The 54,765-nt window shown below is 67.4% G+C and carries 57 protein-coding genes and 2 riboswitches (2 of these 59 cut by a window edge); of the genes, 28 read left to right on the top strand and 29 right to left on the bottom strand.

The features are described 5' to 3' along the window. The 4 genes in view from ACP7AI_RS07125 to ACP7AI_RS07110 are tightly spaced (at most 3 nt apart) and all read right to left on the bottom strand, a layout consistent with a single transcriptional unit that may run on beyond the window. On the bottom strand, nucleotides 1-307 hold the 5' portion of the coding sequence (locus ACP7AI_RS07125; RefSeq protein WP_426165565.1) for an SRPBCC domain-containing protein. 158 nt of this gene lie to the left of the window's left edge; 307 of the gene's 465 nt are visible here — the first part of the coding sequence; it begins with the start codon at nucleotides 305-307; the stop codon falls past the left edge of the window. 2 nt (nucleotides 308-309) lie between these two features. Beyond that, on the bottom strand, nucleotides 310-786 hold the full coding sequence (locus tag ACP7AI_RS07120) for a VOC family protein (RefSeq protein ID WP_426165563.1): 477 nt from the start codon (nucleotides 784-786) through the stop codon (nucleotides 310-312). Nucleotides 787-789: 3 nt separating this feature from the next. Further along, a complete protein-coding gene (locus tag ACP7AI_RS07115; RefSeq protein WP_426165561.1) occupies nucleotides 790-1,245 on the bottom strand; it encodes a VOC family protein in 456 nt (151 codons plus the stop codon). After that, nucleotides 1,245-1,835 carry a TetR/AcrR family transcriptional regulator gene (locus ACP7AI_RS07110; RefSeq protein WP_426165559.1) on the bottom strand — a complete coding sequence of 197 codons (591 nt, stop codon included), beginning with the start codon at nucleotides 1,833-1,835 and terminating at the stop codon, nucleotides 1,245-1,247. The genes ACP7AI_RS07115 and ACP7AI_RS07110 overlap by 1 nt, the downstream gene beginning before the upstream one ends. A gap of 213 nt (nucleotides 1,836-2,048) precedes the next feature. Here ACP7AI_RS07110 and metZ point away from each other — a divergent pair, with 213 nt between their 5' ends. From metZ to ACP7AI_RS07075, 7 genes are all read left to right on the top strand, one after another. After that, nucleotides 2,049-3,257: an O-succinylhomoserine sulfhydrylase gene (metZ, locus tag ACP7AI_RS07105; RefSeq protein ID WP_426165557.1), complete on the top strand. Its 1,209-nt coding sequence runs from the start codon at nucleotides 2,049-2,051 to the stop codon at nucleotides 3,255-3,257. Beyond that, the gene (gene apaG, locus ACP7AI_RS07100; RefSeq protein ID WP_426165555.1) at nucleotides 3,258-3,668 is read left to right on the top strand and encodes a Co2+/Mg2+ efflux protein ApaG; all 411 of its coding nucleotides are present in this window, start codon (nucleotides 3,258-3,260) and stop codon (nucleotides 3,666-3,668) included. Between the two features lie 4 nt (nucleotides 3,669-3,672). Further along, entirely contained in the window at nucleotides 3,673-4,461 is a 789-nt protein-coding gene (locus ACP7AI_RS07095) for a LysR substrate-binding domain-containing protein (protein ID WP_426165553.1), read from the top strand. Nucleotides 4,462-4,577: 116 nt separating this feature from the next. Continuing rightward, nucleotides 4,578-4,958, top strand: a complete 381-nt coding sequence (locus tag ACP7AI_RS07090) for a c-type cytochrome (protein ID WP_426165551.1) — start codon at nucleotides 4,578-4,580, stop codon at nucleotides 4,956-4,958. Between the two features lie 344 nt (nucleotides 4,959-5,302). Further along, nucleotides 5,303-7,186: an ABC-F family ATP-binding cassette domain-containing protein gene (locus ACP7AI_RS07085; protein WP_426165549.1), complete on the top strand. Its 1,884-nt coding sequence runs from the start codon at nucleotides 5,303-5,305 to the stop codon at nucleotides 7,184-7,186. Nucleotides 7,187-7,535: 349 nt separating this feature from the next. Next, a complete protein-coding gene (locus tag ACP7AI_RS07080; RefSeq protein WP_426165547.1) occupies nucleotides 7,536-8,015 on the top strand; it encodes a c-type cytochrome in 480 nt (159 codons plus the stop codon). Between the two features lie 5 nt (nucleotides 8,016-8,020). Continuing rightward, a complete protein-coding gene (locus ACP7AI_RS07075) occupies nucleotides 8,021-8,935 on the top strand; it encodes a c-type cytochrome (RefSeq protein WP_426165545.1) in 915 nt (304 codons plus the stop codon). Here the strand turns inward: ACP7AI_RS07075 and ACP7AI_RS07070 are convergent. From ACP7AI_RS07070 to ACP7AI_RS07030, 9 genes are all read right to left on the bottom strand, one after another. Continuing rightward, nucleotides 8,905-9,324, bottom strand: coding sequence for a response regulator (locus ACP7AI_RS07070; RefSeq protein WP_426165543.1), 420 nt, complete (start codon nucleotides 9,322-9,324; stop codon nucleotides 8,905-8,907). The two genes, ACP7AI_RS07075 and ACP7AI_RS07070, sit on opposite strands and share 31 nt — an antisense overlap. Continuing rightward, nucleotides 9,321-10,505: an ATP-binding protein gene (locus tag ACP7AI_RS07065; RefSeq protein ID WP_426165541.1), complete on the bottom strand. Its 1,185-nt coding sequence runs from the start codon at nucleotides 10,503-10,505 to the stop codon at nucleotides 9,321-9,323. The genes ACP7AI_RS07070 and ACP7AI_RS07065 overlap by 4 nt, the downstream gene beginning before the upstream one ends. Nucleotides 10,506-10,577: 72 nt before the next feature. Then, nucleotides 10,578-12,257: a DUF885 family protein gene (locus ACP7AI_RS07060; protein WP_426165539.1), complete on the bottom strand. Its 1,680-nt coding sequence runs from the start codon at nucleotides 12,255-12,257 to the stop codon at nucleotides 10,578-10,580. Nucleotides 12,258-12,331: 74 nt separating this feature from the next. Continuing rightward, nucleotides 12,332-14,308 carry a DNA topoisomerase IV subunit B gene (gene parE, locus ACP7AI_RS07055; RefSeq protein ID WP_426165537.1) on the bottom strand — a complete coding sequence of 659 codons (1,977 nt, stop codon included), beginning with the start codon at nucleotides 14,306-14,308 and terminating at the stop codon, nucleotides 12,332-12,334. A 439-nt stretch (nucleotides 14,309-14,747) separates the two neighbouring features. Further along, nucleotides 14,748-16,160: a type I glutamate--ammonia ligase gene (gene glnA, locus ACP7AI_RS07050; RefSeq protein ID WP_426165535.1), complete on the bottom strand. Its 1,413-nt coding sequence runs from the start codon at nucleotides 16,158-16,160 to the stop codon at nucleotides 14,748-14,750. 44 nt (nucleotides 16,161-16,204) lie between these two features. Continuing rightward, a complete protein-coding gene (locus tag ACP7AI_RS07045) occupies nucleotides 16,205-16,543 on the bottom strand; it encodes a P-II family nitrogen regulator (RefSeq protein ID WP_426165533.1) in 339 nt (112 codons plus the stop codon). A gap of 165 nt (nucleotides 16,544-16,708) precedes the next feature. Then, entirely contained in the window at nucleotides 16,709-17,479 is a 771-nt protein-coding gene (locus ACP7AI_RS07040) for an SDR family oxidoreductase (protein WP_426165531.1), read from the bottom strand. A gap of 20 nt (nucleotides 17,480-17,499) precedes the next feature. Next, nucleotides 17,500-19,143 carry a spinster family MFS transporter gene (locus tag ACP7AI_RS07035; protein WP_426165529.1) on the bottom strand — a complete coding sequence of 548 codons (1,644 nt, stop codon included), beginning with the start codon at nucleotides 19,141-19,143 and terminating at the stop codon, nucleotides 17,500-17,502. Between the two features lie 116 nt (nucleotides 19,144-19,259). Further along, on the bottom strand, nucleotides 19,260-19,466 hold the full coding sequence (locus tag ACP7AI_RS07030) for a hypothetical protein (RefSeq protein ID WP_426165527.1): 207 nt from the start codon (nucleotides 19,464-19,466) through the stop codon (nucleotides 19,260-19,262). A 251-nt stretch (nucleotides 19,467-19,717) separates the two neighbouring features. On the opposite strand from ACP7AI_RS07030, the gene msrA reads away from it, so the two are divergent. Then, nucleotides 19,718-20,257: a peptide-methionine (S)-S-oxide reductase MsrA gene (msrA, locus tag ACP7AI_RS07025; RefSeq protein WP_426165525.1), complete on the top strand. Its 540-nt coding sequence runs from the start codon at nucleotides 19,718-19,720 to the stop codon at nucleotides 20,255-20,257. 82 nt (nucleotides 20,258-20,339) lie between these two features. Here msrA and ACP7AI_RS07020 read toward each other — a convergent pair whose 3' ends face one another. Beyond that, nucleotides 20,340-22,358, bottom strand: coding sequence for a prolyl oligopeptidase family serine peptidase (locus tag ACP7AI_RS07020; RefSeq protein WP_426165523.1), 2,019 nt, complete (start codon nucleotides 22,356-22,358; stop codon nucleotides 20,340-20,342). A gap of 95 nt (nucleotides 22,359-22,453) precedes the next feature. Here ACP7AI_RS07020 and ACP7AI_RS07015 point away from each other — a divergent pair, with 95 nt between their 5' ends. The 6 genes from ACP7AI_RS07015 (at nucleotide 22,454) to ACP7AI_RS06990 (ending at nucleotide 27,176) form a co-directional block, all read left to right on the top strand. Continuing rightward, nucleotides 22,454-23,626 carry an acyl-CoA dehydrogenase family protein gene (locus tag ACP7AI_RS07015; protein ID WP_426165521.1) on the top strand — a complete coding sequence of 391 codons (1,173 nt, stop codon included), beginning with the start codon at nucleotides 22,454-22,456 and terminating at the stop codon, nucleotides 23,624-23,626. Between the two features lie 56 nt (nucleotides 23,627-23,682). Then, entirely contained in the window at nucleotides 23,683-24,840 is a 1,158-nt protein-coding gene (locus ACP7AI_RS07010; RefSeq protein WP_426165519.1) for a DUF3089 domain-containing protein, read from the top strand. A 3-nt stretch (nucleotides 24,841-24,843) separates the two neighbouring features. Continuing rightward, nucleotides 24,844-25,326 carry a Holliday junction resolvase RuvX gene (gene ruvX / locus ACP7AI_RS07005; protein ID WP_426166572.1) on the top strand — a complete coding sequence of 161 codons (483 nt, stop codon included), beginning with the start codon at nucleotides 24,844-24,846 and terminating at the stop codon, nucleotides 25,324-25,326. Between the two features lie 66 nt (nucleotides 25,327-25,392). After that, entirely contained in the window at nucleotides 25,393-25,761 is a 369-nt protein-coding gene (gene msrB, locus ACP7AI_RS07000; RefSeq protein WP_426165517.1) for a peptide-methionine (R)-S-oxide reductase MsrB, read from the top strand. 156 nt (nucleotides 25,762-25,917) lie between these two features. Further along, complete coding sequence (locus ACP7AI_RS06995) at nucleotides 25,918-26,838, top strand: peptidylprolyl isomerase (protein ID WP_426165515.1); 921 nt, start codon at nucleotides 25,918-25,920, stop codon at nucleotides 26,836-26,838. Beyond that, nucleotides 26,835-27,176: a DUF952 domain-containing protein gene (locus ACP7AI_RS06990; protein WP_426165513.1), complete on the top strand. Its 342-nt coding sequence runs from the start codon at nucleotides 26,835-26,837 to the stop codon at nucleotides 27,174-27,176. The genes ACP7AI_RS06995 and ACP7AI_RS06990 overlap by 4 nt, the downstream gene beginning before the upstream one ends. A gap of 56 nt (nucleotides 27,177-27,232) precedes the next feature. On the opposite strand, the gene ACP7AI_RS06985 is transcribed toward ACP7AI_RS06990, so the two are convergent. Continuing rightward, nucleotides 27,233-27,844, bottom strand: coding sequence for a glutathione S-transferase family protein (locus ACP7AI_RS06985; protein WP_426165511.1), 612 nt, complete (start codon nucleotides 27,842-27,844; stop codon nucleotides 27,233-27,235). Nucleotides 27,845-27,987: 143 nt separating this feature from the next. Between ACP7AI_RS06985 and ACP7AI_RS06980 the strand changes: the two genes are divergently transcribed. Both ACP7AI_RS06980 and ogt read left to right on the top strand, forming a co-directional pair. Then, nucleotides 27,988-29,421: a Do family serine endopeptidase gene (locus ACP7AI_RS06980; protein ID WP_426165509.1), complete on the top strand. Its 1,434-nt coding sequence runs from the start codon at nucleotides 27,988-27,990 to the stop codon at nucleotides 29,419-29,421. Nucleotides 29,422-29,589: 168 nt separating this feature from the next. Continuing rightward, nucleotides 29,590-30,684: a methylated-DNA--[protein]-cysteine S-methyltransferase gene (gene ogt / locus ACP7AI_RS06975; protein WP_426165507.1), complete on the top strand. Its 1,095-nt coding sequence runs from the start codon at nucleotides 29,590-29,592 to the stop codon at nucleotides 30,682-30,684. Here the strand turns inward: ogt and ACP7AI_RS06970 are convergent. Further along, entirely contained in the window at nucleotides 30,621-31,826 is a 1,206-nt protein-coding gene (locus tag ACP7AI_RS06970) for an acyltransferase family protein (protein WP_426165505.1), read from the bottom strand. The genes ogt and ACP7AI_RS06970 overlap by 64 nt on opposite strands. Nucleotides 31,827-31,994: 168 nt before the next feature. Here ACP7AI_RS06970 and ACP7AI_RS06965 point away from each other — a divergent pair, with 168 nt between their 5' ends. Both ACP7AI_RS06965 and ACP7AI_RS06960 read left to right on the top strand, forming a co-directional pair. Further along, entirely contained in the window at nucleotides 31,995-32,762 is a 768-nt protein-coding gene (locus ACP7AI_RS06965) for a LytTR family DNA-binding domain-containing protein (RefSeq protein ID WP_426165503.1), read from the top strand. Nucleotides 32,763-32,797: 35 nt separating this feature from the next. After that, nucleotides 32,798-33,070, top strand: a complete 273-nt coding sequence (locus ACP7AI_RS06960) for a DUF3175 domain-containing protein (RefSeq protein WP_426165501.1) — start codon at nucleotides 32,798-32,800, stop codon at nucleotides 33,068-33,070. A 25-nt stretch (nucleotides 33,071-33,095) separates the two neighbouring features. On the opposite strand, the gene ACP7AI_RS06955 is transcribed toward ACP7AI_RS06960, so the two are convergent. The 3 genes from ACP7AI_RS06955 to ACP7AI_RS06945 all read right to left on the bottom strand — a co-directional run bounded on the left by ACP7AI_RS06955 (nucleotide 33,096) and on the right by ACP7AI_RS06945 (nucleotide 36,302). After that, nucleotides 33,096-35,099: an acetyl-CoA carboxylase biotin carboxylase subunit gene (locus tag ACP7AI_RS06955; protein WP_426165499.1), complete on the bottom strand. Its 2,004-nt coding sequence runs from the start codon at nucleotides 35,097-35,099 to the stop codon at nucleotides 33,096-33,098. Between the two features lie 54 nt (nucleotides 35,100-35,153). Next, nucleotides 35,154-35,459 (bottom strand): UrcA family protein, encoded by a 306-nt coding sequence (locus ACP7AI_RS06950; RefSeq protein WP_426165497.1) that lies wholly within the window; start codon nucleotides 35,457-35,459, stop codon nucleotides 35,154-35,156. A 366-nt stretch (nucleotides 35,460-35,825) separates the two neighbouring features. Continuing rightward, nucleotides 35,826-36,302 (bottom strand): DUF2269 family protein, encoded by a 477-nt coding sequence (locus tag ACP7AI_RS06945; protein ID WP_426165496.1) that lies wholly within the window; start codon nucleotides 36,300-36,302, stop codon nucleotides 35,826-35,828. A 179-nt stretch (nucleotides 36,303-36,481) separates the two neighbouring features. On the opposite strand from ACP7AI_RS06945, the gene ACP7AI_RS06940 reads away from it, so the two are divergent. Continuing rightward, on the top strand, nucleotides 36,482-37,741 hold the full coding sequence (locus tag ACP7AI_RS06940) for a sulfotransferase family protein (protein ID WP_426165494.1): 1,260 nt from the start codon (nucleotides 36,482-36,484) through the stop codon (nucleotides 37,739-37,741). Nucleotides 37,742-37,755: 14 nt separating this feature from the next. Here the strand turns inward: ACP7AI_RS06940 and ACP7AI_RS06935 are convergent, their stop codons facing one another. From ACP7AI_RS06935 to ACP7AI_RS06915, 5 genes are all read right to left on the bottom strand, one after another. Further along, complete coding sequence (locus ACP7AI_RS06935) at nucleotides 37,756-39,282, bottom strand: acyl-CoA carboxylase subunit beta (protein ID WP_426165492.1); 1,527 nt, start codon at nucleotides 39,280-39,282, stop codon at nucleotides 37,756-37,758. A gap of 114 nt (nucleotides 39,283-39,396) precedes the next feature. Further along, complete coding sequence (locus ACP7AI_RS06930) at nucleotides 39,397-40,083, bottom strand: ATP12 family chaperone protein (protein WP_426165490.1); 687 nt, start codon at nucleotides 40,081-40,083, stop codon at nucleotides 39,397-39,399. After that, on the bottom strand, nucleotides 40,080-40,301 hold the full coding sequence (locus ACP7AI_RS06925; protein WP_426165488.1) for a hypothetical protein: 222 nt from the start codon (nucleotides 40,299-40,301) through the stop codon (nucleotides 40,080-40,082). Before ACP7AI_RS06925 ends, ACP7AI_RS06930 begins: the two co-directional genes overlap by 4 nt. Then, a complete protein-coding gene (locus ACP7AI_RS06920) occupies nucleotides 40,294-40,950 on the bottom strand; it encodes an HAD-IA family hydrolase (RefSeq protein ID WP_426165486.1) in 657 nt (218 codons plus the stop codon). The genes ACP7AI_RS06925 and ACP7AI_RS06920 overlap by 8 nt, the downstream gene beginning before the upstream one ends. Beyond that, entirely contained in the window at nucleotides 40,944-41,546 is a 603-nt protein-coding gene (locus ACP7AI_RS06915) for an FMN-binding negative transcriptional regulator (RefSeq protein ID WP_426165484.1), read from the bottom strand. Before ACP7AI_RS06915 ends, ACP7AI_RS06920 begins: the two co-directional genes overlap by 7 nt. A 76-nt stretch (nucleotides 41,547-41,622) precedes the next feature. On the opposite strand from ACP7AI_RS06915, the gene ACP7AI_RS06910 reads away from it, so the two are divergent. Further along, nucleotides 41,623-42,735 (top strand): MBL fold metallo-hydrolase, encoded by a 1,113-nt coding sequence (locus ACP7AI_RS06910; protein WP_426165482.1) that lies wholly within the window; start codon nucleotides 41,623-41,625, stop codon nucleotides 42,733-42,735. 47 nt (nucleotides 42,736-42,782) lie between these two features. On the opposite strand, the gene ACP7AI_RS06905 is transcribed toward ACP7AI_RS06910, so the two are convergent. Continuing rightward, entirely contained in the window at nucleotides 42,783-44,297 is a 1,515-nt protein-coding gene (locus ACP7AI_RS06905) for a M20/M25/M40 family metallo-hydrolase (RefSeq protein ID WP_426165480.1), read from the bottom strand. Nucleotides 44,298-44,425: 128 nt separating this feature from the next. Here ACP7AI_RS06905 and ACP7AI_RS06900 point away from each other — a divergent pair, with 128 nt between their 5' ends. Continuing rightward, nucleotides 44,426-44,656 carry a hypothetical protein gene (locus ACP7AI_RS06900; RefSeq protein ID WP_426165478.1) on the top strand — a complete coding sequence of 77 codons (231 nt, stop codon included), beginning with the start codon at nucleotides 44,426-44,428 and terminating at the stop codon, nucleotides 44,654-44,656. Nucleotides 44,657-44,659: 3 nt separating this feature from the next. Here the strand turns inward: ACP7AI_RS06900 and ACP7AI_RS06895 are convergent, their stop codons facing one another. After that, nucleotides 44,660-46,141, bottom strand: coding sequence for a hypothetical protein (locus tag ACP7AI_RS06895; protein ID WP_426165476.1), 1,482 nt, complete (start codon nucleotides 46,139-46,141; stop codon nucleotides 44,660-44,662). Between the two features lie 123 nt (nucleotides 46,142-46,264). Here ACP7AI_RS06895 and ACP7AI_RS06890 point away from each other — a divergent pair, with 123 nt between their 5' ends. After that, nucleotides 46,265-47,077 carry an SPOR domain-containing protein gene (locus ACP7AI_RS06890; protein WP_426165474.1) on the top strand — a complete coding sequence of 271 codons (813 nt, stop codon included), beginning with the start codon at nucleotides 46,265-46,267 and terminating at the stop codon, nucleotides 47,075-47,077. Here the strand turns inward: ACP7AI_RS06890 and rnhA are convergent. From rnhA to ispH, 3 genes are read right to left on the bottom strand one after another with little or no spacing between them, the layout of a single operon-like run. Continuing rightward, nucleotides 47,074-47,529, bottom strand: coding sequence for a ribonuclease HI (rnhA, locus tag ACP7AI_RS06885; protein ID WP_426165472.1), 456 nt, complete (start codon nucleotides 47,527-47,529; stop codon nucleotides 47,074-47,076). The genes ACP7AI_RS06890 and rnhA overlap by 4 nt on opposite strands. Beyond that, nucleotides 47,526-48,485, bottom strand: a complete 960-nt coding sequence (thrB, locus tag ACP7AI_RS06880) for a homoserine kinase (RefSeq protein ID WP_426165470.1) — start codon at nucleotides 48,483-48,485, stop codon at nucleotides 47,526-47,528. Before thrB ends, rnhA begins: the two co-directional genes overlap by 4 nt. A 13-nt stretch (nucleotides 48,486-48,498) precedes the next feature. Then, nucleotides 48,499-49,485 (bottom strand): 4-hydroxy-3-methylbut-2-enyl diphosphate reductase, encoded by a 987-nt coding sequence (ispH, locus tag ACP7AI_RS06875; RefSeq protein WP_426165468.1) that lies wholly within the window; start codon nucleotides 49,483-49,485, stop codon nucleotides 48,499-48,501. Nucleotides 49,486-49,632: 147 nt separating this feature from the next. Here ispH and ACP7AI_RS06870 point away from each other — a divergent pair, with 147 nt between their 5' ends. The 6 genes from ACP7AI_RS06870 to gcvPB all read left to right on the top strand — a co-directional run. Continuing rightward, a complete protein-coding gene (locus ACP7AI_RS06870; RefSeq protein WP_426165466.1) occupies nucleotides 49,633-50,259 on the top strand; it encodes a hypothetical protein in 627 nt (208 codons plus the stop codon). Nucleotides 50,260-50,333: 74 nt separating this feature from the next. Next, a riboswitch (glycine riboswitch) is annotated at nucleotides 50,334-50,431 on the top strand. 1 nt (nucleotide 50,432) lies between these two features. Beyond that, nucleotides 50,433-50,538: riboswitch (glycine riboswitch) on the top strand. 49 nt (nucleotides 50,539-50,587) lie between these two features. Then, on the top strand, nucleotides 50,588-51,697 hold the full coding sequence (gcvT, locus tag ACP7AI_RS06865; protein ID WP_426165464.1) for a glycine cleavage system aminomethyltransferase GcvT: 1,110 nt from the start codon (nucleotides 50,588-50,590) through the stop codon (nucleotides 51,695-51,697). Continuing rightward, the gene (gcvH, locus tag ACP7AI_RS06860; RefSeq protein ID WP_426165462.1) at nucleotides 51,694-52,065 is read left to right on the top strand and encodes a glycine cleavage system protein GcvH; all 372 of its coding nucleotides are present in this window, start codon (nucleotides 51,694-51,696) and stop codon (nucleotides 52,063-52,065) included. Before gcvT ends, gcvH begins: the two co-directional genes overlap by 4 nt. Then, complete coding sequence (locus ACP7AI_RS06855) at nucleotides 52,065-52,832, top strand: class I SAM-dependent methyltransferase (RefSeq protein WP_426165460.1); 768 nt, start codon at nucleotides 52,065-52,067, stop codon at nucleotides 52,830-52,832. Before gcvH ends, ACP7AI_RS06855 begins: the two co-directional genes overlap by 1 nt. Before the next feature lie 3 nt (nucleotides 52,833-52,835). Beyond that, on the top strand, nucleotides 52,836-54,203 hold the full coding sequence (gene gcvPA, locus ACP7AI_RS06850; protein WP_426165458.1) for an aminomethyl-transferring glycine dehydrogenase subunit GcvPA: 1,368 nt from the start codon (nucleotides 52,836-52,838) through the stop codon (nucleotides 54,201-54,203). Continuing rightward, a protein-coding gene (gene gcvPB / locus ACP7AI_RS06845) for an aminomethyl-transferring glycine dehydrogenase subunit GcvPB (RefSeq protein ID WP_426165456.1) crosses the window boundary here: on the top strand, nucleotides 54,200-54,765 show its beginning. It continues 991 nt past the right edge of the window; 566 of the gene's 1,557 nt are visible here — the first part of the coding sequence; its start codon is at nucleotides 54,200-54,202; the stop codon falls past the right edge of the window. Before gcvPA ends, gcvPB begins: the two co-directional genes overlap by 4 nt.

Genomic DNA, 54,765 nt, shown 5'->3' with positions numbered 1-54,765 from the left:
ATTCGAAGATGCCGACCATCTTGAAGTCTTCCTGGGGTTGCCAGCCGGGGGCGAGCGCGCTGGTGAAGACGAAGCGTCGCTCCGGCGTCACCTCGAGCACCACACCGGCGCCGCCACCGCCCTCGCCGTCGGGACCCTTCATCGCGATGTCGAAGGCGCCGCCCGGCCGCCATTCGAGCGCGCGGATCTCGCTCGTCCAGGGTCGCGGACACCACCATTCGGTGAGATGTTCGGTGAAGGCACGCCAGACCACCGCCGGCGGGGCGGCGATATGGTGGCTGACCGACAGTTCATGTGCTTCCGCCAAGTTCATTCTCCATCAAAGGCGCGCTGCAGCGCCGCCATGTCGAGTTTCACCATGCCCATCATCGCCTGCATCAGGCGGCCAACCTGTTCCGGCGTGCCGTTGCGCTGCAGGTCGGACATCATGCGCGGCGCCACCTGCCAGGACACGCCGAAGCGATCCTTCAGCCAGCCGCACTGCACCGCCTGGCCGCCGCCATCGATCAGGCCGTTCCAGTAGTGGTCGATCTCATCCTGGGTCTCGCAATCCACCGACAGCGAGATCGCATCGGTGAAGGGCACGCCGGGACCACCGTTGAGCGCCATGAACGGCTGGCCGCGCAGGGTGAATTCGACGACCAGCACGGTGCCGGCCGGGCGCGGCATGTTCTCGCCATAGCGCGAGATGGTGCCGATCGCGGCCCTGTCGAAGAGGCCGACATAATGGCGGGCGGCGTCCTCGGCCTCGGTATCGAACCACAGGCAGGGTGTTATGCTGCCCATGGCTCAGGCCTCTGCCAGCGCGGCGGCGAGTTCCGCGCTCGACTTCGGCGGTCCCATCGGCGTCGCGATCGACCAGACATGGCCGAACGGATCGGTGACCATGCCGTAGAGATCGCCCCAAAACATCGGCTGGGCCGGCATCGTCACCGTGGCGCCGGCCGCCTCGGCCCGGGCGATCGCGGCGGTCGCGTCGGGCGAATAGAGGTGCAGGGTGACCGGCGAGCCCTTCAGCGTCAGCGGCGACAGGCCGCCCATTTCCGGAAACTCGTCCGCCAGCATGACGACGCCGCCGTTGATCGTCAGCGCGGCGTGCATCAACCGGCCGTCCTTGCCGGGCAGGCGCACCATCTCCTCGGCGCCGAACGCCGCCTTGTAGAATTCGATCGCCGCCGCTGCATCCTTGCAGACGAGATGCGGGGTCACGCCGGGCAGCGGCAGTGTCTGGTTCGGCTCGGTCATCACTGGTCTCCTTCCCCAAAAAGCAACACGAGATAGCGGCGCAGGTGATCGATACTGGCGAGCGCCGGCACCGTATCGCCGCTCGCCTTCGAAAGGATGAAGCCGCCCTGCAGCACCGCCTGGGTGTGCAGCGCCAACCCTTCGGCGGTCACGCCGGTGACGCCGCGTGCCGCGATGGCCGCTGCAAGATCCGCCTCCAGCGTCGCGGCATGGCCATAGATGCTGGCGCGGCAGGCATCGCGGATAGCCGGGCTCGTCTCGTGAAGTTCCTGCACCATCGTGCCGGCAAGGCAGGTGAATTCGGCCGGCGACCCGACGATCAGGTCGCGCCGGAAATCGACATAGCCGAGCACCCGCGCCACCGGATCGGGGTCTGCGTGCCAGGCGCCGGCGCCGAACAGCGCGGCGGCATGGTCGGTCCAATGCTGCGCGGCGGCGACGCCGAGCGCCTCCTTCGAGGCAAAATGGTGGAAGAACGCGCCCTTGGTGACCGCGGCGTGCGCACATAGCGCATCGACCGAGGTGCCCCCGAACCCCTGGCGACGGACCAGGTCGGTGGCGGCGTCGAGGAGGCGATCGCGGGCTGACATGAAACGAACGTACCGACTGGTTGGTATGTTGGCAAGTTGAATGGTGGGGAGGGGAGGGCATGGGCAAAGCCCATGCTGGCGCCGGACGGGTTCGGTCGGGGTTTCCGACCGCCCCGCCGATCGGTCTTGCGCCTGTCGGCGCGCAGCGCTTCGCTGCGCGCGCGCGGCGCTGGGACGTTGCTTACCGGCGCGCCCCCGCCTATTCCTGCCGACATGAAACGTTTTGCCGGCCAGGATCGCAGCATCACCGACGCCTGGCGGCCGGCGACGCTCGCCGTGCGCGGCGGCACGGCGCGGTCGGATTTCGGCGAAACGTCCGAGGCGATCTTCATGACCTCGGGCTATGCCTACGACAATGCCGAGGAAGCTGCCGCGCGCTTCCGTGGCGAACGTCCGGGCATGACCTATTCGCGGCTGCAGAACCCGACAACGGACATGCTGGAAAAGCGGCTGGCATTGCTGGAAGGTGCCGAGGCGGCACGGGCGACGACAACCGGCATGGCGGCAATGACCGCGGCGCTGCTCTGCCAGCTTTCGGCCGGCGACCATCTTGTTGCCGGGCGGGCGCTGTTCGGTTCCTGCCGCGTGCTCGTCGATACCATCCTGCCGCGCTTCGGCATCCAGACGACGACGGTCGATGCCGCCGATGTCGACGCCTGGGCGCGGGCCCGCCAGCCCAATACCAGGGCGTTCTTCCTCGAAACGCCGTCCAATCCCGGCCTCGAAGTCTCCGACATCCGCGCTATCGCCGATATCGGCCATGATGCCGGCGCCGTCGTCGTCGTCGACAATGCCTTTGCCTCCCCGATCGTCCAGCGGCCGCTGGATCTCGGCGCCGATGTCGTCGCCTATTCGGCGACGAAGCTGATGGACGGGCAGGGGCGGGTGCTCGCCGGCGCCGTGCTCGGCACCGAAAAGTGGATGAACGACGTCTATCTGGCGTATGCCCGCCACACCGGGCCGAACCTTTCGCCGTTCAACGCCTGGGTGGTGTTGAAAAGCCTGGAGACGCTCGACCTGCGCGTCCGCCGCTCGTGCGAGAATGCGCTGAAGGTCGCGACCTTCCTCGAAGGCCGGGTGCCGCGCGCGCTCTACCCCGGCCTCGCCTCCCATCCCCAGCACGCGCTGGCGATGCGCCAGATGACCGCCGGCGGCACCATCATCGCGCTGTTCCTCGACGGCGGCCGGCCGCAGGCGCATGGCCTGCTCGACGGGCTGGCCCTGATCGACATTTCCAACAACCTCGGCGATTCGCGCACATTGATGACGCATCCGGCCTCCACCACCCACGCCAGCGTCAGTCCCGAGGTGCGTGAGCAGATGGGCATCACCGAAGGCATGCTGCGCCTTTCGGTCGGCCTTGAGGATCCGCAGGACCTGATCGACGATCTCGACCAGGCGCTGCGGGGGGTCGGCCTGTAGATGGTCATCAACCTGATGTTCCCCTACCAGGCGACGACGCGGCGGATCACCGTGCGCGTGGCGCCGCGCTATTTGCCCGACCAGTCCGACGCCCAGGCGCCGCGGCACGTCTGGAGCTATCACGTCCGCATCGAGAACCACGGTCTCGAAACCGTGCAGCTGCTGGCGCGGCACTGGGCGATCACCGACGGCGACGGCCGGATCGAGCATGTCGACGGGCCCGGCGTCATCGGTCAGCAGCCGCTGATCGAACCGGGCGGCGCCTTCGACTATGTCTCTGGCTGCCCGCTGGCAACGCCGAGCGGCACCATGCAGGGCCATTACGAGATGCGCGGCGAAAGCGGCGCCTTCGATGTCATGATCCCGGCCTTTGCGCTGGAGCATCCGACGTTGAAGCCGAGCGTCAACTGACCGGATGAAGCGCACGCACCTGCCGCTGAATGCGCTTCGCGTGTTCGACGCCGCCGCCCGGCACCTGTCGTTCACCAAGGCGGCGGACGAGCTTGCGGTCACGCCCGCCGCCGTCGGCCAGCAGATCCGTGCGCTCGAAGACACGCTCGGCGTTGTGCTGTTCAAGCGCATGACCCGCAACTTGGAGCTGACGGCGGAGGCCGAACGCTCGCTGCCGGCGCTGCGGGCGGGGTTCCTCAATTTCGAGGAAAGCGTCCGCATCCTCCAGGACGGGCAGGGTTCGAAGGTGCTGACGATCGCGGCGCCGCGCGATTTCACGGCGAAGTGGCTGAATGCCCGGCTGGCGCATTATGCTGCGCAGCATCCCGACATCCGCTTCGTCATCGCCGGCAGCGACGGCGTGCCCGATTTCACCCAGGCCAACCTCGATCTGGCCATCGTCTATTCGGGCGAGCCGGAGGCGGAGGGCATCCATGGCCGCACGCTGACGCCCGAGACGCTGGTGCTGGTCGGCCCGCCCGATACTGGAGAGCTGCCGCGCATCGCGCATCCGGGCGATCCGCAGGCGCCGGGATTGACGGTCGCCGATGCCGGGCTGGCGATCGATGCCGCAGCATCGGGGCTGGGGCAGGCGCTGGTGCCGGCGACGCTGGCGGCGGCCGACCTGGAGGCGGGCCGCGTAGTGGCGCTGGGCGAACCGCAGGCGGCAAGCGCGGCGTATTGGCTGATCGCGCCGACGCCGCAGTGGCGGCAGGCCAAGGTTCGAAGCCTCGTCGAACATCTGCTGACCTGAGCTTGTGCAGCCCCGCGACTTTCCGACCGATTGTTAACGTTTCCAGCGTCGTCTAGAAATTGCGACGCCCGCTGAAACCGTCTATTGGGCATTTTCCACGAAACCCGAGAGGCCGCATGACCAAGATTGCTTTCGCCACGATCGCCGCTGCCGCGGTGTCGGTTGCCACCATGTCGACCCCCGCCGCCGCCGCCGGCGACCCCGTCAAGGGTGCCGCCGTGTTCAACCAGTGCAAGGTCTGCCATGTCACCGACAAGGGCGTGAACCGCGTCGGCCCGTCGCTGTTCGGCGTCGTCGGTCGCAAGGCCGGCACCGTTCCGGGCTACACCTATTCGGCCGCCAACAAGAACAGCGGGCTGACCTGGACCGTAGCTCAGCTCGACGCCTACCTTGCCGCACCGCAGAAGGTCGTCAAGGGCACCAAGATGGCGTTCGCCGGGCTGAAGAAGCCGGAAGATCGCGCCAACGTGATCGCGTTCCTCGCGACGAAGAAGTAAGGCGCAGCGCCACGCGCGCATAACGGCAGATTTGCATAGCAAATCGCTGTGATGCGCCGACAGGCGCAAGCCCGGCCGGCGGGGCGGTTGGCCAGAAGGCCGACCGAACCCGCCCGACGCCAGCATGGGCTTTGCCCATGCCCTTCCTAGAGAAAACGGCCAGCAGGGACTCCCCCTCGCTGGCCGTTTTCACGAGCGCAGCAAGAGCGTGGCAAAGCCCATGCCGACGTCATACGGGTTCGGCGCGTCTCGCCCGCGCCGCCCCGCTGGCCGGTGTCGCGCCTGTCCGCGCCCTGCGCTGCGCGCTGGTCGACGGCTGCACTTCGCCATGCTACCTGCTCCGCATGCTGACCATGAACGCCGTCACCGTCCGCCTCGGCGGCCGGACCATCCTCGACAATGCGACCGCGACTTTGCCGCCGCGGGGCCGCATCGGGCTGATCGGCCGCAATGGCGCCGGCAAGTCGACGCTGATGAAGGTCATCGCGGGTACGCTCGATCCCGACAGCGGCAGCGTCGAAATGCCGAAGAGCGCGCGGCTCGGTTATGTCGCGCAGGAGGCGCCGGCGGGGCAGGGCACGCCGTTCGAAACCGTGCTCGCCGCCGATGTCGAGCGCGCCGCCCTGATGGCCGAGGAGGAGGCTGGGCATGTCGAGCCCGGCCGCCTTGCCGAGATCCACGACCGCCTGATCGCCATCGATGCCTATACCGCCGCGGCCCGCGCCAGCCGCATCCTCGTCGGCCTCGGTTTCGACGAGGCGGCGCAGCATCGCCCGCTCGACAGCTATTCGGGCGGCTGGCGGATGCGTGTCGCGCTGGCGGCGCTGCTCTTTTCGCAGCCCGACCTGCTGCTGCTCGACGAGCCGTCGAACCACCTCGATCTCGAAGCGACGATGTGGCTGGAAAGCTTCCTCAAGACCTATCGCGCCACCATCGTCGTCATCAGCCACGAACGCGATCTGCTGAATAACGTCGTCGACTGCATCCTGCATCTCGAACAGGGCAAGATCACGCTCTACCCCGGCGGCTATGACGATTTCGAGCGGCAGCGTGCCGAGCGCCTGGCCCAGCTGGCCAGCGCCCGCGAGGCCCAGGCGGCGCAGCGTGCCAAGCTGCAGGATTATGTCGCCCGCAACAGCGCCCGTGCGTCGACCGCCAAGCAGGCGCAGTCGCGGCAGAAGGCGCTGGCCAGGATGCAGCCGATCGCCGAGGCGGTAACCGATCCTACCCTCGTCTTCAACTTCCCGTCGCCACAACCGCTGAAGCCGCCGCTGGTCCAGCTCGACCATGCCGCGGTCGGTTATGACGGCCGCGCCATCCTGCAGCAGATCGACCTCAGGCTCGATCCCGACGACCGGCTGGCGCTGCTGGGGCGCAACGGCAACGGCAAGACGACGCTGGCACGGCTGCTGTCGGGGCAATTGCCGCCGATGGAGGGCACCAAGCACGCCCCGGGCAAGCTGCGCGTCGGCTATTTCACCCAATATCAGGTCGAGGAGCTCGACAGCGACGACAGCCCGCTCGAGCATATGAGCCGGCTGATGCGCGGGGCCAACCCGAGCCAGGTGCGCGCGCAACTGGGGCGTTTCGGCTTTTCGGGGGCGATGGCGGAACAGAAGGTCGGAAAGATGTCGGGCGGCGAAAAGGCGCGACTGGCACTGGCGCTGATTACCCGCGACGCGCCGCACCTGCTCATCCTCGACGAGCCGACCAACCACCTCGACGTCGATACGCGTGAGGCGCTGGTCCAGGCGCTCAACGATTATGAAGGCGCGGTCGTGGTGGTCAGCCACGATCGCCACATGATCGAGGCGAGCGCCGACCGGCTGGTGCTGGTCGACGCCGGGCGGGCGACCGAGTTCGCCGGGAGCCTGGACGATTATACCGACACCATCCTGGGCAAGGGCCCGGCGTCGCCCGAAGGCAGCAAGGGCAAGAGTTCGGGCGGCAACAAAAAGGACGATCGCAAGGCGGCCGCCGCGGCGCGCGAGGCGGCATCGGGCCTGCGCAAGACGGTGAAGGACGCCGAGGCCGAGACCGCCCGGCTGACGGCGCGGATCGCCGAGATCGACCGCGCGCTGGCAGACCCGAAATCGGCCAATGCGTCGGACATGCATCGGCCGGCCAAGGACCTGATGCGCCTGCGTGGCGAGGCCGAGAAGGCGCTGGCCCAGAGCGAGGCCAATTGGCTGGCGGCGAGCGAGGCGCTGGAAGCCGCGATGGCCTGAGGCCGGGGCCAGGAGCAACTGTCACCCCGGCGAGCCGAAGCCGACCGAAGGTCAACGCCGGGGCCCATGAACCACGATCTCCGCTAGGCTGGCGCACGTTTCCCGCCATCGCGTCACAGGCTGGAACCAAGCGTCTTCTCTGGCGGGCAAGGACAGGCGCGGGGTCTCGGGCAGCGCCGGGATGACGTTCTTCGGTGGCCGAGTTGGTGGGTTATGGGGCCCCGGCCTTCGCCTTCGGTCGCCTTCGGCTCGCCGGGGTGACAGGTTTGCTAGGCAGCGCTGCGCAATTGCCTCCCAGCCCCGCCGCCATCGCCGCAGCGAAATTTCTCCATTGCGCTATTGTCCCGACTTGGCTTTGCTGCGTGTAACGACGCCGCCCAAGGGAGAACCATCGATGCGCATGATGATGTTGCTGCTCGCCGCCACCGTTGCCGCCGCACCGGCGATTGCCGCCGATCCCATCGCCGAACGCCAGGCGATCATGAAGCAGAACGGCAAAGATACCAAGGCGCTGGTCGGTTACATGAAGGGTGAGACGCCGTATGATGCGGCGGCGGTCACGGCGCTGTTCACCAGCATGAATGCGGGTGCCAAGGCCTTTGGCACCAAGTTCCCGCCGACATCGAAGACCGGCGGCAAGACCGAGGCCGCTCCGGCGATCTGGGAAAAGCCCGCCGACTTCAAGGCCGCGGTGGCCAAGTTCCAGACCGATACCGGTGCTGCAGCGGCGGCGAGGCCGGCCAGCCTCGATGCGATGAAGCCGTTGTTCGGCCAGGTCACGGCGAACTGCAAGAGCTGCCACGAGGCGTTCCGCGTCAAGGAACAATAGCCGCGATGCGGCGGGCCGCCATCGCCGTCGCCGCCGTCATCGTGGCGGCAGCGGCGCTGTTCTGGGTGCTGACGATCCCTCCGCGGCTGCCGGCGGACGCCATCGCGGCCGAAGCCAGCGGTGATGCCGGGCGCGGTGCCCGCATCTTCTGGGCCGGTGGCTGCGCCTCGTGCCATGCTGCAGCCGGGGCGCGGGGTGACGATCGGCTGCGGCTGGGCGGTCGCCCGCTGGCAACGCCGTTCGGGCAGTTCCAGGCGCCCAATATCTCGCCCGATCCGGATGCCGGCATCGGCGGCTGGCGGATCGCCGACTTCGCCAATGCCATGCAGCGTGGCGTCGATCCCGACGGGCGGCACCTTTATCCGGCGTTTCCGTACAACAGCTATATCAAGATGACGAAGGGCGATATCGCCGACCTGTTCGCCTATTTGCGGACCTTGCCGCCGGTGGCCACGCGCACCCCCGACACCGCGCTCGGCTTTCCCTACAGCATCCGCCGCGGCGTCGGCCTGTGGAAGCTGATGTATCTCGGCGACGAGAGCCCGATCGTGGCGCTGCCCGCCGGCGCGTCGGCCGCCGTCGTCCGCGGGCGCTATCTGGTCGAGGGGCCCGGCCATTGCGGCCAATGCCACACGCCGCGCATGCTGCAGGGTCTGGGCGGTCTCGATACGGCGCGCTGGCTCGGCGGGGCTGCGAACCCAGAGGGCAAGGGCCGCATCCCCAATATCACCCCGGCGAAATCCGGCATCGGCGCCTGGTCGGCCGCCGAGATCGAAACCTATCTCGAAACCGGTTTCACGCCCGATTACGACAGCGTCGGCGGCAGCATGGTGGAGGTCCAGCAGAACCTGGCGAAGTTGCCCAAGGCCGATCGCGCCGCCATCGCGGCTTATCTCAAATCGGTGCCAGCGGTCGGCTGATCGGGCCGGTCGCCGATCATTTCCCGGGCCGCCGCGACGATCGCCGTCGGCAGGAACGGCTTTTTGAAGAAGCGCGCATCCTTGACCAGCTTGACGGCGTCGGGCGCGTAGCCGGTGGCATAGATGACCGCCAAATCGGGTCGCATCGCGCGCGCCCGTTCGGCGATCGTCCAGCCGTCGATGCTGTCGCGCAGGCTGATATCGGTGAACAGCAGGTCGATGTCGGGACGGCTGGCGACATAGGCCAGCGCCTCGTCGCCATCCGCAGCGGCAAGAACATCAAAGCCTGCATCCTCGAATTCCATCGCGCTGACCTCGCGCAGCAGCGCCTCGTCTTCGACGATCAGGATCACGGGCAGTCGGGTAGCGTCATATGCAATGACCATCATGTCCTTTCCAGCGATTGCTCGGCACCCGGCAGGCGCAACGACACGGTCGTGCCGGCCTCGGGGGTCGAGATGATGTCGACTTCGCCGCCCGACTGGCTGGCAAAACCATAGACCTGGCTCAATCCCAGGCCACTGCCGCGGCCGATTGCCTTGGTCGTGAAAAACGGTTCGAAGGCGCGCGCCACGACGTCTGGCAGCATCCCTGTGCCGGTGTCGATCACCTGCAACTCGACAGCGGCCTCACCATCGATATTGGCGGTGCGAATGGTCAGCGTGCCGCCGTCGGGCATCGCGTCACGGGCGTTGACGATCAGGTTCAGCACGGCGTTCTCGCACTGGCCCTGGTCGATGCACACCGGCCACAAGTCGGGTGCCAGCTCGATCTGCAAGCGGATCGACGGATCGAGCGTGCGCCCGAACAGCGCCATGCTGTCTTCGACAATGGCATTCAGGTCGTGTCTCTCCGGTTGCAGGGGCTGGCGACGGGCAAAGGACAGCAGCTGGTCAGTCAACCGCGCAGCGCGGTCAGCACCATTCTGTGCAGCATCGAGCGCCCCGACAATGCGCGGATTGTCGCTGCCGAAACGCCGGGCCCGATCGACATTGGCGACGACGATGGTCAACAGATTGTTGAAATCATGCGCAATACCGCCGGTCAGCTGGCCAAGCGACTCCATCTTCTGCGCCTGCGCCAGCATCGCCTCGGCACGTTCGCGGGTGGCATTGGCAGTGTGCAGGGCATCGAGCGCGGCGTCGCGCTCGGCGATGCGCAGCATCAGATCGTCGTTCGCCTGCTGCAGCATCTGCGGCGACGGCAGCGCCAGCGCCCGCGGCAGCAGCGGCCACAGCATCACCGCGGTCGCGACGGAAATCACCGCGGTGACCAGCTTGACCAGCGCCTCGGGACCATAGTCGGGGTTCCACAGCGTCCAGATCGACAGGAAATGCGTGGCGCCACACGCAATGATGAAGGCGACGAACAGCCAGGCGACGGCGCGAAAGCGAATGTCGGGGCGGCGGGTCAGGAACACCGCCATGGCGAACGGTATCGAGAAATAGGCCAGCCCCGTGGCGGCATCGGCGACGACATGGGTCCAGATCAGCGCCGGGTCCCACAACAGGCACACGCCGTGGGGTGCCAGGCCTGACTGGCCCAGCAGCTTCTGCAGATACTCGATCATCCCCCGGCTCCCGATGCGGGGATCTGACGCCGCGCAACGCTGCGATTAACGTTCATCATTGCAGCGGGTTCCCTAATGGCCGGCGGGCGCCATCATCTCGTCTTCGATGAGCGCCACCGGCAGGATGCCCGCCGCCATCACGCGCGCGAAGAAGTCGCGCATCACGAATGGGCGACCGGCAATATCGTCGGCATGGGATTGCGCCGCCATCAGGGAATCGAGCTGGATCTTGCCGATGATATAGCTGGGCCCGTAACCCGGCTGGCGGGCATAGAGCAGCTGTTCGAATCCGACGAGTTTGGAGCTGGGATCGGACCAGCCGCGCGGCGTCCAGGTGGCGTGGTACTTGCCGGCGGCGTCGAGATCGAACTCATTGGCCTGGACGCGCAGCGAGGCGATGCCGCGCGCCGCGCGGTTGGCGAGCATGATCCACACCAGTTCACGCCCGCGTGGCAGGTCGTCGTACAGACCCGCCTGCATGGCGACTTCCTCGAACGCCGTCGCAAAGCCTTCGGACCGGTCGGCGTACATGTTGAACGCCGGCGCAAGCTGGCGGATCGGGCTGGCATGCGGCGCCGCGCGCAGCCGCGCCAGGTCCATCCAATGGGTGAAGTGCGAGATCAGCGGCAGCGGATCGTGCATCGTGACATGGCTGAAGAAATTGCGGCTGCCCTCGGGCGCGAACTCCACCGACTGGGCGGCGATGGCAGCGGCGAGATAGGGCTCGCTGGTCGACAGGCCGGTGTCGGCAAAGAAGGCACTGAACTTCGTCTGGCGATCGGCGACCATGCGGGCATAGGCGGCGGCATCGGTCATCGGCACCAGCGGCGGCAGCTTGCGATTGCGCACCTCCTCCAGCCGCAGGCCGGCAAGCGAGCGATCGAGCTCGCGCTGCAGCAGCGTCATCTGCGCGTCCCAGTCATAGGGCGACAGCATCACATTCTTGGCGTGCCAGTTGTAATCGGCCTTGCCGACGCCCGTCGGGCCGGTGCGCTTCGGCGCCTCGGCAGCGATCCAGGCGGCGAAATCGTCGGTGGCGGACTTGGCGGCGGCGATCGCCTTGCGCAGCGCCGGGCTGGCGCCCTTCATGTCGGCGAGGACGGGGCCATCGAGCGTCCGCAGCTTCAGCGTGCCGGCGCCGAGCGCTGCAAGCGTCGCCGACTGGTCCTTGAATGCGGCGCTGCCATAGGACCAGAGATCGTGCGCCGTGCTGGGTGCGAGGTTGCTGCGCGCCGCGGCCAGCGTCGCTGGCACCGATGCCAGCGCCGCCGTCAATGCCTTGTCGTCGGCCGGCTTCAGCGGCCATTGCCAGGCATAGAGATCGATGTTGGGCAGCAGCGTCTGGCCTTCATGGGCCGGCACGTCGCTCCAGTCGGCGGCGATGTTGGCATAGAAACCGGGATCGCGAGCCCAAGGCTTCAGCACGCGCAGGTTGAAATCGAACGCGTTCAGCTCTGCGGCGACGATGCGATGGTCGTTCTTCGCGGCCACGCTCCAGCCGGACGTGTCGATCGCCGCCAGCCGCGCGCGCCACGCCGGCAGCGCGGCCGCCTGGCGGGCGATGCCGGCGGCACTGTAGTCGGCGACGCCGTTGGTCACCGGGGGCGCGACAAACGCCCGCCATTCGGCAAAGAAGCTCGCCAACTGGCTGTAATTGGCCGGCATCGTCGTGCCGGGCACGCCAGGCGCGGCCAGTACGGGAGCGGCAAGTGCAATCGCCAGCGGAAGCGCGCAGCGCAGCAGGATGTTCATCATTCGACCCCTCGTTTCGTTGCTGCGATTAGGTAGCCGAATGACGAAGGGGTCAAGCCCCGCCGCGCGGGACGTCAGGCGTCGAGCGCCTCGGCATCGACCGCATCGGCGTGCGCCTGGATGAAGGCAAAGCGGTGTTCCGGGTTGCGGCCCATCAGCCGTTCGACAAGGTCGGCGACGGCGGCCTTCGCATCGACGCCATCGGGCAGCACGACGCGCAGCAGGGTGCGTTTCGCCGGGTCCATCGTGGTTTCCTTCAACTGCGACGGCGCCATTTCGCCGAGGCCCTTGAAGCGGCCGACCTCGATCTTCGTCTTGCCGGCGAACACCGTCTTCAGCAGCTCGAGCCGATGGGCATCGTCGCGGGCATAGGCGACGGTGCCGCCCGCCGCGAGCCGGTACAGCGGCGGCAGCGCCAGGTAGAGCCGGCCGTCGCGGACGAGCCCGGGCATCTCCTGGAAGAAGAAGGTCATCAGTAGCGTCGCGATATGGGCGCCGTCTACATCGGCGTCGGTCATGATGACGATGCGTTCATAGCGCAGCGCCTCGGGCGAATATTGCCCGCGCGTGCCGCAGCCGAGCGCCTGGATCAGGTCGGCCACTTCGCTGTTGGCGCCGATCTTGGCGGCATTGGCGCTGGCGACATTGAGGATCTTGCCGCGGATCGGCAGGATTGCCTGGGTCATGCGATCGCGCGCCTGCTTGGCCGACCCGCCGGCGCTATCGCCTTCGACGATGAACAATTCGGTGCCGGCGCTGTCGTTGCGGGCGCAATCGGTCAGCTTGCCTGGCAGCCGGAGGTTGCGCTTGCTGGTCGCGGTCTTGCGCTTGACGAGCAGTTCGGCGCGGCGGCGCAGGCGATCGTCCATGCGTTCGATAACAAAGGCCAGCAGCGCCTTGCCGCGTTCGCCCGAGCCGGTGAGCCAGTGATCGAAATGGTCCTTGATGGCGTTCTCGACGAGCCGTGTCGCCTCGGGGCTGGTCAGGCGATCCTTGGTCTGGCTCTGGAATTGCGGGTCGCGGATGAACAGCGACAGCATGATCTCGGCGCCGGTGAACACGTCCTCGCCGGACAGCTCGCCGGCCTTCTTGTTGCCGGTCAGTGCCGCATAGTTCCTGAGGCCGCGGGTCAGCGCCGTCCTGAGCCCGGTTTCATGGGTGCCGCCATCGGGCGTCGGGATTGTGTTGCAGTAAAAGCTTGCGGCGCCTTCGCCATATTGCGGCCAGGCGCAGGCCCATTCGACCGCGCCCTTGCCGTCGGCGAGATCGGCGCGGCCGGCGAACAGCTCGGGTGTCACCAGCTCGCGATCGGCGACGCGTTCCTTCAGATGATCGGCGAGGCCGCCGGGAAACTGGAACACCGCCGCCTCGGGCGTATCACCGTCGAGCAAGGCGGCGGCACCCTTCCAGCGGATTTCGACACCGCCGAACAGATACGCCTTCGATCGCGCCAGCTTGTACAGCCGCGACGCGCGGAACCGCGCTTCCTCGCCGAAGATCTGGGTGTCGGGCAGGAAGCGGATCGTGGTGCCGCGGCGATTGGGCACCGCGCCCATCCGTTCCAGCTTCGACGTCGGGAAGCCGCGCGAAAAGCCCTGGCGGAACAACTCGCGGTTGCGCGCCACCTCGACCGTCATATCGGACGACAGCGCGTTGACGACGGAAATGCCGACGCCGTGCAGGCCGCCCGACGTGGCATAGGCCTTGCCACTGAACTTGCCGCCCGAATGCAGCATGGTCATGATGACTTCGAGCGCCGATTTGTCGGGAAAGCGCGGGTGCGGATCGATCGGGATGCCGCGGCCATTATCGCTTATCGTCAGGCTGCCATCGGACTCCAACGTCACCTCGATGCGGCTGGCATGGCCGGCGACCGCCTCGTCCATGGCATTGTCGAGCACTTCGGCAGCAAGATGGTGGAGGGCGCGTTCGTCGGTGCCGCCGATATACATGCCGGGCCGGCGACGGACCGGTTCCAGCCCTTCCAGCACCTCGATATGGCTGGCATCATAATCGGAAGGCGCCGCGGTCGCGGCGAACAGGTCGCTCATGTCGAACGTTATAGGGGGATGCGCGGCGGCGGAACAGGGTAGGAACGCCACCGGAGCAGGGCATCCGAAAATAATTCGCCCGGGTGTCGTCTTTTCCGTTGCAATCGGCTTTGTTGCAGTGCACAAAGGCGGGGCCAATATGGCGATCCTCCCCAAGGATAGACTTTAGGGCTGGTGCGAAAGCGCCGGCCCTTTTTTCTTGTTTTGCAGGAGGAAATGGGGTAGCGGGTCGCAGGCGGGGCAGCGTTTGCAGAATATGGTGCGCTGCGGCAATGATATGCTTTCGGCTATTCCCGACATAGAAAAGCCCCGGCAAAGCCGGGGCTGACGTCGGACGGGTTCGGACGGCAAAGCCGCCCGCCCCGCCGGCCGAGCTCTTCGCGAGTCTGCGCCTAAGCGCCGGTTCGTGAAGAACGAACCGGCGCTTAGGCGGCAGCCGCTACGAACTGTAATACATATCGAACTCGCACGGCGCCGGGGTCATCTCCCAGCGCATCACGTCATGCATCTTCAGTTCGATATAGGAATCGATCTGGTCGTCGGTGAACACACCGCCCTTGGTGAACACCGCGCGGCTGCGGTCGAGTGCATTCAGCGCTTCGCGGAGCGACGCGCAGACGGTCGGCACCTTCTTCAGTTCCTTGGGCGGCAGGTCATAGAGGTTCTTGTCCATCGGCGCGCCCGGGTGGATGCGGTTCTCGATGCCGTCGAGGCCAGCCATCAGCAGCGCCGTATAGCAGAGATAGGGGTTGGCCATCGCATCGGGGAAGCGGACTTCGACGCGCTTGGCCTTGCCGCCGCTGCCATAGGGGATGCGGCACGATGCCGAGCGGTTGCGCGACGAATAGGCGAGCAGCACCGGTGCCTCGAACCCCGGGACCAGGCGCTTGTAGCTGTTGGTCGACGGGTTGGTGAAGGCGTTGCAGGCCTTGGCGTGCTTGATGATGCCGCCGATGAAGAACAGCGCCATTTCACTGAGGCCGGCATAGCCGTCGCCGGCGAACAGCGGCGTCTTGCCGTTCCAGATCGACAGATGGGTGTGCATGCCGCTGCCGTTGTCGTCCTTGATCGGCTTGGGCATGAATGTCGCGGTCTTGCCATAGGCATGGGCGACCTGGTGGACGACGTACTTGTAGACCTGCATGCGGTCGGCAGTCGTCGTCAACGTGCCGAAGGTCAGGCCCAGCTCGTGCTGGGCAGCGGCGACCTCGTGATGGTGCTTGTCGCACGGCAGGCCCATTTCGAGCATCGTCGAGACCATTTCACCACGCAGGTCGACCGCCGAATCGACTGGGGCGACGGGGAAATAGCCGCCCTTGACGCGCGGGCGGTGGCCCATGTTGCCGACGTCGTACTCACGGCCGGTGTTGGTCGGCAGCTCGATGTCGTCGAGGTGGAAAAAGCCTTCGTTATAGCCGGTGCCGTAGCGGACATCGTCGAATACGAAGAATTCGGCCTCGGGCCCGATGTAGATGGTGTCGCCGATGCCGCTGGCCTTGAGATACGCCTCGCCGCGCTTGGCGGTGGAGCGTGGATCGCGACTGTACAGCTGGCCGGTCGACGGCTCGACGATGTCGCAGATCAGGATCAGCATCGGCGTCGCCGAGAACGGATCGATATAAGTCGCGTCGAGATCCGGCATCAGGATCATGTCGCTCTCGTTGATCGCCTTCCAGCCGTCGATCGACGAACCGTCGAACATGAAGCCGTCGGTCAGCATGTCCTCGTCGATGACCCCGGCCACCATGGTCAGGTGCTGCCACTTGCCCTTGGGGTCGGTGAAACGGAGATCGACCCATTCGATCTCCTTCTCCTTGATCATGTCGAGGATGCCGGCGGCGTTCGTTGCCATGTGTTTCTGACCCTTTGTTGCGTGTTGGCTGGTACTGGAAAAACTCAGATCGCGTCCGAATCGCGCTCCCCGGTGCGGATGCGCACGGCGCTTTCGATGGCGGACACGAAGATCTTGCCGTCCCCGATGCGACCGGTGCGCGCGGCATTGGCGATCGCTTCCACGACGCGTTCGACCTGGTCGTCGTCGACGACGACTTCCAGCCGCACCTTGGGCAGGAAATCGACGACATATTCGGCGCCGCGGTACAGTTCGGTATGCCCCTTCTGGCGGCCAAAGCCCTTGGCTTCGGTCACCGTGATGCCCGACACGCCGACTTCGTGGAGCGCTTCCTTCACTTCATCAAGCTTGAATGGCTTGATAACTGCCTCGATCTTTTTCACCGCGCACCCCATGGATTTGCCGTTGGCCAAGCAATTATCATGCCAGAACCGGTCTGGACTGGAAATGACGGGAAAACCGCCGGAATCGCAAGCCCGCCCGGCATTTTCATGTCGAAACTGTGCCGAAACCACCATCACCTGCCCGAAAATGGGGCAATCGACGGCCTAGACGGTCGTTGCGTAGCCGCCGTCGACGGTCACCACCGACCCGCACAGGAACGCCGACGCCGCCGATCCCAGGAACAGCGCGACGCCGGCCATGTCGTCCGGCGTGCCCCGGCGCTGCATCGGCGTCGCCGCCAGCGACTCCGCGGCAAATTCCTCGGCGATCCCTGCCGTCATCTTCGACGGGAAATAGCCCGGCGCGATGGCGTTGACGGCGATGTGCCGGCCGGCAAGATTCTTTGCCATCATCCGCGTCAGATGCAGGACTGCCGCCTTCGATGCCGCATAGCTGTAGGTTTCGATGCCCGAGACATGCTGGCCGTCGATCGAGCCGATGTTGATGACGCGGGCGTAGCTGTCAGGCGTGGCGGCGGCCTCGAGCAGCTTGATCAGCCGCTGCGTCAGGAAGAACACCGACTTGACGTTGATGTCCATGACCTTGTCCCAGCCGACTTCCGGGAAGCTGTCGAACTCCGCGCCCCAGGACGCGCCGGCGTTGTTGAACAGCACGTCGACCTTGGGCGTCAGCTTCGCGACCTCGGCGGCAAAGCGCTCGATTTCCGCCATCTGCGACAGGTCGGCGGGGATGGCGTGCGCGGCGCTGCCCAGTTCGGCGGCCAGCCCCTCGACATCGCTTGCCTTGCGGCTGGTCAGGATGACGGTGGCGCCGTTTTCGACATAGGCGCGGGCGATCATCTCGCCGATGCCGCGGCTGCCGCCGGTGATGACAACGGTCTTGCCGGCGACAGAGAACAGGTCCTGGATTTTCATGGGTCGGCCTTTCGAAAGGGTCAGATCGGTTCGCCGGCAGCGCGCGCCCGTTCGATGCGGGTCGCTTCGGCGGCGGGCAGCTTGCGATAGACAAGGTACAGGCAGACCAGCGTGAGCGGCGCCATCAGCAGCAGTGCCAGCACGCCGGTTGCCAGGCTGCCGGTGACCTTGGAAACGGCGCCAGTGAAATACGGCCCCAGCCCCAGGCCGAGCAATGTCGTGCCGATGAAATAGGTCGCGGTGGCGGCGCCGCGCATGCGGGGCAGCACCAGGTCCTGCGTCGTCGCCGCGGCGATGCCGACGTACATGCTGCCGAAGGCGAGCGGGATGTTGTAAAGCAGGAACAGCCCCAGGCCGTCGGTGGTGTACATCAGCCAGATGAAGGGCGCCGGCACCAGAACCGCCAGCCCGGCGACGAGGATGCGGCCGCCCGGATTGCGCTTTTTCACCCAGTCGGACACAAAGCCGCCGGTGACGACGCCGATGAAGCCGCCGGCGGCACCCCAGCCACCCAGCGTCAGCGCGACGATTTCCTTGCTCGCATACCAGGGCAGGGCGGCGCCGCTCGCCGCCATCGGCACGACAAAGGTGCGGATGGCATAAGGCGCCGCCCAGAAACCGATCGAATAGCCGACGAACGAGATCGACCCGAAGCCGACCAGCGCCAGCAGGAAGGTTGGCGTGCCCCAGATCAGCGCATAGGTCGGCCGGTCGCGTTCCTTCAGCGATTGCGCCCAGCTGGTCACCGCATAGCCGCCGAGGCAGATCGCCACCCATTGGGGTATGTCACCGGTGACCCGTATCAGCAGCGCCGCCAGCAACGCAAAGGCCGCCGCGACGGCGATGTTGGTGGCCAGCACGCGCGCACCGAACGGTGCCAGGTGGAACAGCGTCAGCGGTGGGATAACGCTCGAAATATCCTCCCACAGCTTGCGTCCGACATTCGGCACCTTCGCCGGTTCCGGCAGCGCTTCGGCGCGGCCGCGGATCGGCTCCTTCAGCGTGGCAACCCACATCGACAGCAGCAGCCCGGGAAAGCCGACCGCGAGAAACGCCGCCTGCCAGCCAACGAGGCCCATCGGGCCACCGGCAGGGTAGGCGGTGTTCCAGGCGCGGACGACGACGGCGCCGATCAGCAGCGAAACGCCGCCGCCGAGGTAAAGCCCGGCCGAATAGATGGCGAGCGCGGTGGCGCGCTTTTCGCGTGGAAACCAGTCCGACAGCATCGAGAACGCCGATGGCGCCGCCGAGGCCTCGCCGATGCCGACGCCGACGCGGGCAAAGCTCAGCTGCAGGAAGTTCGTCGACAGGCCTGACAGTGCCGTCATCGACGACCAGACGAACAGCCCGATGCTGAGCAGCCGGGTCCGCACCCAATTGTCGGCCAGCCGCCCGAGCGGAATGCCGAACAGCGCGTAGAAAACGGCAAAGGCGGTGCCATACAGGAAACCGAGGTCGGCATCCGACAGGCCCAGGTCGCGCTTGATGTCCTCCGCCAGGATCGCGAGAATCTGCCGGTCGATGAAGTTCATCGCATAGACGAGCACCAGCAGGCCGAGCACATATTTGGCGTAAGCGCCGCCCACAGGCGGGAAGTTCGGGTCAACCGGCGCTGCCGGTGACGGCGCCGGTGACGGCGCCGGTGCTGCGTCGCTGCTTGCCATTGGGCTCCCCGCGGTGACGGCGCCGACGCCGTTCGATTCGCTGTCGGTAGCAGGCGATTGTCCTGGGTGAAAGTCGCGACGCAGGCGATTTTATAGATTTGCGCGCGTGGCGGGGTTCAGCGACTCCCGGCGGCGACCGCGGCCGTCGGCGCGGCGTTGTCGTGCGGCATGGCCGGCGCCTGGGCGGCACCGACGCTGATCGCGACCGTTGCCCCGGTGGCGCCGATGACAAGCAGCGGCTTGCGATAGCGGCGCACCAGCCCGCGGCACCAAGCGCCGACGCGTGCCAGGACATTGGGCAATGTCACTTCATAGGGATTCATCGTGCGGCCCGTCTTTTTATCGCCCGATGGTGCCACCGGCCACCGGGATCATCGCTGCGCCATGCTGCGCCGCCATGCCCCCGCATCGCCGACTCTTCCCCCGAGTCGGTCCTGTGGATAACATTTTTTCGCAGCCGCCACCATTGTGGAGGCGATTGTTGCGGCAGGCCGTGCCTTTTGCCGCATCGACTTGCCCTTACAACGGTGCGCGCAAGACCCTAGATTGTCCCCATCCAAAGGTAAAAGGCAGGATGAACATGGCGATCGCAACGCTGGCGGGTGGATGCTTCTGGTGCACGGAAGCGGTGTTCAACGAATTGAAAGGCGTCGACACCGTGGTGTCGGGCTATATCGGCGGCAGCGTCCCCGATCCGAGCTATGAGGCCGTCTGCTCGGGCCGCACCGGCCATGCCGAGGCGGTGCGCATAAGCTTCGATCCGAACGTGGTGTCCTATGCCGAGCTGCTCGACATCTTTTTCCACACCCACGACCCGACGACGCTGAACCGCCAGGGCGCCGACACCGGCACCCAGTATCGATCGGCGATCTTTCCGCACGACGCGGAACAGCGCGCCGAGGCCGAGGCGGCGATCGCCCGCAACCAGGACGTCTGGGACAATCCGATCGTCACCAGCATCGAGCCCGACACGACCTGGTATCCGGCCGAGGATTATCACCAGCGCTATTTCGAGCGGAACGGGACGGCGAACGGCTATTGCGCCGCGGTGGTGGCACCCAAGCTGGCGAAGTTCCGCAAGGGCTATGCGGCGAGGCTGAAGAGCGCAGCGTAGCGATTGCGGAGCATTCGGGTGTAGCGCGCGGACTCGCGCAAGCTGGGCCGGCGTGGCGGCGGGGACTTCCCCCGCCGTCCGGTCACTTCACCAAATATCTGTTGTACCAGTCCACCACGACGAGGTTGGTCTGCAGCCACTGGCTCGGCCGCCCCATGCCGTGGCCGGCCTCCGGCAGTCGCACCATTCGGGTATCGATGCCGCGCCATTTCAGCGCTTGGTAATAGGCCTCGCTCTGGCCGATGGGCGTGCGCCAGTCGGCTTCGCCATCGATGAGGATGGTCGGGGTCTTGACCTTGCCGACCATGCTCAGCGTCGATCGCCGCCAATAATCATCGTGATTGTCCCAAGGGGTGCCCGGCACCCAGTTCTGCAGCGTCACGGCCACGATGTCCGACGTCAGCCCCTGGACCGTCCAGTCGGTCACCGGGCGCAGCGCGGCGGCGGCGCGGAAACGGTCGGTCTGGGCGATGGCATAGGTGGTCAGCACGCCGCCGCCCGAACCGCCGCCGATGAACAGGTTGCGCGCATCGACATAGGGTCGCTTCACCAATTCATCGACGCCCGACATCAGGTCGGCATGGTCGTCGCCGGGATAGGCCTTGTCGATGGCATTGCCGAACTTCTCGCCATAGCCGATCGACCCGCGCGGGTTCGAAAACAGCACGATATAGCCGGCGGCGGCATAGACCTGGTGGGTGATCGAGAAATACGGGCCATAGTCGGTGTTGGGCCCGCCATGGATCTCCAGCGCCAGCGGATATTTCTTCTCGGGCGCGAAATTCGGCGGATACTGCACCCAGCCCTCGATCGGCAGCGCGTCCTTGGATGATGTCCAGGTGACCCGCTCCAGCTTGCCGATCGTCTTGCCGGCGCGCCACTCGCTGTTGAAATCGATCTTCGCAATCTCGCGGCCGCCACGCTGGATGCCAAGCGCCGCCGGCCGGTCGGCCTCGACGGTCGTATAGGCAAAGGTGCCGCCGCCTTCCGACCAGTTGCCGCCCGCCGACGGCAGGTACAGCCGGGTGCCGCCGATGGCATCGACGACCTTGCGCGGCTTGCCGCCCGACAGCGGCACCAGCGCCACCCGCGTCAGCCCGGCGTCGTTGTAGAAGACATGGACGCCCTTGCCGTCCTTCGCCCATTTCGCCTCGATGATCGGCCGGTCTAGCCCGGTGGTCAGCATCCGCGCCGGGCCACCCATAGCCGGCATCACCCACAGCTCCGACTGGCGATAGAATTGCGTGCCGGTCAGCATGCCGGTGAAGGCGATCGACTTGCCATCGGGCGACACCTGCGGATCGTCCTCGACGCCGTCGATGCTGCTCAGCCGCTCGGGCGTGCCGCCGGTTGCGGCGATGCGATACAGGTCGCTTTCGACCGGCAGCCGCTCGTTGCCCGGGCGCACCCGGTTGGAATAGACGATGGCCGTGCCGTCGGGCGTCCAGTCGAAACCGCTGCCGATCTGGTCGGCGTCGCCCTTGGTCAATTGCGTCACCCCGCCGCCGGCGAAATCGAGGACGAACAGCTGGTCGGCGCCCGCGGTGCCATAGCCGGCGCCGTCGAAGCGATAGCGGAAGCTGTCGATAATCTTGGGCGCTGCCGCCCAGGTCGCGCCCTCGGGCTTTTCGGGCATGCTGCCGATCTTGACCGGCGGTGCCTCGACGCGGGCGACAAAGCCGATGCGGGTGCCGTCGGGCGACCAGACGAAGCCGCGCGGCGCGATCTTGCCGCTGGTCACCGGCTTGCCGATGCCCTGCGCCACATCCATCACCCACAGTTGCGGCTTGCCGAGCACGGGCGCGACATAGGCGATGCGGCGGCCATCGGGCGACCATTCCGGCGCCCCGGCCTTGACGCCGGCGGGGATCAGCAGCCGCTTGTCGACGGTCTTGCCGCTTATGGTTGCCAGCCAGATCTCGCCCAGGCGGGTGTCGGTGTCGATGTCGAACGTTGCGCGGTTGAACAGCACGCGATTGCCATCGGGCGCCACTTTGGGATCGGTGACCATCGACAGCTTGTAGAGGTCGCCGGGTTCGAACGGAGTGGCAGCAAGGGCAGGGGTGGTGGCGAGCAGCAGGGCGACGAACAGCGACTTCATGAAGGATCCTTCGGCAAGATGCGGCACCCTACTTCTTCTCCCCTCCCTTTCAAGGGAGGGAAGCGGAGCCGCACCCGCCTCGCTATCATTCCGGCATGACCACCCAATTCGACCAGTGGCGCGCCCGCTCCCCCTATTATGACGACAGCCACGAGGCGGTGGCGCAATCCGTCCGCCGCTTCATGGCGCAGGAGGTGCTGCCCAACATCGATCGCTGGGAGGCCGAGGGCGAACTGCCGCGATCGCTCCACAAGAAAGCCGCCGAAGCCGGCATCCTGGGCCTCAACTATCCGGAGGAATATGGCGGGCATTCCGAAGGCTTCGACATCTTCCATTCGCTGACGCAAAGCGAGGAAATGGCCGCCGCCGGTGCCGGTGGCCTCGGCGCCAGCCTGATGACGCACGGCATCGGCCTGCCGCCCATCCTGGCGCTGGGCAGCGAGGAGATGAAGCGCCGCATCGCCCCCGAAGTTCTGTCCGGCGACAAGATCATCGGCCTCGCCATCACCGAGCCGTCGGGCGGCAGCGACGTCGCGCAACTGAAGACCAAGGCGACGCTGACCGGCAACAAATACATCCTCAACGGCAGCAAGATGTTCATTACCAGCGGCATGCGCGCCGATTACCTGACCGTCGCGGTGCGCACCGGCGGGCCCGGCATGGCCGGCATCTCGCTGATGCTGGTCGAAATGGACCGGCCCGGCATCGGCCGCACCCGGCTCGACAAGATGGGCTGGCGCTGTTCGGACACCGCCGCCATCCATTTCGACGATGTCGAAATCCCGCCTGAAAACCTGATCGGCCCCGAAAACGGCGGCTTTGCCGGCATCATGCGCAACTTCAACGGCGAACGGCTGGGCATGGCGCACGGCTGCTGCGCGATGGCGCGGGTGGCGCTGGCCGAAGCGGTCGAATGGGCGACGACGCGCGAAACCTTCGGCAAGCGGCTGGCCCAGCACCAGTCGATCCGCATCAAGCTCGCAGACTGCGCCCGGCATATCGCCGCGACACAAGCCTGGGTCGATCTCTGCGCCTGGCAATCGAAGACCGGCACCGGCCAGCCGGCGGACTATGCGATGCTCAAGGTCCAGGCGACGCGGATGCTCGAGCATGTCGCGCGCGAGGCGGCGCAGGTGCTCGGCGGTGCCAGCTACATCACCGGGTCGAAGGTGGAGCGCATCTACCGCGAGGTCCGCGTCAACGCCATCGGCGGCGGCAGCGAGGAAATCATGCTCGACCTGGCGGGGCGGCAGTTGGGGTACAGCTGACCCTGCGGCGCTGCCAAGGGTTAACAGGATTGCCCCAAGCCTGCTAAAGCCCCGCCATGCTCGCCCGCCGCTTCCTCTGGATCGTCGCGATCCTCACCATGCTCGTCATCGCCGCGGCGGTGTCCTACGCGCTGTTCGGTGACCGGCTGATTCGCGCCGCGTTGGTGCCGAGCGCCGAATTCACCCCACCGCTACCGGCCGACACGCCCGATTACGCGCTGGTGAAGAACTGGACGGCGCACCCCGACTTGCCGACTGACCCGGCGCGCTGGGTGCCGGCGGGCTATACCGCCGCGCCCCGCCCCGGCGCCGCGGTGTTCTTCGTGCTGCCGACCAGCGTCTTCGATCGCAACAAGTGGAATGCGACGATGACCGACCCCGAAGTCGGCAAGCGCATGGCGATGTTCCTGCGCGGCGAGGCAAGTATCTTCAACGGCATCGCCAGCATCTGGGCGCCGCGCTATCGCCAGGCGACCTTCGGCGCGTTCCTGACCGACAAACCCGAGGCGCAGCGCGCGTTGCAGGTCGCCTATGGCGATGTGCTCGCTGCCTTCGATACCTTTGTCGCCGCCCAGCCCGCCGACCGCCCGATCATCCTCGCCGGCCACAGCCAGGGGTCGCTGCATATCCTGCGGCTGCTGAAGGAACGCGTCGCGGGCACGCCGCTCGCGGCTCGCATCGTCGCGGTCTATGCGCCGGGCTGGCCGATCTCGATCACCGCCGACCTGCCGGCGCTCGGCCTGCCGCTATGCACCATCGCCGACCAGACCGGCTGCATCCTCAGCTGGCAGAGCTTTGCACGGCCCGCAAACTACAAGGAGGTTCGCGACAGCTTCGACAAGAGCAGGGGGCTGACCGGGGCCAACCGGCTGGCTACCGCCATTGCCTGCACCAATCCGCTGTCGGGGATCAGTGATCGAAAGCCGGTGCCGGCAAGCGGCAACTTCGGCGCGCTGGTGCCGAACAGTGACTTCACCGGCGGGACGCTCGCCGCCAAGACCATCGGCGCACAATGCCTCGCCACCGGCATCCTCGACATCGGTGAGCCGCCGGCGGGCTTTACCGCCTATGTGCTGCCCGGAAACAACTACCATGTCTATGATTTCCCGCTGTTCTGGGCAAATCTGCGCGCCGACGCCGAACGCCGGCTCGATCGTTTCGTGCAGCCTGTCGTCGTGCCCAAGCCGCGCCGGATGCGGATGGCCAAGGCCTGACCCCTGGCATTGCTCGCCCTCGCCGGATTTGCCGCGGCGCTGCCCGATGGCGGCCGGCTGGCGGGCCTCGATGCCGGCACCAAGACCATCGGCCTCGCCACCTGCGACGCCGGCTGGACGTTCGCCAGCCCGCATTCGACCATCGCCCGCACAAAGTTCACCGCCGACCTGGCGCACCTCCGCCGCTTCGTCGCCGCCGAACGCATCCGCGGCCTGGTGCTCGGCCTGCCGCTCAACATGGACGGCAGCGACAGCCCCCGCACCCAGTCGGTGCGCCAGCTGGCGAAAAACCTAGGCATTCTCGATCTGCCGCTGCTGCTCTGGGACGAACGCTGGAGCACCCAAGCCGTCGAGCGCGCCATGATCGCCGAGGACCTGTCGCGAAAAACCCGCGCCGAACGCGTCGACCGGCTGGCGGCAAGCTATATCCTGCAGGGGGCGATTGATGCGCTGACCCGGACTCCGATGCCGCAGCCCCACGAATAGGCCTTGGCAAACAGCTCCGCCGCCCCGATTTTGGCAGCAAGCAAGACCGATCTGGGAAGGACCGCCATGACGACCACCCGCGACCTCACCGAGGCGCAGCACGCCGTGCTGCGCGAACACGCCACTGAACGGCCGTTCACCAGCCCGCTCAACGATGAAAAGCGCGCCGGCGACTTTCGCTGCGCCGGCTGCGGCGCGCTACTCTATGTGTCCGACACCAAGTACGAGAGCGGCTCCGGCTGGCCGAGCTTCTACGACGCCGTGCCCGACGCCGTCGCCACGACCACCGACACCAGCCATGGCATGACCCGCACCGAGGTCCATTGCGCCACCTGCGAGGGGCATCTCGGCCATGTCTTCCCCGATGGCCCGCGCCCGACGGGGTTGCGGCACTGCATCAACGGGCTGGCGCTGGAGTTCGAACCGAAGGACTAAGCGCCCTGTTGGTCATCCCGGCGAAGGCCGGGACCCACAAGCTTCGCTACGTGAGCGCCATCCTTGCCAACAGCCTGTGGGTCATGGGTCCCGGTCTGCGCCGGGATGACAGGGCAGCACTTGCCCTCGTGCACCCACCGCGCCATCGTATCGGCCATGATCCTCATCGCCGCGCTCCTCGCTGCCGCTACCCCGGCCCCGCCATCTCCCGCCGACATCGCTGCCGCCGCCCCGGCAAGCGCCTGGCGGCCGATCGCGCCCGACAACCTGATGCTGCTCGAAACCGCGCGCGGCACGCTGGCGATCGAACTCGCCCTCGATTTCGCCCCCGCGCACATTGCCGCCATCCGCGCGCTGGTCACCACCGGGCGCTTCGACGGTGGTGCCATCACCCGCGTCCAGGACAATTACGTCGTGCAATGGGCGGCGAAACCCGATGCGAACAAGACGCTGACCGCCAGCGGCGCCAAGGCGGTGGCCGCCGGCAGCACCGCGACCCCCGGCGGCGTGCCGGTCGGCACCGGGCCGGGCACCGGCCATGCCGCCGTGCTGCCGGCGGAATATGAACGTCCGATCAAGGGCCTGTCCATCACGCCACTCGGTTCCGCCGACACCTATGCGCCGTCGGGCTTCTGGAGCGGCTGGCCGGTGGCGACCGACCCCAAGGCCGGCACCGCTTGGCTCGCCCATTGCTATGGTGCCGTCGGCGTCGGCCGCGACGATCCCCCCGATACGGGTGACGGCAGCGAACTCTACACCGTCATCGGCCATGGCCCGCGCCACCTCGACCGCAACATCACCCTTGTCGGCCGCGTCGTTGCCGGCATCGAAGGCTATGCCGCCCTGCCGCGCGGTACCGGGCCGCTCGGCTTCTACAAGACCCCCGAGGAGCAGACGCCGATCACCCGTGTCCGCTTCGCCGGTGCCGGCGATCCGCGCTACGAGGTGCTCGACAGCGCCAGCCCGGCCTTTGCCGCCTATCTGAAGGCCCGCACCAATCGCACCGGGTTCTTCGTCCGCCCGGCAGGGGCCACCGACCTGTGCAACGTGCAAGTGCCGGTGCGCGTCGCCCGATGATCGTCACCAAGCTGCTGCGCGCCGCCGAATGGGCGCAGTTCCAGGCCGATGGCGTCTTTGCCGGATCGGCGGACGACCTGCGCGACGGCTATATCCACCTGTCGCCACCCGCCGAGGTCGCCGCCACCGCCGCCAAATGGTTTGCCGGCGAGCCCGGGCTGATGGCAGTGACTTTCGATGCCGATGCGCTGGGTGATGCCCTGCGCTGGGAACCGGCGCGCGGCGGGGTGCTGTTCCCGCACCTCTACCGACCGTTGCGGCTGGACGAGGTGATCAACGCTGCTTCCCTCCCGCTTGCGGGAGGGGTCGGGGGTGGGGGAGCCGGGACGCAATCCTGACCCACGCTTACGGCACTTCCCCACCCCCAGCCCCTCCCGTAAGCGGAGGGGAGCGGTCAGGCCTGTGCCGTCTTCGCCCGCTTGAACCCGTCGCGCTCTTGCAGCCGCTCCCAATAGGCTTGCAGGTTCGGACCCAGCTCGCCCAGATGCCCCAGCGTCTCGGCAAATTGCAGCGCATAGGCGACCGAGATGTCCGCGACGGTGAAACGCCCCGCGCACAGATAGTCCCGCCCGTCGGCCAGCGTGCGTTCCGCCAGCACCGTCCGCGCGACGAACCATTTGCGGTAATCGCCCGCCACCTTGGGGTTGCGATTCTCCTCGCGCTCCAGTGTCAGATATCGAAACACCAAGGTCTGCGGAAAGGTCAGCGTCGCCTCGCCATGGTGCAGCCAGTTGAGCCAGGCGCCGAAATCGTCCTCTTCCGCCCGCACCGCCAGGTCACCGCCGTATTTCACCGCCAGATACTCGCAGATCGCGGCGCTTTCGGTCATCTTCGCGGGCCCATCCTCAAAATAAGGGATGGTGCCGAGCGGGTTGGTTTCCAGATATGCCGGCTCTCGCCAGCGCGGCGGAAACGGCAGCGAGACCAGCTCGTATTCGAGCTGCAACTCCTCGAGCGTCCACAGCACCCGAAAAGATCGCGCATCGCGGCAATGCCAGAGCTTCATTTTTGTCCGACCCATCCCATATCGCCGTTCATCACGGCTTCACGCGATCCGGGCAATTGGGCAATTCGCTAGCAACAATCAATTCAGGGCAGTGCATGGCGACGACTATGGCAAGGACTCGGGCAAAGACGGGGATCGGCATCTTGATCGGCGCCGCTGCCGGCGTGGCGCTGGCGCTGGGGGTCAACCAGGTCACCGATCACGCCAGCGTGTCGGCACAGGTGCCACCCGTCGACACCACGCCGCTGACCCGCGTCGCACCCAGCGGCCCGCTGCAAACCATGTCGTTCGCGCCGATCGTCAAGGCGACCGCGCCGGCCGTCGTCAACATCTACACCGCCACCGTGGACCGCAGCCGGCCGTCGCTGATGCAGCAGTTCCTGCAACGCCAGATGGGCGCCGGGCCGGCCCAGCCGCGGGTGCAGCAGTCGCTCGGCTCGGGCGTCATCGTGGCGCCGAACGGCCTCGTCATCACCAACAACCATGTCGTCGCCGGCGCCGACCAGATCCTCGTGGCGCTCGCCGATCGCCGGCAATATCCGGCCAAGCTGGTGTTCGCCGACGCCCGGCTCGATCTCGCGCTGCTGCGCGTCGACACCCAGGGTGCGGCGCTGCCGACGATCCGCATGGGCGACAGCGACCGCGCCGAAGTCGGCGATGTCACCATCGCCATCGGCAACCCGTTCGGTGTCGGCCAGACGGTGACCACCGGCATCGTGTCGGCCGTCGCCCGTACCGGCATCGGCGTCAGCGACTGGCAGTTCTTCATCCAGACCGATGCCGCTATCAATCCGGGCAATTCCGGCGGCGCGCTGCTCGATGGCCAGGGCCGGCTGATCGGCATCAACAGCGCCATCTATTCGCGCGACGGCGGCTCCAACGGCATCGGCTTCGCCATCCCGTCCAAGATCGTCCAGGTGTTCCTGCGCGCCGCCGATACCGGCAAGCTCGTTTCGGGCTGGATCGGCATTGAAGGCGAGCCGCTGACGGCGGAAAGCGCGCGGCTGGCCGGCCTCGACCGCCCCGGCGGATTGCTGGTCACCGCCGTCGCCCCGGGCAGCCCCGGTGCCGCTGCCGGCATCAGGGTGGGCGACGTGCTGCGCAGCGTCGATGGCAAGGAAGTCGCCGATGGCGGCCAGCTGCGCTACAGTCTCGCCACCGAAGGCGTCGGCCGGTCGTTGAGCGTGGTGCTGATGCGCGGCGGCCAGCAGCAGCAGGTGTCCGTCACGCTCGCGGCGCCGCCCGAAAATCCGCCGCGCCAGATCACCCCGATCGCCGGCCAGACCATCCTCAACGGCGTTACTGTCGCCAATTTGTCGCCGGCCTATGCCCAGGAACTCGGCGCCGGCCTGCCCGAACAGGGCGTGGTCGTCGTCCAGATGCAGGCGGCGTCACTGGCGGCGCGGCTTGGCCTGCGGCCGGGCTATCTCATCGAAAGCGTCGGTGGCCAGCCGGTTCGCACCGTCGCCGATGTGGTGGCGCTGTCGCAAAAGGGCGCCGCGTCTGTGCGCTTCAACCACGACGGCCAGCGCACCGAATGCGGCGTTACCAGCGGGCAACTGGTCTGCCGGAGCTGACCGTCTCCTCTCCCTGAAAGGCAGGGGCCGGTGGAGGGTGACTCGGTCCCGTAAAGCCGTCCTTCGGGCCGAAGACACACCCACCCCAGCCCCTCCCTTGAACGGGAGGGGAGCATTGGTGTCCGAAAACCGCCAGACTTGCGCTTCAGGCGGCGCTACACCAGCGCCATGACCATCCCCGACCCCGACACCTGCCGCGCCGCGATGCTCCGCCGCGACCGCGGCTATGACGGCGTCTTCTTCACCTGTGTGAAGACCACCGGCATCTACTGCCGCCCGATCTGCCCGGCGCGGCCGCCGCTGGCACAGAACTGCACCTTCGTCGCCAGCGCAGCCGCGGCCGTGGCGCTCGGCTTTCGCGCCTGCAAGCGTTGCCGCCCCGACAGCGCGCCGGGCTCGCCGGCGTGGAATGGCACCGCTGCCAGCGTCCGCCGCGCGCTCATTCTTATCGACGGCGGCGCCCTCGACGCCGGCGACGCCCCGGCGCCCGTGGAGTTGCTCGGCGACAAGCTCGGCGTCGGCGCGCGCCAAGTGCGCAGGCTGTTCGCCAAGCATCTCGGCGTCTCGCCGGTCGCCGTCGCCCAGGCCAAGCGGCTGGCGGCCGCGGTCCGCCTGATCGACGAGGGGCACATGCCGATGACCGAGATCGCCGCCGCCGCGGGCTTCGGCAGCGTCCGCCGCTTCAACGAAGTCTTTGCCGCCGTCCATGGCGAAACCCCCGCCACCCGCCGCAAACGCACCGCAGGAGCACAGCTGATGCAATTGACCCTCAGCCGCTACCGGGCGCCGGCCTTTGAAATCCTGGTCGTCAGCGATGGCGACGGCGTGCTGCGCGCGCTCGATTTCAGCGACTTCGAGGAACGCATGCATCGGCTGCTGGCGCGCCACTATGGCAGCTATGCGCTGGTTGACGGCGACGCGCCGCCGGCGATCGTGGCGGCGCTCGATGCCTATTTCGCCGGTGACCTGACCGCTCTCGATGCCTTGCCCGTCGCGACCGGCGGCACCCCGTTCCAGAAAAGCGTCTGGGCGGCGCTGCGCGCCATCCCGGCCGGTCGGACCAGCGGCTATGGCGCGCTGGCGGCGCAGCTCGGGCGGCCCGGCGCCGCCCGCGCCGTCGGCCTTGCCAATGGCAGCAACCCCATCGGCATCGTCATCCCCTGCCATCGGGTCATCGGCGCCTCCGGAGCGCTGACCGGCTATGCCGGCGGCGTGACGCGCAAAGCCTGGCTGCTGGCCCATGAAGGCGCGATCGGCGGCTGACGCAGCGGCCCCAAGCCGACCAGCGGCCGCAGCCAGCGCCAGCGCCGCCCGACCAGGTAGAACAGCGTGCAGCCGGCCATCGTCGCCGCCAGCAGCACGACAAATTCCGGCAGCGGCGACCACCCCAGCGGCCGCAGCCAGTACATCACGACGATGAGCACGGTCTGATGCGCGATATAGGCAGGGAACACCGCCTCCACCAACGTCGCGCGCCAGCGGTGATCACGCTGCCAATGCGCCTGGGCAAGACCTATCAGCCCGATGATGAACCCCCAGGCCTGGACCGCCCGCGCGACGCGCAGCGCCGCCAGTGGCCCGCCGGACAGCACGGTATCGGCCGCCAGCGACCAGTTGACGCCGGCAACGATGCCGCCGCCGATGATGCCGGCGACAAGGCACGGCCGCCACACTCGCGCAATGACCGCCCATGGCGCGCCGCCGGGGCCAAGGCCGAACCCGAACAGGAATGCCGCGCCATAGATCAGGTGCGCGCACCAGTCGTCGGTCAGGCCATGCGTTTCGGGAAAGCGATCGGCCAGGCCGATGCGGACCGTGGCGATGTAGACGGTGGGCACCGCCACCAGCCACCAGCCGCCGAACAGCCGGTCGAAACCGCGCTGGGCCGCGGCCCGCATTGCCGCGGGCAGCATGAGCAACAGCGCCAGCAGCAGCGTATAGACCCACAGATAGGCGACGAACCACAGATGGTTCCAGGTCGGCAGCGCGACGCCCAGGGCTTCGTCGAAGCGGAAATAGTCGTGCGTCCAGAACCAGCCGAAGCCGGCGCGATAGCCATGGTTGACCGTGATATCGACCCAGGCCTGCGGCGGCACCCACAGCATCATGCCCGCCACCAGCGGCACCGCCAGTCGCGCGGTACGGCCGCGCGCGAAACGGCCGGGGCCCGGGTCGCGCGCCAGCATGGCCCGCGAGGCGACTCCCGAGATCAGGAACAGAAGCGACAGCCGCCAGGCGTTCGACAGCATCATCACCGGCTCCAGCCAGCGTTGCGGCGCCGCGGTCTTGATATGGAATTCCCACGGCACGAAGACCATGCCGATATGGTAGAGGATCAGCAGCCCGAAGGCGCCGATCCGCAGCCAGTCGAGATCGTAGCGTCGTCCCGTCGTCACAGGCGTCATCGTCGCGTTCCTGCATTTCATGCGTGTCGAAACAACGCTAGGAAAGCGTGGGGCCGGCGTCGCGCGCCGCGTTGCCGGCGGCAGGCCCGGCGGGACAGACGGTGGATGGCTGGGATGGGCGGCGGGGCAGGCGGGACAGACGGCTGGCGACTGGATCGCGGTGACGCGATGATCCTGCTTGCCGTCACCGGACTGACGCTGCTGTTCGCCGTCGTCAATGCGCTGACCGTCGGCGACGACCTGGCCGAAGCCGGTGCCGTCGTCGCGGCCTGGGAACCCTGGGCCTGGGAACTGACCAGCGCCGCCTTCTGGATCGCCATCGCCATCCCGCTGATCCGGCTGCTGCGCCGGCTGCGACCGCCGCGGCTCGACTGGCCACGGGCGGCGCTGGCGATCGGCCTGCTGTCGCTGCCGCTTTGTGCCGCGCACCTCGGCTGGTTGGCCGTCAGCCGCGGCCTCGTCTATGCGGCGATGGGCAGTCGTTATGGCTATGACTGGGGCCCGGCCGGTCTTGTCTATGAATGGCGCAAAGACCTGTTGTCACTGGTCATGTTCGGCGTGATCGGCCTCTTGCTCGACCGGCCGGAAACGCCGGCGCCGGCGGCGGCCCCGGCGCCGCCCGGGCCTTTCCGCCTGGCAGTCCGCGACGGTGCCAGCATGCGCTGGTTCACCGCCACGGAGATCGAGCGGATCGAGGCGGCGGGCAATTATGTCGAGCTGCACACCGCCCGGGGCCCGGTGCTCCACCGCGCCACCCTGGCCGTCGTCGCCCATGCGCTGGCGCCGCACGGCTTTGTCCGCATCCACCGCTCGCGACTGGTGCGGCGCGATGCGGTGCTGGCGGTAACGGCTACTCCTGCGGGCGATTTCGAGGCGCGGCTGGCCAGCGGCGCCACCGTTGCCGGCAGTCGGCGGTTTCGCGGCAACCTTGTCTGAACGTTGCGTGTTGTGGTGGGCAGGAGGATGCCGCCATGGTCGATAAATGGTCGCAGGAGGTGACGGAGCACAGCGATGCGCTGGATGTCGAGCCCGGGCTGTTCAAGCAGGACGATCCCGCCGCCATCGCGCGCGGCCTGAAGAAAGCCGCCGAGGCAAGCACCCGGAAAAAGGGCACGCCGTTGCAATCGGCGATGGGCATGCTGACCTTCTACATCAACCGTGCCGGGCATAATCTGCCCAAAAAGCAGCTCAAGGTGCTGGAGGACGCCAAGGACGAGCTGCACAAGCTGTTCGGGCGGGATTAGTCCACCACCCGCGCCGGGCGGTGGGTCAGGCCGCAAACTCCAGGATCACCGCATCCACCGCGAGCGAATCCCCCGCCTTTGCCAGTACCTTGCCGATCGTGCCGGATTTTTCGGCGCGCAGGATATTTTCCATCTTCATCGCCTCGACCGTCGCCAGCTGCTGCCCGGCCTCGACCTTGTCGCCCTCGGCCACCGCGATGCTGACGACAAGTCCCGGCATCGGGCAGAGCAGATAACGGCTCATGTCCGGCGCCACCTTGGGAATCATGAAGCCGGCGAGCGCCGCCGCGCGCGGCGTCAGCACGCGGACGCGATGGGCGGCGCCGCGCGTGGTCACCTTCAGCCCGCTGCCCTGCTTCTCGATGCTCAGCGTGCGGGTGGCACCGTCGATCTCGGCTTCGAACAGCGGCGACCCGACGCGCCAATCGGTCGCCAGCCGGACCTCACGATCGCCAATCTCGATGCCGAACGACGCACCGTCACCCATGACCGCCACCGGGATCTGCTCGCCGGCGAGCTCGACTACCCAGTCCTCGCCATATTCGGCGCCATGGCCCGACAGCTGACCGTCGATCAGCTGCGCCCGCTCGGCCTCGATCGCCTGGACGACCGCGCTGGCCGCGGCGATGGCGTCGCGCGTCGCGGCATCGACCGGCGCGCCGTGGAAACCGTCGGGATATTCCTCGGCGATGAAGCCGGTGGTGACATTGTCTCCGGCCTGGAAACGCGGATGCGCCATGATGGCGCTCAGGAAATCGATATTGTGGCTGATGCCGCGGATGTAATAGCGGTCGAGCGCATCGGCCTGCGCCTTGATCGCCTGCGCCCGCGTCGGCGCCCAGGTGATCAGCTTGGCGATCATCGGGTCGTAGAACATGCTGATCTCGGCGCCTTCGACGACGCCGGTGTCGATGCGCACCAGCGCGGGGCCTTCGCGCCCGGCCTCGGGCGGCCGGCACGCAGACAGCCGGCCGATGCTGGGCAGGAAGCCGCGATACGGGTCCTCGGCATAGACGCGGGTCTCGATCGCCCAGCCGTTCAACTGGACATCGGCTTGGCCGAACGGCAGCGCCTCGCCGGCGGCGACGCGGATCATCAGCTCGACGAGATCGAGCCCGGTGATGCATTCGGTGACCGGATGCTCGACCTGCAGCCGGGTGTTCATTTCAAGGAAGTAGAAGCTGCGATCGGCGCCGGCGATGAACTCGACCGTGCCGGCGCTGGTGTAGCCGACGTTCTTGGCCAGCGCGACCGCCTGCTCGCCCATCGCGCGGCGCATCTCGGGCGTCACGAAGGGGGAGGGGGCTTCCTCGACGACCTTCTGGTGGCGGCGCTGGATCGAACAGTCGCGCTCGTTCAAATAAATGACGTTGCCGTGGCTGTCGCCGATCAGCTGGATCTCGATATGCCGCGGCTGCTCGACAAACTTTTCGATGAAGACCCGGTCGTCGCCGAAGCTTGCCAGCGCCTCGCGCTTGACGCTTTCAAAGCCTTCGCGGACATCGCCTTCGTTCCAGGCCAGCCGCATGCCCTTGCCGCCGCCGCCCGCCGATGCCTTCATCATCACCGGATAGCCGATGCCGCCGGCGATCTCGACCGCATGGTCTGTGCCATCGATTTCCCCGACGAAACCCGGCACCACCGACACACCCGCCGCCTTGGCGCGGCGCTTCGACTCGATCTTGTCGCCCATCGCCGCGATGGCGGGCGCCGGCGGGCCGATGAAGGCAATGCCGGCGGCGGTCAGCGCCTCGACGAAGCTGGCGCGTTCGCTGAGGAACCCATAGCCCGGATGTACCGCCTCGGCGCCGGTCGCCTTGCAGGCGGCGATGATCTTGTCAGCGACGAGGTAGGAATCGGCTGCAGCGGACGGCCCGATATGCACCGCCTCGTCGGCCTGCTGCACATGCAGCGCATTGGCGTCGGCATCCGAATAGACGGCAACCGTCGCGATGCCCATGGCACGGGCGGTGCGGATGACCCGGCAGGCGATTTCGCCGCGATTGGCGATAAGGATCTTCTTGAACATCGGCGCTCCCTGACGCCCGCTGTTCAAGCGGCGATGCGGGCTGGCGTCAAGCCGTCAGAAAGCGTCGGCGCGCGCCAAAAGGGCGCGTAGCTGCGGGGCCACCGCGGCGCGACGTTCCTCCCGGCAGGCGCGCAGCTCCGCCTCTTCATCCAGCGTGCCGAACACCGGCGCGCCGCAGACCGCCTTGACCGCGCGCTCGACCCGGCGCTCGAGCGCCTGGCGGCCGGTTTCCGACCCCAGGTCGATGTTGCTGGTGTCGATGCGGATGCTGTCCTGGTCGGCAACCGGCGTCGCGACAGCCGGCGCGGCCATGCCCAGCAGGGTGATGGCGAGCAGCGGCAGCAGGCGATCGTAGATCATGGTCCGTCTCCCTCACCGGGCCAGGAATGGCCCGTTCCCTCGGTGATAATGGAAAGCGTGCGCCGGGTTTTCGGCGCGATCAAGACGCCCTTGTCATCACAGTGTCACATAAGCGCCCTATGATCGGTTGTCCGAGTTGTGCGCTCGACGAGTTTTCATGACCCGTCAAGGCCTTGCCGCGTCGCAGCATCGAATGAATTTTTTTTTGCATCGGTCTAATTGCGTCACGCCGGCCCTGCGTTCCGCCCGTCACCCCGGCGAAGGCCGGGGCCCATCGACCACGAACTCCGGCACGCGACTAATCCTTGCCCGATCGCGTCGACTCGATCGCCCGCAAGGTGCGCTGCCGCGCTGAAAACCGCGACCTCAGACCGGCTTGGCCACCATCAGCCAGGTCACGGCGATCAGCGGCAGGGTCGCCACCAGACCCCAGACGATCCAGCGGCGGCTGTCGCGTCGATAAGCTTCGGGGATGACGCCGGTGCCCTCGAATGCGCGCGCCGCCCGGGCCTGGCGGATCTGGATCGGCACCAGCAGCCCCAGCCAGATCAGGCCGGCGACGAGGAACAGCCCCTGGCTCCACAGCAGCCAGCGGTCGCCGACGAGGTCGTATCGCCCGAGCCAGGCGGCACCATAGCCGCCACCGATGGTCAGCACGACCCCCCACAATGTCAGCATCCAGTCGGTATAGGTGACGAGCCTTTGCGCAAAGCCGACCACCCGGGCGTCGCCGGTGCGATCGGCAAAGAATTTCCAGATTGCCGTCGCGGTGATGTTGCCCATCAGCATGATGATGCCGGTGATGTGCAGGAACTTGCATATGTCGTAGAGCGTGGGAGTCATTCCTGCCGCATAGCGGTTGCGCGGCGGCCACGGTAGGGCCCGAAGCATCCAGGCTGAGCGCCGAGACGCGACGTTCGGCCGCCACTGTCGGATTCCCGTCGCGGACGCACTGAACCACCGTCATCTTATCGCGTTTACCGAGCATACCGCCGCGGGCTGCGGCCCTGCCGGGCAACAACATGTACCTCGATACCGCGTGCCAACCGAGTCCCGGCACAACCGGTGTCGCCCCGCCGAAGTACCGCCAGGGCACAATTCCCTTGCCGGCAGTCAATGCCGGCATCGTCAGACTTTGGGCAGCAGGGCTCAGGCCGCGCCCGGTTCTCGATGCGGAGCATCTGGTTGCGCGGGCCATGCGACGTATGCAGCTAACCGATTTCGGAAAGGGCAGGCATTGGCGGCCGCTGCTCGACTGTCTTGTCGCGGCCCTGCAAGACGCCGATCTCAGCCCACTCGGGGAAGTTGTGGCCGAGAGCCAGTTGACCGGCGCACTGGCCGCTCGGCTGCGGGCACGCGCTATACTCAAGGCCAATCCCGAGATTGTGGCGATTCCGATCACGGCGCCAATCGTTATCGTCGGCCAGATGCGTTCGGGTACAACACGGCTGCAGCGCCTGCTGGCCGCCGATCCGCGGCTCGATCATACGCGCCTTTACGAAAGCCGGCTGCCGGTCGGCATTGATCGTCCGACGCCTTTCGACTTTCGCCGTGCGCATGTGGCCATCTGGCTGGCGGCCACCCGCGCGCTCAACCCCGACTTCGACGTCATTCATCCGACAGTCGCGACCGCGCCGGACGAGGAGGCGGGCCTGCTGGGCCTGACGCTCTGCAGCAGCCAATATGAGATCCAGTGGCGGGTGCCAGCCTATGCCCGCGCTTGCGAGGCGCTTGATCGAACGCCGATTTATGCCGAATTCAAGACGCTTTTGCAGATCACGCGCTGGCTGAGGGGTTGCGACACGGCTGCGGACAGGCCGTGGGTGCTGAAGGTGCCGCAGTTCAGTCAGGACCTCGCCGCCCTGTTAGCCGTCTTTCCGGATGCGCGGCTGCTGTGCCTCGACCGCGACGGCGCAACCACGCTCGCGTCGTCGACGTCGCTGGTCCACAATCAGATGGCCATGCAGGCCAATTCGGTCGATCCCCAATGGATCGGTCGCGAATGGTTGCACAAGATTGCGCTACGCGACCGCGTCCGGCGCGACGTGCTTTCCGCCGGCGCGACCTCGCATCTTGTCATCGACTATGACGCCATGGGTCGGGACTGGTTGGCGGAAATGCAGCGCGTCTACAATTTTATCGGCATCGAATTGACGCCCGCCGTCGTCGACCGGATGTCCGCCTTCCTCACGTCTTCTGCCCAGCGCCATGCGCATCGCTATGAGCTTCAGCAGTTTGGCCTCAATCCCGATGGTGTTCGACGGCGGCTTGCGAGCACCTGAATGTGCAGCCGCATTTAAAGCGGAATGTTGTCGTGCTTCTTCCAGGGGTTTTCGAGCTTCTTGGTGCGGAGCACCTGCAGGCCGCGGGCGATGCGGCGGCGGGTCGAATGCGGCATGATGACTTCGTCGATGAAGCCCTTTGATGCCGCCACGAAAGGGTTGGCAAACCGCGCCTCGTACTCGGCGGTGCGCTCGGCGATCTCCTCGGCGCTCTTGCCGCGGAAGATGATCTCTACCGCGCCCTTGGCGCCCATCACGGCGATCTCGGCGGTCGGCCAGGCGTAGTTCAGGTCGCCGCGCAGATGCTTCGACGCCATCACGTCATAGGCGCCGCCATAGGCCTTCCTCGTGATGACGGTGATCTTGGGCACCGTCGCTTCGGCATAGGCGAACAGCAGCTTGGCGCCGTGCTTGATGATGCCGTTATGCTCCTGGGCAACGCCGGGCAGGAAGCCGGGGACGTCGACGAAGGTAATGATGGGGATGCTGAAGGCATCACAGAAGCGGACGAAGCGCGCGGCTTTCTTCGATGAATTGATGTCGAGGCAGCCGGCCAGCACCATCGGCTGGTTGGCGACGATGCCGACGCTGTGGCCCTCGATGCGGGCGAAACCGATGATGATGTTGCCGGCATGGCTCGGCTGTAATTCGAAGAACTCGCCTTCGTCGGCGACCTTCCGGATCAGCTCGTGCATGTCATAGGGCTTATTGGCCGAAGGCGGCACCAGCGTGTCGAGGCTCATCTCCGCCCGCGTCGGATCGTCGGCCGACGGGCGATAGGGCGCGCCGTCGCGGTTGTTGAGCGGCAGGAAATCGAAGAACAGCCGGGTCCGCAGCAGCGCGTCGACATCGTCCTCCATTGCCACATCGGCGACGCCCGACTTGGTCGTGTGGGTGATGGCGCCGCCCAGGTCCTCCTGGGTCACGACCTCGTTGGTGACGGTCTTCACCACATCGGGGCCGGTGACGAACATGTAACTGGAATCCTTCACCATGAAGATGAAGTCGGTCATGGCCGGCGAGTATACCGCGCCGCCCGCGCACGGCCCCATGATCAGGCTGATCTGCGGCACGACGCCCGAGGCCAGCACGTTGCGCTGGAAAACCTCGGCATAGCCCCCGAGGGACGCCACGCCTTCCTGAATACGCGCGCCGCCGCTGTCGTTGAGGCCGATCACCGGCGCCCCGACCTTCATCGCCATATCCATGATCTTGCAGATCTTCTGGGCGTGGCGTTCGGACAGGGAGCCGCCGAAGACGGTAAAATCTTGGGAAAACACGAAGACCAGCCGGCCATTGATAGTGCCCGATCCGGTCACGACGCCATCGCCGGGGATGACCTGTTCCGCCATGCCGAAATCGACGCAATTATGCTCGACGTACATGTCGAGCTCCTCGAACGACCCCGGATCGAGCAGGATGTCGAGCCGCTCGCGCGCCGTCAGCCGGCCCTTGGCGTGCTGGGCGGCGACGCGCTTTGGCCCGCCACCGGCGCGTGCCGCGTCGCGCCGGCGTTCGAGTTCTTCGAGGGTCTTGAGCATGGCGTTCCCCGGTTTGTTGCCCGATTGCTTAGCAGCGGCGGCGCGGAGGTAAAGGGTGAAGCCGCGCCCCTCCCGCTTGCGGGAGGGGCCGGGGGTGGGGGAGTCCGGCGCAGGTCACAGCAGCCGCAGCAACCCCACGGCCGCCGCCAGCTCGCTCTGCCGCTCGGCGTGCCCAGCCTCGGCGAGCGGGTCCCTGCCCCATTGCTCGGCCTGCCACAGCTCGTCGAGATGGCCAAGCGCCCAGGCTTCGCCGGCGTCGATCTGCGCTTCGGCAACCGCCAGCCCGATCACCGCCGAGCCGCAGATGGTGACGACCGGGTTGAGCGCCGCCAGCCGGAACGCATCGAATGCGGCATAGGCCGCGCCGATGCGCGCCAGCGTCGCCGGCGGCTGGGGCTGGTGGATGATGCCGGTGACCAGCCGGAAATCGACATCGTAGCGGCGCCGCGCCCAGGCCAGCAGCGGGTCCCATTCGGCCTGTTGCCGCGCCACCAGCGGCATCGGATGGTCGGCGCGATAAGCGAGCAGCTCGGTTTCGACAAAGCGCGCCAGCCCGGCGGCGAAGGTCGCGGTGTCCGGCGCGATTCGTTCGATCGCGGCATTGGCCAGCCCGGTCAGCGGCATCGACCGCGGCACGATGGCGTCGCCCTGTGCCTGCCATTCGGCGGCGATCGCCTCGGCCAGCCCCAGCGTCGGCAGATCGAGCGCCAGCCGGCCGGGGGTCCGCAGCGGCCGGCCGTCGAGTGTCACGCCGAACGGCCCGGTGCCGATGGGCTCGGCCTGCTTGTAGAACCGCTTCATCGTTCGGGCCGCGTCGTCAGGCCGAGATGGCGCGGCCGCACGAACAGCGCACCGGCGCCGATGGCGAGCAGGATGGCACCCGCCGCCGTCGTCCCGCCGCGCAGCAGCACCACGCCGCCGACGAGTATCGCAAGGCCGACGAGCTTCAGCAGGAAATACAGGATGAAGCGCTTCTTCGCCTCGGCGGCACTCAGGACCGGGGCAGGGCCGTCAGCCATCGATCAGTCTCCGCAAATGGGCGCCGTCGAGCGCCACCCCGACGGCGCCGGCCTCGATCAGTTCCGCCGCATCGTGATAGCCCCAATCGACGCCGATCGCCCGCACGCCGGCATTGGCGCCCATCGCCATGTCGAACACCGTGTCGCCGACGATGACGGCGTCGGCGCTGGTCGCGCCGGCATCGGCGAGCGCCGTCCACAGCATCGACGGATGCGGCTTCGACGGGTGACGATCGGCGGTCTGCAGCGTGATGAAATGATCGGCGATGCCGTGATGCGCCAGCGCCAGCGCCAGGCCGCGATCGGACTTGCCGGTGGCCACGCCGAGCAGCCAGCCATTGTCGCGCAAGTGATCGAGCGTGTCGGCGATACCGTCGTACAGCGGCTCGGGATCGAGCGTCTTGTCGGCGCGCAACCGCTGAAAGGCGTGCTTGTAATCCTGCGCCAGGCTCAGGTGTAGCGCCGGCTCGGCATCAGGCAACAGCACCTGCATCGATTCGACCAGGCTGAGGCCCACGATGCGGCGGGTGGCGTGCTCGGGCGGCGGCACCAGGCCGTGACGCTCGAATGTCGCCGCCATCGCCCGCAGGATGTTGACCTGGCTATCGATCAGCGTCCCGTCGCAGTCGAAGACGGCGAGCCTCACCAACCCCGCGTCCTCCGGATCTCGCGGGCACCGCCGGTTTCGCCGATGCGTTCCAGCGCCGCGACGACGCCGCGGGCGTCGGCCTCGCTGCGATTCTGGCTGTGCTTGTCGGTGGTGCGGACGCTGTCGATGCCGAGCTCAAAGGCGGTGATCGCCTTCATCATCGCGTCGCGGCGCGCCGGCGCCATCTTGTTCATCGTCCAGTCCTCGCCGACCCGCGATTCGAAGGTGGCCGCCGACAGGTCGAGCAGGTCGCCGAGATCGTCCCAGCCGAGCTTTGTCACCACGCCCTCGATCTCGACGCTGCGGTAATTCCAGGTCGGCACATTGGCAGCCGGGTCGGCATACCAGTTGGGGCTGATGTAGTTGCCCGGGCCGCCGATGCTGGCGAGCAGCGGTTCGCCATCGAGATGCGGCGTCAGCGCATTGGTGTTCGCGAGATGGAAGCGCAACGTGCCGGCCAGCGTCACCAGCAGCGGCGCATGCGCCACGCGCGGACCATCGGGCGTCATCCCGAACAGATGCGCAAAGCCATGGGCCGCGACGAAGGCCAGCGCCGGGTCGTCGGGCCTGAAGCGAAAGGCGGGGTTGGGATGCACGACCTGCCTATTCCAGCAGGCGGTGCTTTCGGCAAGGAGAGTCGACTTGCCGTGTACGTCAACCTAAGGGTGAGGCATGTCCGACATGTCGCTGACCGATCCGGCCGCCGTGCCCTACCAGCGCATCGCCGCCAGCTCGGCCGAGGCGCGGACGCCCGATGAAATCCGCGGGCTGCGCTATCCCTTCGGCCGCTGGGTGCCCGACCACGGCACCATGTTCGAGGTCGCGCCCGGCATCTACTGGACGCGCATGGGCCTGCCGTTCGGGCTCGACCACATCAACCTCTGGGTGCTCGACGCGGGGGACGGCTGGGCCATTATCGACACCGGTGTCAACCTGGGCGCCAGCAAGAAGGCCTGGGAGGCGCTTTTCGCCGGGCCGATGGCGGGCAAGCCGGTCACCCGGCTGATCGTCACCCACTATCATCCCGATCACCTGGGCCTGGCCGGCTGGCTGTGCCAGCGCTGGAATATCCCGCTGGAAATCGCCCGGACGGAGTTCCTGCTGGCGCGATCGCTGACGCTCGACGTGCGCAGCGAGCCGCCGCCCGAAGCGGTCGATTTCAGCATCCGCGCCGGCTGGCCTGAACAGGCGGTCGACATGATGAAGACCAAGGCCTGGGGCAGCTTCCACAAGATCGTCTACCCGCTGCCGACCGGCTTCAAGCGCATCAAGGACGGCGATGTGCTGACCATCGGCGCGCGGCAGTGGCGCATCGTCACCGGCCGCGGCCATGCGCCGGAGCATTCGTGCCTCGTCAGCGACGACGGCATCATGATCTCCGGCGACCAGGTGCTGCCGCGCATCACCAGCAACGTCTCGGTCTATCCGACCGAGCCCTATGCCGACCCGCTGGGCGACTGGCTTGAGAGCATCGAGACGTTGCGGGCGATCGACCTGGCTGTGCTGGTGCTTCCGGCCCACAACGAGCCGTTCACCGGGCTGCACACCCGCCTCGACCAGCTTCGCGACGACCATCTCGACAAGCTGGCCAAGCTGACCGCCTTTTGCGCCGAGCCGCGGACCGCGGTCGACAGCTTCGCGACGCTGTTCCGCAAGCCGGTCGGCGAAAGCGACTATGGCATCGCGACCGGGGAGGCGGTGGCGCACCTCCACTGGCTCGAGGAGCGCGGCCGCATCCGCCGGGTCAGCGATGCCGGTGGGGTGGACCGGTTCGTCGCGGTTTAGACCTACGGGTTCGTCATCCCGGCGAAGGCCGGGATGACGAATGGACTCTACGAAACCACCGCCATCTCGTAGAGAAAGTCCACGAAGCCCATCGTGCACCCCACCAGCCCCTGCACTTTGGGATTGCTCGAATCGACGACGAAATACTCGTTGGGCGCATGGGCGCCGCTGCCGTGGCCAAGGCCGAACTGGCCCGCCGACAGGCTCACCGGCGGCTGGGTAAAGACGCTGCCCGGCCAGGACCCAGCATTGCGCGGGTACAGCGTCTGTTCGACGCCGGCGCGCTTGTAGACCGCCTGCTGGGCGCGGATGACACGGCTGGTCTCCGACGTTTCGGTCGGGTCGTACCCACCGCTGACAACGACCTCGATATCGCCGAAGCCGCGCTTTTTCAGATGGGCGCGCAGCTTGGTCTCGGCCTCCTTGAACGTCTGGTTCGGCACCAGCCGGCATTCGAGCTTGGCCTCGGCCCGGCCGGGCAGCACGGTCTTGCCTCCCTGGCCGGTGTAGCCCGCCACCAGCCCCTGGATATTGACCGTCGGCTGCGAGGCCAGGCGCTCCAGCGTCTGCTGCCAGGGTTCGTCGTTGATCCACATCTTGACGCCCATCGCCGCCTTGGCCTCGGCCTCGTTGCCGGCCTTGGCCGTAGCGGCGATCAGTTCCTTTTCACGCGCCGTCAGCGGGCGGACGTTTTCGAACCAGCCATCGATCGCCGGGGTATGGCCATCGGCCTCCACCAGCGTGTTCAGCGCCTGGACCAGATGCCAGACCGGGCTGTCGACATGGGCGTGCTGCGACGAATGGATGTCGCCCTTGGGCCCCTTGCCCCAGCGTTCGCCGCTGGCGATCAGCTGAAACTCCATCGGTCCCTTGGAACCGAGATTGATCGTGACCGCGCCGTTGCGGCTCTGCCAGGCGGTCGGGATGACGATCCCTTCGCATTTTTTGAGCGCTGCCAGCACTTCCGGCTTCTGGACGATCTGATGGAAATGCGGGGATGCGATTTCCTCCTCGCCCTCCGCCACCAGCACCAGGTTGACCGGCAGCTTTTTGCCCGCCGCGCGGATGGCGTGCAGCGCCGCGAGGAAGGCCGCTTCGGGGCCCTTCTGGTTGATGGCGCCGCGGCCGACGATGACCTTGCCGAACCCGGGCTTGTCGACCAATGCCGCATCGAACGGCGGAGTCGTCCATTCGGACGGGTTCACCTGCTTGACGTCGTACATGAAATAGATGCCGACGGTGCGCTTGGCTCCGGCATCGAGCGTCGCGAAGATGCCCGGTTCGCCGTCGGTCGGCACCTTGGCGACCTTCTGGAAGCCGGCGTCCTTGAGCAGGCCCATCGTATAGTCGCAGGCGCTGTCCATCTGCCATTTTTCGGCGGCAATACCCGGATGGCGGATCCAGTCCTGGATGCGCTTGACGCTGGCATCCTTGCCGGCCTCGACGGCGGTGCGGATGGCCTCGAGATCGGCGGTGGCTGCCGACGCGCGGGCGGCGGGCGCCAGCGCGGCAACGGCGGTCGCGGCGAGCAGAGTGCGCCGGTCGATATTGGTGTCGGTCATGCTGTCGGTATCCCCTTGTTTACTGCAGTAAAGCCGGGCCTTGGCAGCGTGTCCAGCACACAGCGCTTGATCGGGCCTGAGCGCGCTCCCATGTGGAGGCGAGGTTCGGGCAGGCAGGGATACCGGCGATGGCGCTTGAGAATTATGTCGTCGTCAGGGCCGGGGCCCAGTGGCGGATCAGTTTCAGCGGCAACCTCTATGGCTATTACCCGGACGCCGCGGCGGCGACGGCGGTGGCGATCGAAACGGCGCAAAAGGCTGCGGCGTCGGGGTTGGCCGCGGCGGTGCTTGTCGAATGCGACGGCGGCGGCTTCCAGACCGCGGCATCGTTCGAGCCCGAGGTTCCAGCGGCCGGCTGAGCATCACTCCGCCGGCGGCGGCGCGCCCCGTGACGGCCGTTGCACCAGCGCGAGGAAACCCGCCTTGTCGCCAGCCTGGGCCCGTTGCAGCAGCGCTCCGGCGATCGCTGTCATGGCGACATTGTGGGACGAATAGGCCAGCGGCGCCAGGATACGGCTCGCCTCCGCCAGTCGATCGGCCTGTGCCAGCGCGGTGGCGGTGACGAGCACCACCTCGCCGACCTGGGGTGCCAGTTCGTGCGCCCGCAGCGCCACGGCGAGATCATTGTCGTCCAGCCGCCCGATGCGGGGATCGGCGAGCCGGACATAGGCGAGCATCGTCCGCCAGTCGCTGGGGTCGGCACGATAGGACCGGACCAGTAGCCGCCGCATTGCCGCGCGATCGGCGCCGTCCGACGCCAATGCCCGCCAGCGCAGCAGCTTCGCATCGTCGGGGGCCTCGGCAAGCAGCGCGTCGATCAGCGGTGCTGCCGCGCCCCGATCGCCGAGCCGCAGGGTCGCAAAGGCCAGCACCCGCCGGGCGAATGCATCGCCCGGATAGCGTGCGGTCGCCTTGGTTATTTCGGCCAGCGCCCTCCGGTTGTCGCGCGGCCGCGTCAGCTCCAGCGCCGTCAGCCGCAGCAGCAGCGCATCGGCCGATGGCGGCAGCGCCGTCACCCGAACATCGGCCGCGGCGACCGAGGGCCTTGGAAAGCGCGACAGCGTCATGTCGCGGCTGGTCATGTAGCGTCGCAGCCGGCGCTCGAACGCCTCGATGTCGGGGTCGACATGCTCGCGAAAGGCGCTGAGGGAATCGGCGCCGCCCGCCACCGCCGCCAGATAGGCGCGCAGCCTCGCCGACTGGCCGGGCACCCGCTGCAGGTAATGCGCGAGCAGCCAGCTTTCGGCGTAGAAGGCCGCGGTTTCGGCCGGCCCGCGCAACGCCGGATCGCGCGCCAGCAGCCGGGTCAGCGGCAGCCAGTCGCCGCGCACGAGCTGGCTGCCGCGGCCGGGCGGCACGCCGCCGAACTCGATGGTGTCGGCGTTGAACTTGGCCGTGGCGAAATATTCGGCAAAGCCCTCGACGTACCATTTCGGATAGGCGGCGGTGTTGCTGCCCAGCATGAAGTGATGAGTGTATTCGTGCAGCAGGATGACCTGTCCGGTCGCGCCGGTTTCAGCAAAGGCGGCGATGCGGCCGGGCGTGGCGACATAAAAGCCGGCGATATTCTGGTCGGGCCGTTCAAAGGGCATCGCGTCGGCGACATCGTCGATCAGAAAGACATCGAGCCGGGGCGCGCCTTCGGGCAGGTCGCGCCGGTTGGTCAGCAGCTTCAGCAGCGCGACATAATCCTCGAGCAGGGTGGCGCGCTCGCGCAGCCGTTTTTCGGACTGGCGATCGTAAACCCTGAAATGCGCGGTTTCGGCGACCCGCCAGGTGGCGAGGGCAGGGGCCGCGGCGATCAGCAGCAGGGCGCCGACGAGCCAGCGCGGGATCAAGCTCATGCGCGTCGGTTCCGTCTCGTCAGGTCTCGCTTGCGTACCTTCGACCAGCAGCTTCGCCGCCGTCAAGCGGGCCTTGGTCGCAGCCGTGGCGCGGTTGGGCGCAGGCGACGCTTGCCGGGATGCGTGCCGCTGCGCCACTGTCCGCTGGTGCAGAACCGCCGCATCGCCCTGTTGCTTCTCGGCCTCGGCTTGGCGGCCTGTACGACGCGCCAGCCGCCAGCGCCGGTCGCGGCGACGGCCGCACCGGGGCCGCAGACCACGTCTGGCCTGACCGCCGGGGAACGTGTCTGGCATTTGCGGGCCGCGCTCAACGTCGCGGCGCTCGCCTGCCCGTCGCGCACCGGCGGCGCCATTGTCGATCGCTACAATCGGCTGCTGCGCGACCGCAAGGCGCCGCTCGCCGAAGCCTATCAGGCCGAGGTGGCGGTGTTCCGCGGCCGCCATGGCGACGGCTGGCAGGCACCGTTCGACCGCAGCATGACCAGCCTCTACAACCGCTTTGCCGCGCCCGACGGGCAGGCGGCGTTTTGCCGGGAGGCCGACGCGATCGCCGCCGAGGCGCTGGCGACGCCCGACCTTGCGGCCTTCGCGGGTCCGGCGCTGCTGCGGATCGAGGCGGCCTTAGCCGCGCCGCCGCCGGTTGTTGCCGTGGCTAATGCGCCGCAGGTGCGCGCCGCAGCGCCGGCCGCCGCGGGTGTCGGCTGGCGCATCCAGCTCGGCGCCTTCACCGGGGCAGCCGCCGCAGCCGCGGCCTGGGACCGCATCCGCAGCCGCCAGCCGAGCCTCGCCGGCTATGCGCCGCATTACGAGCCCGTGCCGGCCCGGCCGCAGCTTACCCGCCTGCAGATCGGCAATGCCACCGATCGGGGCAGTGCGCTGACCCTGTGCGCGCTCGCGGCCGCCGGCGGCTTCGATTGCATCCCGGTGCGCCGCTAGCGGCCGCGCAGATTGGCGATCGCCTCGTTCGCCAGTTGGTCGGCGCGTTCGTTGTCGGGATCGCCCGAATGGCCCTTCACCCAGCGCCACTCGACCTTGTGCCGGGCCGTCGCGTCGAGCAGCGCCTGCCATAGCTCGGCATTCTTCACCGGCTTTTTGTCGGCCGTCTTCCAGCCGTTGCGCTTCCAGCCATGGATCCACTTGGTGATGCCGTCGCGGACATAGTTGCTGTCGGTCGACAGGATCACCTCGGCCGGCCGGGTCAGCGCCTTCAGCGCCTCGATGGCGCCGGTGAGTTCCATGCGGTTGTTGGTGGTATGCGCCTCGGCGCCCATCAGCACCTTCTCGCTGCCGTTCGCGGCGCGCAGGATCGCGCCCCAGCCGCCGACGCCGGGATTGCCCTTGCAGGCGCCATCGGTAGCGATGATCACGCGGGGAAGCGGCTCGGTCATCGGCCGAGCACCATGTCGGGCGTGGCGGCGGCGTACCAGGCGAGACGGCGTCCGAACGCCATCGGGTCCTTGCGCGTCACCAGCGCATCGGCCGGCGTGTTCAGCCAGTCATAGGCGCGGGTCAGCACAAAGCGCAGTGCCGCGCCCTGGCCGAGCAACGGCAGTGCTGCCACCTCCGCCGCCGACAGGCCGCGTGTCTCGGCATGACCGGCGGCAAGCGCGGCGGCGCGGGCGGGATGGTAGGTGGCGCCGTCGGGTGAAAAGCACCAGGCCGAATGGGTCGTCATATAGTCATAGGCAATCAGGTCGGTGCAGGCGAAATAGAAGTCGATCAGGCCGGTGATCCGCCCGCCGAGCATCAGCACATTGTCGGGGAACAGGTCGGTATGGACGGTGGCGCGTGGCAGGTCGGACGGCCAGGCGGTGGTCGCGGCCAGCGCGGCGTCAATCAGGTCGGGCAGTGCCGGGTCGATACTGCCGGTACGGCCGTCGCATTTCCCCGCCATCGCCGGCCAATGCGGCTGGCCGAGATCATTGGCGCGCTCTGCCGTGAAGTCGTCGACGGCGCGGTGCAGCCGGCCGAGCGCGGCGCCGACCTCGTGCGACTGGGCCACGCTGGGGTCCGTGATCGACACGCCGGGGACAAACTCGATGAGGCAGGCGGGGCGGTCGTTAAGGCGCTGCAACGCGAAGCCCTGCCGATCGACAATCGGGCGCGGGACGGGCAGACGCTTGTCGGCAAGATGCGTGGTCAATGCCAGGAACCAGGGCAGCGCCGCGGTTTCGACGCGATCCTCGTATAGCGTCAGGATATAGCGGCCGCGCGTGGTCTCGAGCAGGAAGTTGCTGTTCTGGACGCCCTCGGCGATGCCCTTGAAGCTGGTCGCTTCACCGATATCGTAGCGGGTCAGGAACGTCTCGAGATCGGCCGCTGTGACCGGGGTGAAGACCGCCATCGAAACGCCGGCCCTAGTCGGCGACGAGGGCGCGCGGCAGCTTGAAGACCACCTGCTCGACCGCGGTGGTGATGTTCTCGGTGGTCACGTCGAAACGCCCCGACAGGGCCAGCAGCACTTCCTGCACCAGCACCTCGGGCGCCGAGGCGCCGGCGGTGATGCCCATCGTCGCGACCCCGTCGAACCACGCCCAGTCGATGTCGCTGGCTCGCTGGATCAGATGCGCCGCCGCACCCTCGCGCTCGGCGACTTCGCGCAGCCGTTGGGAATTGGAGGAGTTGGTGGCGCCGATGACCAGCACCAGGTCGCAGCGCGGTGCCATCGCCTTGACCGCGGCTTGGCGGTTCGATGTGGCATAGCAGATGTCGTCACCCTTGGGTCCGGTGATCGACGGGAAACGGCGCTGCAGCTCCGTCACCATGTCGGCGGTATCGTCGACCGACAGCGTCGTCTGGGTCAGGAACCCCAGCTTGTCCGGATCGACAACCGTCACCTTGCGCGCGTCATCGAGCGTCTCGATCAGCGTCATGGCGCCATCGGGCACCTGGCCAAAGGTGCCGATGACTTCGGGATGGCCCTGGTGGCCGATGAACAGGATGTGGCGCCCGGCCTCGACCAGCCGCTCGGCCTGACGATGCACCTTAGACACCAGCGGGCAGGTGGCATCGAGATAGTTCATCTGCCGCGCCTCGGCAGCGGCCGGCACCGACTTGGGCACGCCGTGCGCCGAGAACACCACCGGCACACCCTCGGGCACCTCATCGAGTTCCTCGACGAACACGGCGCCCTTGGCCTTCAGCGTGTCGACGACGAAGCGGTTATGGACGATCTCGTGCCGCACGAAGACCGGGGCGCCGAAACGCTCCAGCGCCAATTCGACGATATGGATGGCGCGGTCGACGCCGGCACAAAAACCGCGTGGCGCGGCGACCAGCACGTCGAGGCGCGGCAAGGTGGCGGGCACAGCCGCGGGCAGGGGTGAAAGGGCGGATGCGGTCATGCAGCGCTGATAAGGCATCGTCGCGCGGCGCGCCACAGGCTTGTCGCGCCGGGCGGCCAGGCGACGACTTGTCGCCACCGGCGGCTTGCGCCTAAAGAACAACGGCTGGCGGCGTTGGCTGCCAGGCGCCCGAAAGGTTCTCCGCACGTGCCGTACCAGCGTCCCATCGCGCTTCTCGCCCTCGCCGCCGGCCTGGCTGTCGCCGGCTGCCAGAAGAACCCGCTGCTGGTCAGGCGCTCGGGTTGCCCGGCGGTGGCCATCCCGACCTATGCCGGCGATGTGACGCTGTTTCGGCCCGGCACCGCGCCCGATGCCAACAATGTCGACCTGGTGGCGACGATGACCAACGTCCGCGAAACCTGCAACGACACGACCGACGTGCTGTCCACCAGCGTTACCTACGACATCGTGGCGCGGCGGACCAATCCGGCCGGCGCTCGCACCGAGACGCTGCCGGTGTTCGCGACCGTCGTGCAGGGCGGCAACCTGATCGTTTCCAAACAGATTGGCGCCGTCGCGATCACCTTTGCCGACGGCCAGGCCCGGGCGATCGGCCGCGGCGGCACGGGCGCGCGCGTGGCGCGATCGGCGACGATGCTGCCGGCCGACATCCAGTCGAAGCTCGACAAGAAGCGCAAGGCCGGCGACATCGATGCCGCGACCGATCCGATGTCCGATCCGCAGGTCCGCGCCGCCGTGCGTGCCGCGAGTTTCGAGCTGTTGGTGGGCTTCCAGCTCGGCGAGGCCAACCTGGCCTACAACGTGACAAAATAGCGCCGACGCTGCAGCGCATCATTGACTCTGCGGCGGCCATCCCGCAGGTGTCGGGCGTCGTCGGGGGCAACCTCGGCGCCAGCGCGGGAGAGTGCCGAGGGTGGAAGCCCTAGGCCGCCGAAGGAGCAAGCCGCCCCCGGAATCTCTCAGGCAAAAGGACCGCGCTGGCGTATCTGCGACACTCTGGAAAGCGGGCGCGCCTGACGGCGGCGCCCCACCGAAGGGGTAAGTGGCGCGCGCGCCATGAAAGCTCTCAGGTCCGGTGACAGGTGGGGGCAGGCGCTGGGGGAATCACCTCTCACGCCGGTGACTGTTGCCGGAGGTCCGCGTGGCCACAACTGAAGACGCCGCCCTCGCTCTCCCGCTCGATGCGCTGCACCGCCGCCTTGGCGCGCGCATGGTGCCATTCGCCGGCTATGCCATGCCGATCCAGTATGAAGGCATCATCGCCGAGCATCTGTGGACACGGGCGCATGCCGGGCTGTTCGATGTCAGCCACATGGGCCAGCTGCTGGTGGCGCCGGTCGAGGACAAGGCGCTGGAGGCGATGCTGCCGGGCGACATCACCGGGCTGGGCAACGGGGTGCTGCGTTATTCGCTGCTGCTCGACCCGCATGGCGGCATCCTCGACGACCTGATGGTGACGCGCCGCGACCATGACCTCTATCTGGTCGTCAACGGCGCCGTGAAGGCCGCCGACATCGCGCACCTTCGCAGCGGTGGCATCAGTGTCGATCATCGCGACGACTGGGCGCTGTTGGCGCTGCAGGGGCCCGAAGCGGTGACCGTGCTCGATCGGTTGGTGCCGGGCGTCGCCGACCTGCGCTTCATGCGTGCCGGCGCCTTTGTTTGGGCCGGCCATGACCTCTGGGTCAGCCGCTCGGGCTACACCGGCGAGGACGGCTTCGAGATCTCCATCGGCGTTGCCGGCGTGGAAGCCTTTGCCGAGGCGCTGCTGGCGGCGCCCGAAGTCAAGCCGATCGGGCTGGGCGCGCGCGATTCTCTGCGGCTGGAGGCGGGCCTGCCGCTGTATGGCCATGACCTCGACCCCGGCACCAACCCGATCGAAGCCGGGCTGGCGTTCGCCATTTCCAAGCGCCGCAAGACCGAAGGCGGTTTTCCCGGCGCCGACATCATCCTGGGGCAGTTGCTGGGCGGCGCGCCGCGCAAGCGTGTCGGCCTCGCCGTCGATGGCAAGCTGCCGGCACGCGAGGGCGCCCTGGTATTCGCGGGCGATGTCCAGGTCGGCACCGTCACCTCGGGCGGCTTTGCGCCCAGCGTCGGTGCGCCGATCGCCATGGCCTATGTTGCCGCCGCCAACGCGGCTGATGGCACGCCGCTGGAAATCGAGGTGCGCGGCCGGCGGCTGGCGGCCACCGTTGTGCCGATGCCGTTCAAACCCAAGAACTATGTCCGAGCCGAAGGGAGCAACGCATGACGCTGTATTTCACCCAGGAGCATGAATGGCTCGACGTGACCGGAGATACCGCCACCGTCGGCATCACCGATTACGCCCAGGGGCAACTGGGCGATGTGGTGTTCGTCGAGGTGCCCGAAGCCGGGCGCGTGGTGGTCAAGGGCAAGGAAGCGGCGGTCGTCGAATCGGTCAAGGCGGCATCCGACGTCTATTCGCCGGCCAGCGGCACTGTGACGGAGGCCAATGCCGCGCTCGCCGAAGACCCGGCGCTGGTCAACACCGCCCCCGAGAGTGATGGCTGGTTCTTCAAGCTGACGCTGTCCGACGTATCCGAACTCGAGGGCCTGATGGACGCGGCGGCGTACAAGGCGTGGGTCGCAACACTCTGATGACCACCGGCTCCAGCCATGCGTGGGATCCGAATCTCTATGCGACCCATGCCAGCTTCGTGCCGGCGCTGGGCGCGCCGGTGCTCGACCTGCTGGCGCCGCAGACCGGGGAACGCATCCTGGACCTTGGCTGCGGCGACGGCGTGCTGACGCAGAAGCTGGTGGCGGCTGGGGCCACGGTCGTGGGCATCGACCCCGATAAGGCGATGGTCGCGGCTGCGCTGGAAAAGGGCCTGGATGCCCGCATCGGCGATGCCCGGCAGTTGGCATTCGCCCAGGAATTCGACGCGGTGTTCACCAATGCCGCGCTGCACTGGGTCGGCGCACCGGCGCAAGTGACCGCGGGCGTCGCGCGTGCGCTGAAACCGGGCGGGCGGTACGTCGGGGAATTCGGTGGCCATGGCAACATCGCCGCCATCCGCGTCGCGCTGCGGGCCGTGCTGAAGGCGCACAACTATCGCGTCGAGCCCGACGAGACGAGTTACTACCCGACCGCCGAGGCGTTCCGCGCCGTGCTCGAGGCCGGCGGCTTCATGGTCGAAAGCTGCGCCATCATCCCGCGGCCGACACCGATCCCCAGCGGCATGTCGGCCTGGCTCAATACGTTCCGAGGCGGCTTCATCGATAGCGCCGGGGTGCCGCCGAACAAGCGCCCCCAGATCATCGAGGATGTGCGCGCCCTGTTGCGCCCGGTGCTCGCCGATCCCGAGGGAAACTGGATCGCCGATTACGTCCGCATTCGTTTTTCCGCTCGCCTGCCGGAGTAGTTCATGCGCTATCTGCCCCTTACCCAGCCCGACCGCGAGGCCATGCTCGGCGTCATCGGTGTCCCCGATATCGATGCGCTGTTCGCCGATGTGCCCGAAAGCGCCAGGCTGACCGCGCCGATCGCCGGCCTGCCGATGCACAGCGCCGAAATGCTCGTCGAACGCGAGCTGTCGGCGATGGCGTCAAAAAATCTGACCGCCGGCACGGTGCCGTTCTTTGTCGGTGCCGGCGCCTACAAGCATCATGTGCCGGCGACCGTCGACCATATCATCCAGCGCGGCGAGTTCCTGACGGCCTATACGCCGTACCAGCCCGAGATCGCCCAGGGCACGCTGCAGGTCCTGTTCGAATTCCAGACTCAGGTGGCGCGCCTGCTCGGCATGGAAGTCGCCAACGCCAGCATGTACGACGGCTCGACCGCAATGACCGAAGCGGTGTTCATGGCGCGCCGCGTCACCCGCCGCGCGAAAGCAATCGTGTCGGGCGGCGTCCACCCGCATTATGTCGGCGTGTTGAAAACGCTGACCCGCTTCACCGATGACGAAGTGGTGACGCATGTGCCGACGCTCGCCAGCGGCAAGCCCGGCGACGATCTCGATGCGCTGATCGCCGCGGTCGATGCCGGCACCTCCTGCGTCGTCGTCCAGAACCCGAACATCTTTGGCCATGTCGCCGACCTGACCCCGCTGGCGGACGCCTGCCACAAGGCGGGCACGCTGCTGATCGTCGTCGTGACCGAGGTGGTGTCGCTGGGCGCGATCAAGTCACCGGGCGAGATGGGCGCCGACATCGTTGTCGGGGAGGGTCAGTCGATCGGCAACGGCCTGAACTTCGGCGGGCCGTATCTCGGCCTGTTCGCCTGCCGCGACAAGCATGTGCGGCAGATGCCGGGGCGGTTGTGCGGGGAGACCGTCGACGCCGATGGCAAGCGCGGTTTCGTGCTGACGCTGAGCACCCGCGAACAGCATATTCGCCGCGAGAAGGCGACGAGCAATATCTGCACCAATTCAGGGCTTTGCGCACTGGCGTTCAGCGTTCACCTGACGTTGCTGGGCGAAATGGGCCTGCGCAAGCTCGCCAGCCTCAATCATGCCCGCGCCGTGCAGCTGGCGGAGCGGCTAGGCCGCATCCCGGGTGTCGAACTGGTGACGACGCAGTTTTTTAACGAGTTCACGCTGCGCCTGCCGGTGGATGCGCGCCCGGTCATCCGCAAGCTTGCCGAGCGCCAGGTGCTCGGCGGCGTGTCGCTGGGTCGACTGTTCCCCGGGGTCACCGATATTGCCAAAGGTATGGTGGTGGCGGTCACCGAAACCGCGACGGATGCCGATTTCGACGCATTCGAAGACGCTCTCGACGAGGTGCTGGCATGACGGCGATGAACAATGTGGGTCGCGTGACGCGCATCGAAGGCGCGGGTTCGGTTGCCGAAACCTGGACCGGCAACCGCGCGCTGATGCTTGAAGAACCACTGCTGTTCGAACGCGGTGCGCTCGATCGCTGCGGGGTCGACCTGCCGACGGTGCCGGTCGTGCAGGATCGCCTCGCCGGGCTCGGCCGCGCCGATCCGATCGGGCTGCCCGGCCTGTCGGAGCCGGAGGCGGTGCGCCATTACACGCGCCTGTCGCGGCAGAACTATGCCATCGACCTCGGCATTTTCCCGCTGGGCAGCTGCACGATGAAGCACAACCCGCGGCTAAACGAGAAGATGGCGCGGCTGCCGGGCTTTTCCGACATCCACCCGCTGCAGCCGCAGGCGACGGTGCAGGGCGCGCTGCAGCTGATCGACACGCTGGCGACCTGGCTGAAGACGCTGACCGGCATGCCCGAAGTGGCGATGAGCCCCAAGGCAGGCGCCCATGGCGAATTGTGCGGCATGCTCGCCATCCGCGCGGCGCTGGAGGCGCGTGGTGACGCGCGCAAGGTCGTGCTGGT

Source organism: Sandarakinorhabdus sp. DWP1-3-1 (assembly GCF_049896705.1).
Taxonomy (GTDB): Bacteria; Pseudomonadota; Alphaproteobacteria; order Sphingomonadales; family Sphingomonadaceae; genus Sandarakinorhabdus.
The sequence above is the reverse complement of the archived record's forward strand: the minus strand, read 5'-3'. Positions and strand labels throughout refer to the sequence as shown.

Coding starts and splice junctions, on each gene's coding strand:
- ACP7AI_RS06995 (WP_426165515.1), top strand. CDS start 25,918: ATGATCCTCATCGCCGCGCTCCTCGCTGCCGCTACCCCGGCCCCGCCA.
- ACP7AI_RS06960 (WP_426165501.1), top strand. CDS start 32,798: ATGGTCGATAAATGGTCGCAGGAGGTGACGGAGCACAGCGATGCGCTG.
- gcvH (WP_426165462.1), top strand. CDS start 51,694: ATGACGCTGTATTTCACCCAGGAGCATGAATGGCTCGACGTGACCGGA.
- ACP7AI_RS06940 (WP_426165494.1), top strand. CDS start 36,482: ATGTACCTCGATACCGCGTGCCAACCGAGTCCCGGCACAACCGGTGTC.
- glnA (WP_426165535.1), bottom strand. CDS start 16,160: ATGGCAACGAACGCCGCCGGCATCCTCGACATGATCAAGGAGAAGGAG.
- ACP7AI_RS07115 (WP_426165561.1), bottom strand. CDS start 1,245: ATGACCGAGCCGAACCAGACACTGCCGCTGCCCGGCGTGACCCCGCAT.
- ACP7AI_RS07075 (WP_426165545.1), top strand. CDS start 8,021: ATGCGGCGGGCCGCCATCGCCGTCGCCGCCGTCATCGTGGCGGCAGCG.
- ACP7AI_RS06895 (WP_426165476.1), bottom strand. CDS start 46,141: ATGAGCTTGATCCCGCGCTGGCTCGTCGGCGCCCTGCTGCTGATCGCC.
- apaG (WP_426165555.1), top strand. CDS start 3,258: ATGGTCATCAACCTGATGTTCCCCTACCAGGCGACGACGCGGCGGATC.
- msrB (WP_426165517.1), top strand. CDS start 25,393: ATGACGACCACCCGCGACCTCACCGAGGCGCAGCACGCCGTGCTGCGC.
- ACP7AI_RS06855 (WP_426165460.1), top strand. CDS start 52,065: ATGACCACCGGCTCCAGCCATGCGTGGGATCCGAATCTCTATGCGACC.
- ACP7AI_RS07035 (WP_426165529.1), bottom strand. CDS start 19,143: ATGGCAAGCAGCGACGCAGCACCGGCGCCGTCACCGGCGCCGTCACCG.
- ACP7AI_RS06970 (WP_426165505.1), bottom strand. CDS start 31,826: ATGACGCCTGTGACGACGGGACGACGCTACGATCTCGACTGGCTGCGG.
- gcvPA (WP_426165458.1), top strand. CDS start 52,836: ATGCGCTATCTGCCCCTTACCCAGCCCGACCGCGAGGCCATGCTCGGC.
- ACP7AI_RS07090 (WP_426165551.1), top strand. CDS start 4,578: ATGACCAAGATTGCTTTCGCCACGATCGCCGCTGCCGCGGTGTCGGTT.
- ACP7AI_RS06955 (WP_426165499.1), bottom strand. CDS start 35,099: ATGTTCAAGAAGATCCTTATCGCCAATCGCGGCGAAATCGCCTGCCGG.
- ACP7AI_RS07070 (WP_426165543.1), bottom strand. CDS start 9,324: ATGATGGTCATTGCATATGACGCTACCCGACTGCCCGTGATCCTGATC.
- rnhA (WP_426165472.1), bottom strand. CDS start 47,529: ATGACCGAGCCGCTTCCCCGCGTGATCATCGCTACCGATGGCGCCTGC.
- ACP7AI_RS06900 (WP_426165478.1), top strand. CDS start 44,426: ATGGCGCTTGAGAATTATGTCGTCGTCAGGGCCGGGGCCCAGTGGCGG.
- metZ (WP_426165557.1), top strand. CDS start 2,049: ATGAAACGTTTTGCCGGCCAGGATCGCAGCATCACCGACGCCTGGCGG.
- ACP7AI_RS07110 (WP_426165559.1), bottom strand. CDS start 1,835: ATGTCAGCCCGCGATCGCCTCCTCGACGCCGCCACCGACCTGGTCCGT.
- ACP7AI_RS06905 (WP_426165480.1), bottom strand. CDS start 44,297: ATGACCGACACCAATATCGACCGGCGCACTCTGCTCGCCGCGACCGCC.
- ACP7AI_RS07095 (WP_426165553.1), top strand. CDS start 3,673: ATGAAGCGCACGCACCTGCCGCTGAATGCGCTTCGCGTGTTCGACGCC.
- ACP7AI_RS07060 (WP_426165539.1), bottom strand. CDS start 12,257: ATGAACATCCTGCTGCGCTGCGCGCTTCCGCTGGCGATTGCACTTGCC.
- parE (WP_426165537.1), bottom strand. CDS start 14,308: ATGAGCGACCTGTTCGCCGCGACCGCGGCGCCTTCCGATTATGATGCC.
- ispH (WP_426165468.1), bottom strand. CDS start 49,485: ATGACCGCATCCGCCCTTTCACCCCTGCCCGCGGCTGTGCCCGCCACC.
- ACP7AI_RS06935 (WP_426165492.1), bottom strand. CDS start 39,282: ATGCTCAAGACCCTCGAAGAACTCGAACGCCGGCGCGACGCGGCACGC.
- ACP7AI_RS07015 (WP_426165521.1), top strand. CDS start 22,454: ATGACCACCCAATTCGACCAGTGGCGCGCCCGCTCCCCCTATTATGAC.
- thrB (WP_426165470.1), bottom strand. CDS start 48,485: ATGGCGGTCTTCACCCCGGTCACAGCGGCCGATCTCGAGACGTTCCTG.
- msrA (WP_426165525.1), top strand. CDS start 19,718: ATGAACATGGCGATCGCAACGCTGGCGGGTGGATGCTTCTGGTGCACG.
- ACP7AI_RS06985 (WP_426165511.1), bottom strand. CDS start 27,844: ATGAAGCTCTGGCATTGCCGCGATGCGCGATCTTTTCGGGTGCTGTGG.
- ACP7AI_RS07010 (WP_426165519.1), top strand. CDS start 23,683: ATGCTCGCCCGCCGCTTCCTCTGGATCGTCGCGATCCTCACCATGCTC.
- ACP7AI_RS07065 (WP_426165541.1), bottom strand. CDS start 10,505: ATGATCGAGTATCTGCAGAAGCTGCTGGGCCAGTCAGGCCTGGCACCC.
- ACP7AI_RS07020 (WP_426165523.1), bottom strand. CDS start 22,358: ATGAAGTCGCTGTTCGTCGCCCTGCTGCTCGCCACCACCCCTGCCCTT.
- ACP7AI_RS07085 (WP_426165549.1), top strand. CDS start 5,303: ATGCTGACCATGAACGCCGTCACCGTCCGCCTCGGCGGCCGGACCATC.
- ACP7AI_RS06930 (WP_426165490.1), bottom strand. CDS start 40,083: ATGAAGCGGTTCTACAAGCAGGCCGAGCCCATCGGCACCGGGCCGTTC.
- ACP7AI_RS07040 (WP_426165531.1), bottom strand. CDS start 17,479: ATGAAAATCCAGGACCTGTTCTCTGTCGCCGGCAAGACCGTTGTCATC.
- ACP7AI_RS07030 (WP_426165527.1), bottom strand. CDS start 19,466: ATGAATCCCTATGAAGTGACATTGCCCAATGTCCTGGCACGCGTCGGC.
- ACP7AI_RS06910 (WP_426165482.1), top strand. CDS start 41,623: ATGTCCGACATGTCGCTGACCGATCCGGCCGCCGTGCCCTACCAGCGC.
- ACP7AI_RS06925 (WP_426165488.1), bottom strand. CDS start 40,301: ATGGCTGACGGCCCTGCCCCGGTCCTGAGTGCCGCCGAGGCGAAGAAG.
- ACP7AI_RS06990 (WP_426165513.1), top strand. CDS start 26,835: ATGATCGTCACCAAGCTGCTGCGCGCCGCCGAATGGGCGCAGTTCCAG.
- ACP7AI_RS07120 (WP_426165563.1), bottom strand. CDS start 786: ATGGGCAGCATAACACCCTGCCTGTGGTTCGATACCGAGGCCGAGGAC.
- ACP7AI_RS06965 (WP_426165503.1), top strand. CDS start 31,995: ATGATCCTGCTTGCCGTCACCGGACTGACGCTGCTGTTCGCCGTCGTC.
- ACP7AI_RS06945 (WP_426165496.1), bottom strand. CDS start 36,302: ATGACTCCCACGCTCTACGACATATGCAAGTTCCTGCACATCACCGGC.
- ogt (WP_426165507.1), top strand. CDS start 29,590: ATGACCATCCCCGACCCCGACACCTGCCGCGCCGCGATGCTCCGCCGC.
- ACP7AI_RS06950 (WP_426165497.1), bottom strand. CDS start 35,459: ATGATCTACGATCGCCTGCTGCCGCTGCTCGCCATCACCCTGCTGGGC.